The sequence below is a fragment of the Pseudomonas sp. GW821-FHT04C07 genome, from assembly GCF_059420325.1.
The window spans coordinates 229,303-286,407 of record NZ_JBWKTM010000002.1; the positions used below are offsets into that span (position 1 = coordinate 229,303).

General features: G+C 59.7%; 53 protein-coding genes (2 of these 53 cut by a window edge). 11 read left to right on the forward strand and 42 right to left on the reverse strand.

The features are described from left to right. The 7 genes from AC07UI_RS04635 to argH form a co-directional block, all read right to left on the reverse strand. Positions 1-731: the 5' portion of an MmgE/PrpD family protein gene (locus AC07UI_RS04635; RefSeq protein WP_494991372.1), read on the reverse strand. It extends 637 nt beyond the left edge of the window; the window shows 731 of its 1,368 coding nt (coding positions 1-731); the start codon lies at positions 729-731; its stop codon lies off the left edge, out of view. Continuing rightward, positions 728-1,615, reverse strand: a complete 888-nt coding sequence (locus AC07UI_RS04640; protein WP_494991373.1) for a polysaccharide deacetylase family protein — start codon at positions 1,613-1,615, stop codon at positions 728-730. The genes AC07UI_RS04635 and AC07UI_RS04640 overlap by 4 nt, the downstream gene beginning before the upstream one ends. Next, positions 1,608-2,456: a polysaccharide deacetylase family protein gene (locus AC07UI_RS04645; protein ID WP_494991374.1), complete on the reverse strand. Its 849-nt coding sequence runs from the start codon at positions 2,454-2,456 to the stop codon at positions 1,608-1,610. Before AC07UI_RS04645 ends, AC07UI_RS04640 begins: the two co-directional genes overlap by 8 nt. A 202-nt stretch (positions 2,457-2,658) precedes the next feature. Beyond that, entirely contained in the window at positions 2,659-3,483 is an 825-nt protein-coding gene (locus tag AC07UI_RS04650; protein ID WP_494991375.1) for an ABC transporter substrate-binding protein, read from the reverse strand. A gap of 42 nt (positions 3,484-3,525) precedes the next feature. After that, a complete protein-coding gene (locus AC07UI_RS04655) occupies positions 3,526-4,290 on the reverse strand; it encodes an amino acid ABC transporter ATP-binding protein (RefSeq protein ID WP_494991376.1) in 765 nt (254 codons plus the stop codon). A 20-nt stretch (positions 4,291-4,310) separates the two neighbouring features. Next, positions 4,311-5,189: an amino acid ABC transporter permease gene (locus AC07UI_RS04660; protein ID WP_494991377.1), complete on the reverse strand. Its 879-nt coding sequence runs from the start codon at positions 5,187-5,189 to the stop codon at positions 4,311-4,313. Positions 5,190-5,387: 198 nt separating this feature from the next. Then, entirely contained in the window at positions 5,388-6,815 is a 1,428-nt protein-coding gene (argH, locus tag AC07UI_RS04665) for an argininosuccinate lyase (RefSeq protein WP_494991378.1), read from the reverse strand. A 303-nt stretch (positions 6,816-7,118) separates the two neighbouring features. On the opposite strand from argH, the gene AC07UI_RS04670 reads away from it, so the two are divergent. Beyond that, positions 7,119-8,084 (forward strand): LysR family transcriptional regulator, encoded by a 966-nt coding sequence (locus AC07UI_RS04670; protein ID WP_494991379.1) that lies wholly within the window; start codon positions 7,119-7,121, stop codon positions 8,082-8,084. Positions 8,085-8,397: 313 nt separating this feature from the next. Here AC07UI_RS04670 and AC07UI_RS04675 read toward each other — a convergent pair whose 3' ends face one another. The 9 genes from AC07UI_RS04675 to arnB are packed head-to-tail and all read right to left on the reverse strand — an operon-like array spanning position 8,398 to position 18,817. Beyond that, on the reverse strand, positions 8,398-10,005 hold the full coding sequence (locus AC07UI_RS04675) for an ArnT family glycosyltransferase (protein WP_494991380.1): 1,608 nt from the start codon (positions 10,003-10,005) through the stop codon (positions 8,398-8,400). A gap of 8 nt (positions 10,006-10,013) precedes the next feature. Further along, entirely contained in the window at positions 10,014-11,393 is a 1,380-nt protein-coding gene (locus tag AC07UI_RS04680; protein WP_494991381.1) for a UDP-glucose dehydrogenase family protein, read from the reverse strand. Further along, positions 11,390-11,797 carry a 4-amino-4-deoxy-L-arabinose-phosphoundecaprenol flippase subunit ArnF gene (gene arnF / locus AC07UI_RS04685; protein ID WP_494991382.1) on the reverse strand — a complete coding sequence of 136 codons (408 nt, stop codon included), beginning with the start codon at positions 11,795-11,797 and terminating at the stop codon, positions 11,390-11,392. The genes AC07UI_RS04680 and arnF overlap by 4 nt, the downstream gene beginning before the upstream one ends. Beyond that, positions 11,794-12,138 carry a 4-amino-4-deoxy-L-arabinose-phosphoundecaprenol flippase subunit ArnE gene (gene arnE / locus AC07UI_RS04690; protein ID WP_494991383.1) on the reverse strand — a complete coding sequence of 115 codons (345 nt, stop codon included), beginning with the start codon at positions 12,136-12,138 and terminating at the stop codon, positions 11,794-11,796. The genes arnF and arnE overlap by 4 nt, the downstream gene beginning before the upstream one ends. After that, positions 12,135-13,784: a lipid IV(A) 4-amino-4-deoxy-L-arabinosyltransferase gene (gene arnT / locus AC07UI_RS04695; protein WP_494991384.1), complete on the reverse strand. Its 1,650-nt coding sequence runs from the start codon at positions 13,782-13,784 to the stop codon at positions 12,135-12,137. The genes arnE and arnT overlap by 4 nt, the downstream gene beginning before the upstream one ends. After that, entirely contained in the window at positions 13,781-14,665 is an 885-nt protein-coding gene (gene arnD / locus AC07UI_RS04700; protein WP_494991385.1) for a 4-deoxy-4-formamido-L-arabinose-phosphoundecaprenol deformylase, read from the reverse strand. Before arnD ends, arnT begins: the two co-directional genes overlap by 4 nt. Continuing rightward, positions 14,665-16,656 (reverse strand): bifunctional UDP-4-amino-4-deoxy-L-arabinose formyltransferase/UDP-glucuronic acid oxidase ArnA, encoded by a 1,992-nt coding sequence (arnA, locus tag AC07UI_RS04705; protein ID WP_494991386.1) that lies wholly within the window; start codon positions 16,654-16,656, stop codon positions 14,665-14,667. The genes arnD and arnA overlap by 1 nt, the downstream gene beginning before the upstream one ends. Next, complete coding sequence (arnC, locus tag AC07UI_RS04710) at positions 16,653-17,672, reverse strand: undecaprenyl-phosphate 4-deoxy-4-formamido-L-arabinose transferase (RefSeq protein WP_494991387.1); 1,020 nt, start codon at positions 17,670-17,672, stop codon at positions 16,653-16,655. Before arnC ends, arnA begins: the two co-directional genes overlap by 4 nt. Before the next feature lie 5 nt (positions 17,673-17,677). After that, positions 17,678-18,817: a UDP-4-amino-4-deoxy-L-arabinose aminotransferase gene (gene arnB / locus AC07UI_RS04715; protein WP_494991388.1), complete on the reverse strand. Its 1,140-nt coding sequence runs from the start codon at positions 18,815-18,817 to the stop codon at positions 17,678-17,680. Positions 18,818-19,353: 536 nt separating this feature from the next. Here arnB and AC07UI_RS04720 point away from each other — a divergent pair. Continuing rightward, positions 19,354-20,328 (forward strand): site-specific integrase, encoded by a 975-nt coding sequence (locus tag AC07UI_RS04720; RefSeq protein ID WP_494991389.1) that lies wholly within the window; start codon positions 19,354-19,356, stop codon positions 20,326-20,328. Between the two features lie 176 nt (positions 20,329-20,504). Here AC07UI_RS04720 and AC07UI_RS04725 read toward each other — a convergent pair whose 3' ends face one another. The 10 genes from AC07UI_RS04725 to ribBA all read right to left on the reverse strand — a co-directional run bounded on the left by AC07UI_RS04725 (position 20,505) and on the right by ribBA (position 30,346). Next, entirely contained in the window at positions 20,505-21,866 is a 1,362-nt protein-coding gene (locus AC07UI_RS04725; protein ID WP_494991390.1) for a purine-cytosine permease family protein, read from the reverse strand. Beyond that, positions 21,863-22,546, reverse strand: coding sequence for a cysteine hydrolase family protein (locus AC07UI_RS04730; RefSeq protein ID WP_494991391.1), 684 nt, complete (start codon positions 22,544-22,546; stop codon positions 21,863-21,865). The genes AC07UI_RS04725 and AC07UI_RS04730 overlap by 4 nt, the downstream gene beginning before the upstream one ends. 130 nt (positions 22,547-22,676) lie before the next feature. Beyond that, a complete protein-coding gene (locus tag AC07UI_RS04735) occupies positions 22,677-22,835 on the reverse strand; it encodes a hypothetical protein (RefSeq protein ID WP_494991392.1) in 159 nt (52 codons plus the stop codon). Between the two features lie 78 nt (positions 22,836-22,913). Beyond that, positions 22,914-23,957: an LLM class flavin-dependent oxidoreductase gene (locus AC07UI_RS04740; protein WP_494991393.1), complete on the reverse strand. Its 1,044-nt coding sequence runs from the start codon at positions 23,955-23,957 to the stop codon at positions 22,914-22,916. A 58-nt stretch (positions 23,958-24,015) separates the two neighbouring features. Further along, positions 24,016-24,501 carry a flavin reductase family protein gene (locus tag AC07UI_RS04745; RefSeq protein ID WP_489074574.1) on the reverse strand — a complete coding sequence of 162 codons (486 nt, stop codon included), beginning with the start codon at positions 24,499-24,501 and terminating at the stop codon, positions 24,016-24,018. 403 nt (positions 24,502-24,904) lie between these two features. Further along, positions 24,905-26,059, reverse strand: coding sequence for an ABC transporter ATP-binding protein (locus AC07UI_RS04750; RefSeq protein ID WP_494991394.1), 1,155 nt, complete (start codon positions 26,057-26,059; stop codon positions 24,905-24,907). Between the two features lie 17 nt (positions 26,060-26,076). Next, positions 26,077-26,886 (reverse strand): ABC transporter permease, encoded by an 810-nt coding sequence (locus AC07UI_RS04755; RefSeq protein WP_494991395.1) that lies wholly within the window; start codon positions 26,884-26,886, stop codon positions 26,077-26,079. Positions 26,887-26,892: 6 nt separating this feature from the next. Further along, positions 26,893-27,837, reverse strand: coding sequence for an ABC transporter permease (locus AC07UI_RS04760; protein ID WP_494991723.1), 945 nt, complete (start codon positions 27,835-27,837; stop codon positions 26,893-26,895). Further along, complete coding sequence (locus AC07UI_RS04765) at positions 27,834-28,859, reverse strand: ABC transporter substrate-binding protein (RefSeq protein WP_494991396.1); 1,026 nt, start codon at positions 28,857-28,859, stop codon at positions 27,834-27,836. Before AC07UI_RS04765 ends, AC07UI_RS04760 begins: the two co-directional genes overlap by 4 nt. 377 nt (positions 28,860-29,236) lie before the next feature. Continuing rightward, positions 29,237-30,346 (reverse strand): bifunctional 3,4-dihydroxy-2-butanone-4-phosphate synthase/GTP cyclohydrolase II, encoded by a 1,110-nt coding sequence (gene ribBA, locus AC07UI_RS04770; protein ID WP_494991397.1) that lies wholly within the window; start codon positions 30,344-30,346, stop codon positions 29,237-29,239. Between the two features lie 86 nt (positions 30,347-30,432). Here ribBA and AC07UI_RS04775 point away from each other — a divergent pair, with 86 nt between their 5' ends. Further along, positions 30,433-30,726: a DUF1330 domain-containing protein gene (locus AC07UI_RS04775; protein WP_494991398.1), complete on the forward strand. Its 294-nt coding sequence runs from the start codon at positions 30,433-30,435 to the stop codon at positions 30,724-30,726. A 15-nt stretch (positions 30,727-30,741) separates the two neighbouring features. Here AC07UI_RS04775 and AC07UI_RS04780 read toward each other — a convergent pair whose 3' ends face one another. The 15 genes from AC07UI_RS04780 to AC07UI_RS04850 form a co-directional block, all read right to left on the reverse strand. Continuing rightward, positions 30,742-31,305, reverse strand: a complete 564-nt coding sequence (locus AC07UI_RS04780) for an NUDIX hydrolase (RefSeq protein ID WP_494991399.1) — start codon at positions 31,303-31,305, stop codon at positions 30,742-30,744. Positions 31,306-31,307: 2 nt separating this feature from the next. Then, positions 31,308-32,060, reverse strand: a complete 753-nt coding sequence (locus AC07UI_RS04785; RefSeq protein ID WP_494991400.1) for a GntR family transcriptional regulator — start codon at positions 32,058-32,060, stop codon at positions 31,308-31,310. A 90-nt stretch (positions 32,061-32,150) separates the two neighbouring features. Then, positions 32,151-32,540 carry a carboxymuconolactone decarboxylase family protein gene (locus AC07UI_RS04790; RefSeq protein WP_150807566.1) on the reverse strand — a complete coding sequence of 130 codons (390 nt, stop codon included), beginning with the start codon at positions 32,538-32,540 and terminating at the stop codon, positions 32,151-32,153. A 129-nt stretch (positions 32,541-32,669) separates the two neighbouring features. Further along, positions 32,670-33,155, reverse strand: coding sequence for a flavin reductase family protein (locus AC07UI_RS04795; RefSeq protein ID WP_494991401.1), 486 nt, complete (start codon positions 33,153-33,155; stop codon positions 32,670-32,672). A 12-nt stretch (positions 33,156-33,167) separates the two neighbouring features. Beyond that, positions 33,168-34,649 carry an aldehyde dehydrogenase gene (locus AC07UI_RS04800; RefSeq protein WP_494991402.1) on the reverse strand — a complete coding sequence of 494 codons (1,482 nt, stop codon included), beginning with the start codon at positions 34,647-34,649 and terminating at the stop codon, positions 33,168-33,170. Beyond that, complete coding sequence (locus tag AC07UI_RS04805; protein WP_494991403.1) at positions 34,646-35,479, reverse strand: alpha/beta fold hydrolase; 834 nt, start codon at positions 35,477-35,479, stop codon at positions 34,646-34,648. Before AC07UI_RS04805 ends, AC07UI_RS04800 begins: the two co-directional genes overlap by 4 nt. A 25-nt stretch (positions 35,480-35,504) precedes the next feature. Further along, positions 35,505-36,095: an amino acid synthesis family protein gene (locus tag AC07UI_RS04810; protein WP_494991404.1), complete on the reverse strand. Its 591-nt coding sequence runs from the start codon at positions 36,093-36,095 to the stop codon at positions 35,505-35,507. 332 nt (positions 36,096-36,427) lie between these two features. After that, positions 36,428-37,210: an IclR family transcriptional regulator gene (locus AC07UI_RS04815; protein ID WP_494991405.1), complete on the reverse strand. Its 783-nt coding sequence runs from the start codon at positions 37,208-37,210 to the stop codon at positions 36,428-36,430. Positions 37,211-37,392: 182 nt separating this feature from the next. Beyond that, positions 37,393-38,073: a sarcosine oxidase subunit gamma gene (locus AC07UI_RS04820; protein ID WP_494991406.1), complete on the reverse strand. Its 681-nt coding sequence runs from the start codon at positions 38,071-38,073 to the stop codon at positions 37,393-37,395. Positions 38,074-38,075: 2 nt separating this feature from the next. Next, positions 38,076-41,015, reverse strand: a complete 2,940-nt coding sequence (locus tag AC07UI_RS04825; RefSeq protein ID WP_494991407.1) for a 2Fe-2S iron-sulfur cluster-binding protein — start codon at positions 41,013-41,015, stop codon at positions 38,076-38,078. After that, positions 41,002-41,307, reverse strand: coding sequence for a sarcosine oxidase subunit delta (locus AC07UI_RS04830; protein WP_494991408.1), 306 nt, complete (start codon positions 41,305-41,307; stop codon positions 41,002-41,004). Before AC07UI_RS04830 ends, AC07UI_RS04825 begins: the two co-directional genes overlap by 14 nt. A gap of 12 nt (positions 41,308-41,319) precedes the next feature. Next, positions 41,320-42,561, reverse strand: coding sequence for an FAD-dependent oxidoreductase (locus AC07UI_RS04835; RefSeq protein WP_494991409.1), 1,242 nt, complete (start codon positions 42,559-42,561; stop codon positions 41,320-41,322). Further along, positions 42,561-43,481 (reverse strand): bifunctional methylenetetrahydrofolate dehydrogenase/methenyltetrahydrofolate cyclohydrolase FolD, encoded by a 921-nt coding sequence (gene folD, locus AC07UI_RS04840; RefSeq protein WP_494991410.1) that lies wholly within the window; start codon positions 43,479-43,481, stop codon positions 42,561-42,563. The genes AC07UI_RS04835 and folD overlap by 1 nt, the downstream gene beginning before the upstream one ends. Further along, complete coding sequence (purU, locus tag AC07UI_RS04845) at positions 43,478-44,344, reverse strand: formyltetrahydrofolate deformylase (protein ID WP_494991411.1); 867 nt, start codon at positions 44,342-44,344, stop codon at positions 43,478-43,480. Before purU ends, folD begins: the two co-directional genes overlap by 4 nt. Positions 44,345-44,748: 404 nt before the next feature. Further along, entirely contained in the window at positions 44,749-45,354 is a 606-nt protein-coding gene (locus AC07UI_RS04850) for a helix-turn-helix domain-containing protein (RefSeq protein ID WP_494991412.1), read from the reverse strand. Between the two features lie 368 nt (positions 45,355-45,722). Here AC07UI_RS04850 and glnT point away from each other — a divergent pair, with 368 nt between their 5' ends. The 8 genes from glnT to AC07UI_RS04890 all read left to right on the forward strand — a co-directional run bounded on the left by glnT (position 45,723) and on the right by AC07UI_RS04890 (position 56,043). Next, a complete protein-coding gene (glnT, locus tag AC07UI_RS04855; protein WP_494991413.1) occupies positions 45,723-47,057 on the forward strand; it encodes a type III glutamate--ammonia ligase in 1,335 nt (444 codons plus the stop codon). A 78-nt stretch (positions 47,058-47,135) separates the two neighbouring features. Then, entirely contained in the window at positions 47,136-48,041 is a 906-nt protein-coding gene (locus AC07UI_RS04860; protein ID WP_494991414.1) for a class II glutamine amidotransferase, read from the forward strand. Positions 48,042-48,052: 11 nt separating this feature from the next. Next, a complete protein-coding gene (locus AC07UI_RS04865) occupies positions 48,053-48,736 on the forward strand; it encodes a protein glxC (protein ID WP_494991415.1) in 684 nt (227 codons plus the stop codon). A 10-nt stretch (positions 48,737-48,746) separates the two neighbouring features. Beyond that, entirely contained in the window at positions 48,747-50,069 is a 1,323-nt protein-coding gene (locus tag AC07UI_RS04870; RefSeq protein ID WP_419115674.1) for an FMN-binding glutamate synthase family protein, read from the forward strand. A 350-nt stretch (positions 50,070-50,419) separates the two neighbouring features. Next, positions 50,420-51,754, forward strand: coding sequence for an ammonium transporter (locus AC07UI_RS04875; RefSeq protein ID WP_494991416.1), 1,335 nt, complete (start codon positions 50,420-50,422; stop codon positions 51,752-51,754). A 439-nt stretch (positions 51,755-52,193) separates the two neighbouring features. Beyond that, positions 52,194-53,474, forward strand: coding sequence for a serine/threonine transporter (locus tag AC07UI_RS04880; RefSeq protein ID WP_494991417.1), 1,281 nt, complete (start codon positions 52,194-52,196; stop codon positions 53,472-53,474). Between the two features lie 270 nt (positions 53,475-53,744). Next, positions 53,745-54,362 (forward strand): ParB-like protein, encoded by a 618-nt coding sequence (locus AC07UI_RS04885; RefSeq protein WP_494991418.1) that lies wholly within the window; start codon positions 53,745-53,747, stop codon positions 54,360-54,362. Between the two features lie 13 nt (positions 54,363-54,375). Then, a complete protein-coding gene (locus tag AC07UI_RS04890) occupies positions 54,376-56,043 on the forward strand; it encodes a SulP family inorganic anion transporter (protein WP_494991724.1) in 1,668 nt (555 codons plus the stop codon). 51 nt (positions 56,044-56,094) lie between these two features. Here AC07UI_RS04890 and acnB read toward each other — a convergent pair whose 3' ends face one another. After that, positions 56,095-57,105, reverse strand: partial view of a bifunctional aconitate hydratase 2/2-methylisocitrate dehydratase gene (gene acnB / locus AC07UI_RS04895; RefSeq protein WP_494991725.1) — the 3' portion only. It continues 1,590 nt past the right edge of the window; the window shows 1,011 of its 2,601 coding nt (coding positions 1,591-2,601); the start codon falls outside the window, past its right edge — the gene reads right to left on this strand; its stop codon occupies positions 56,095-56,097.

Consider the following 57,105-nt stretch of genomic DNA (forward strand, 5'->3'; position numbering starts at 1 on the left):
CCGGCCAGGGTCTTGAGAAAACCACCCCAGACCTCATCGAACAGCTTCGATGGGCCGCTGATGCCTTGCCGGGCAAAACGCGCCGCCAGCAAACCACCTTCGGCGGCACGGCCGCTGTGGAGTTTTTTACTTTGCGAGCCGTCGTGGATAAAGCACCAGAGCCCGCCGCTGAAGCTGCCGGCGATGCCCAGGGCCGACAGCATTTGCGTTTGATCCAGGCCAAGGATTCGCGCACTGGCCGCCGCCGCGCCGAACACCCCGCAGGTGGCGGTCGAGTGCCAACCCGCGCCGTTATGGGCCGAATAGCCGCCGCAGGCTTCGAGAACCCGGCGACCCACTTCATAGCCGATAACCACCGCGGTGATCAGCTCCTGGCCGCTCAATGGTGTCGACCTCAAGCTCGCAGCGGCCATGGCCGCGGGTAGCACCACCGCGCCAGAGTGGTCGCAACCACCGGTATCATCCAGTTCCAGCGCGTGAGCGGCGATGCCATTGAGCATCGCGGCCTGAGTGGCGCCAGTGCGCTGGTGAGTACCCCAGACCAACGCGTTGCCCGGCTCTTGTCCCAGGGTCTGGCATGCGGCACCGACAATCTCGCTTCTGGTCCCGGCCAGTGTCGCGCCGAAGGTGTCGAGGATGTGCCGTTTGGCTTTCTCCACCAGTTCGGGGGGCAGGTCTTCAAAACGGGTCTGGACACAGAAACGCGCCAGCCGCTGCATCCGCTCGCTCATGGCAAGTACGCCCGATAGTGCTGCTCATATACCGCCGCCGGATGGTCCTCGGTCATTGGTGCTGCCGACTCGCTCCACCATTGTGCGACATCCGCCGCAGTGGCGATCCACACGTCATCGTGTTGCTGGATGCCCTTGAGCAGTTCGCGCAGCACCCCGATACGGCCTGGAGTGGCGATAATCTCCGGGTGCAGACGCAGCACGTAGCACAGGCCGAAACGATGAAACCCGGCAAAGTCCATCTGCAGGTTGCCCAGGGTGTGGCTGTAGGAGGCGATCCGCGATTGCGCCGGCGGCACCGCCGGACTGAGGTTGAAGGCAAAGTAGGGCTCGTCCTCGAGTTCATAGTGCAACGGCAACTCGATCACTTGCGGTGCCGTGGGGTGGGCGAACGGCAGATCATCCCCGCGCCAGGACGACGACCAGCGAATACCTTGCGCGTGCAGTGCCTCGACAAATCCAGGCGCCCAGTTGCCGGCCGGAATGCGAAATCCCTGTGGTGGCTTGCCAGTGATATCGGTCAGCGCCTGGCAACCACGAGCCAGTGCAGTGACTTGCTCGGCGAGACTGAGGGTGTCGTAGTTTTCATGGCGGTAACCGGCGCAGGCAATCTCGTGCCCGGCGGCCTGGATCGCGCGAATGTGCCCGGGATTTTCTTGCGCTACGACGCCGGGAATACACCAGCTGCCGGGTACACCCAACTCCTCGAACAAACCCAGCAAGCGATCGACACCGCGCTGGGTGCCGTAGCGCCAGACCGACAGCGTTTTGTCACGCCCGGCGACTTCCGGGGCCTGGGTCAGAATGCCGTGGATGTCGTTGTAGTCCACGGTCAGCACCACGGCGCAACGATAACCTTGTGGCCAAACACTGGACTCAGCCATGGTGATGCTCCTTGAGCCACCAGTGGGCGACATCGCGGCAGGTGGCGAACCACACGTCATCGCGCTGACGCATGTGTTCGAAAAGGCGTTCGAGCAGCAGAATGCGGCCCGGTTTGCCGGTGATTTTCGGGTGGAACAAGGTGGTCAGGCACAGCCCTTCATCGGCGGCGCCATCGAATTCGCGGCACCAGTTGTCCAGCGTCAACTCGTAGCTGGCGGTGCGGTCCAGACCTGAGGGAAAGTGCGGTGCGCGGGTGTAAGCCAGTGAGGCGTAGTCGTCCATTTCCCAGCGTCCGGGGATTTCCACCAATGGCTGTGCATGACCGGGAACCTGCACCAGGTACGGCCGATCATCGCCGCGCATGCTGCTGGAATAGATCACACCGGCTTCCACCAGCATGGCCGGAGTTTCGGCACGCCAGTCGCCGGATGGGGTACGAAAACCTTCAGCACGGATGTTCAGATGCTGCCAGAACACCTCGCGGCATTTGTTCATGACGTCCTGCTGCTGCGCCAGGGTCAGGGTATAGAAGGACTCGTGTTTGTAGCCGTGATACGCCACTTCATGGCCTCGCTCGACAATCGCCTGGCATTGCCTGGGCCAGTTCTCCACGACCCAGGCCGGGACGAAGAAGGTCGTCGGAATCCGGAACTCGTCGAGCAGGTCGAGAATCCGCGGCAAGGCCCGATACGGGCCATACCCGCCGAAGCCGAAATACTCGGGCTTGTGCCAGATCGAGCCATTGAGCATGGCATCGCCGGTGGGACCGTCGAGGTCGAACGCCAGGGCCAGACAGGCTTTGTGGGTGCCGGGCCAGGTCGGTTGCGGCGAGGAGGGCATGGGTGGTGCTCCATTATTTTATTGGTGCCAATGTAGGAGCGAGCTTGCTCCGGGCGGCGTTCCGACGATGGACTCAAGGGCGGCGCGTTCATTCAGAAAGCCCGCGTTATCGTTAACGTCCATCGCGAGCGAGCTCCTACAAGGGGCGGACTTCGAATCAGTCGTCAATCTCGACCTTTGCGAAACCCACCCAACCGAAAACCTACTTACCGTTATTGATAGCCACCGTCTCGATCGCTCCCTGGCTCAGGTCCCATTTCTTCAGGATGCTCTGGTAGCTGCCGTCGGCAACCATGCTTTGCAGGGCAACTTTGATGGCTTCGGCCAGCTGCGGGTTGCTCTTGCTGACGCCAAGCCCCGAGAACTGCACGGAGATCGGTGTGCCGAGGGTTTTGAAGGTGTTGGCTTCCTGAGTCTTGAGGTACGACAAGGTTTCGCTGCCTTGCATCGCCGCATCCAGTCGACCTTGGCGCAGTTGTGCGCGGGCATCAGCCGAGCCTTCGGAACCCACCACTTTTATCGCCGGTTTGCCGGCCGCTTCGCAGTTGGCTTTGCTCCACTCGGCGATTTCTGCCGGGAAAGTAGTCCGGCGGCTGGTGCCGACGGTTTTGCCGCACAAGTCGATGCTGTCATTGATCGCGGTGTTTTTCTGCAAGGTGTAGAACTGCGGACCGCTGGTGAAATAGTCGACAAAGGTCACGGTTTGCTGCCGCTCGGCGGTGTCGGTCATGCCCGAGAGCACGATGTCCACACGCTTGGTGCTCAGCGCGTTGATCATTTGCTCGAAGCCGGTTTCCTGCCATTTGATCTTCACCCCCAGACGTTCAGCCAGGGCGTTGCCCAGGTCGTAGTCGAGGCCGGTGAGGGTGTTGCTGGCCGGGTCCTTGAAATCCATCGGCGGGTAGTTGGGCATGATTGCCGCAACGATTTCGCCCTTGCTCTTGATACTGGCGGGCAACTCGGTGGCCCAGACTGCGGATGAAGCCAATAGACCGGTGATGACTGCTGGAATGACAAATTTCTTCATGGTCGTTCTCTTTTTGAGTTGTTGTGAGATCCGAAACCGGACCTAGGTGCGAACGGCAGAAATGAAGCTTTGGGTGCGAGGGTTTTGTGGACTTATTAGAATTTCTTCGGGGCTTCCAGCCTCCACGATCTGCCCGCCATCCATAAACACCATGCGGTTGGAGACTTCGCGAGCGAAGCCCAATTCATGGGTGACGACGATCATGGTCATGCCGGTCTGCGCCAGATCGCGCATCACCGACAGCACCTCACCGACCAGTTCCGGGTCGAGTGCCGAAGTGGGTTCATCGAACAGCATCAGTTTCGGGCGCATGGCCAGGGCACGGGCAATGGCTACCCGTTGCTGCTGGCCGCCGGAGAGTTCGATCGGGTAGCTATTGCGTTTGTCGGCCAGGCCGACCCGCGCGAGCAACTCCAGGGCATCCTCCTGGGCTTCCTTGGGCGAGCGCTTGAGCACCTGGCAAGGGCCTTCGATGATGTTTTGCAGCACCGTCATGTGCGGGAACAGGTTGAAACGCTGGAACACCATGCCGGTGGCCAGGCGCTGGCGGGCAATCTGCGCTTCGTTGAGTTCGTGCAGCTTGTTGCCGACGATCCGGTAGCCCACCAGTTCGCCGTCGACCCAGAGACCGCCCTTGTCGATTTTTTCCAGCTGGTTGACGCAACGCAGCAGGGTGCTCTTGCCGGAGCCGGAGGGGCCGATCACGCACAGCACTTCACCTTGCTCGACTTCCAGGCTGACATCTTTGAGCGCGTGGTAGTTGTCGTAGTACTTGTTGAGGCTGACAGCCTTGACGATGCTTCTCATGTTCAATTCTCCAGCGCGGCTTAAGAGCGCTTACCAGCGCCACGGGCGAAGCGACGTTCCAGGCGGCTTTGACCGAAGGACAAGACGGTAACGGCGGCCAGGTACCAGATGCCGGCGACGATCAGCAATTCCATCACCCGGGCGTTGGCGTAGTAGATGTTCTGGGCGTTGTAGAGCAGTTCCGAGTACTGGATCACGCTGGCCAGGCTGGTCATCTTGACCATGCCAATGAACTCGTTGCCCACCGGCGGGATGATGATGCGCATGGCCTGAGGCAGGATGATCCGGCGCAGCGCCTGCAAGCGCGGCATGCCGATTGACTTGGCGGCTTCGTACTGGCCGGTGTCCACCGAGAGCAACCCTGCGCGTACCACTTCGGCGGTGTAGGCACCCTGGTTGATGCTCAACCCGAGGAGGGCGGCGATGAAGGGCGTCATCAGGCTGACGGTGTCCAGTTCGAACAGACCGGGTATGCCGATGGTGGGGAAGATCAGCGCCAGGTTGAACCACAACAGCAGTTGCAGGATCAGTGGCGTGCCGCGAAACAGCCAGGTGTAGGTGACGGCCACGTAGCGCAGGATCGGGTTCTGCGACATGCGCATGATCGCCGTGATGACCCCGAATACCACGCCCAGGGCCATGGCCAGAATCGCCATGACGATGGTATTGAACAGGCCGAACAGGATCGCTTTGGAGGTCAGGAACTGGCCGATGTACGACCACTCGATCTGGCCTTCGGCAAACGCGCGCACCAGCCCCAGCAAGGCGACGACGATCAGGGTGGCGAAGATGATTCGCCCGTAGTAACGCCGGGGTACGTGTTCGTACTGGGTAATGTCGAACTGATTCTCGGCTTGTTTGCGCTCGGCAAGGAGGCGCTGTGCCTGGGTCTGGCTCATGTTGTTTCTCCGAACGCAGGCTGACGGCACCTGCGGTCTATCGGTCATTCAAAAAAGGCAACGGCGAACACAGTAGGAGCGAGCTTGCTCCGGGCGGCGTTCCGACGATGGGCTCAAGGACGGCGCGTTTATTCAGAAAGCATGCGTTATCGTTAACGTCCATCGCGAGCGAGCTCGCTCCTACAGGTGTTCAGGGTTTCAGAGACGAAAGCCGTTGTAGTCCTCGGCCCATTGGTGCTGTGCGGCCAGGGCGGTTTTCAGCCGGCCGAGCTGCTCGCGCACCTGTTGCGGCGCGGTGCCACCCCAACCACTGCGGGCAGCGATCGCCGCTTCCAGGGTCAGGCTGTCGCGCACCTGCGGTGTCAACCGTGCATCGACCTCGGCGAGCAACGCCGGTGAGGCTTCCCAGAGTTCGATGCCGTGCTTTTCACAGGCCTGGACCAGGGCGCCGGTAATTTCGTGGGCTTCTTTGAACGGCACGCCGCGAACCGCGAGCCAGTCAGCAACTTCGGTGGCAAGGGTGAAGCCCAGCGGTGCCTGGCGACGCAACTCTTCGACGTTGACCTTCATGGTCGCGACCATTCCGGCCATGGCCGGCAGCACCAGCAGCAAGGTATCGACGGTATCGAGTACGCCGTTCTTGTCTTCGCTCAGGTCGCGGTTGTAGGACAGCGGCAAGGATTTGAGGGTGCAGAGCAGGCCGGTGAGGTTACCGATCAGCCGGCCAGCCTTGCCGCGTGCCAGTTCGGCGATGTCCGGGTTCTTCTTCTGCGGCATGATCGAGCTGCCGGTGGCATAGGCATCGTCCAGTGCGACCCAGCGGAACTGCCGGGATGACCACAGGCAAAACTCCTCGGCCAGGCGCGAAATGTTGATGCCGAGCATGCTGGCGACGAACAGGAATTCAGCGACGTGATCGCGGCTGGCCACGGCGTCGATGGAGTTTTCGCAGACACCGTTGTAGCCCATTTCCCTGGCCGACTGCTGGGGCAGACGAGCGATGGCGGAGCCGGCCATGGCCGCAGCGCCCAAGGGTGACAGGGCGGTGCGCGCGTCCCAGTCCACCAGACGCTGCACGTCGCGCAACATGGATTGGGCGTGGGCCAGCAAGTGGTGGGCGAAGACGATCGGTTGGGCCTGCTGCAGGTGGGTAAAGCCCGGGCAGATGCTCTCGATGTGCTGCTCGGCCTGGTCCACCAGCGCTTGCTGCAGAGCCAATACTTCGACCGTCAGGGTGCGGGCGTGGTCACGCAGGAACAACCGCAGGTCGTTGGCGGTCTGGTCGTTGCGTGAACGGCCGGCCCGCAGCTTGCCGCCCAGAGCGCCGAGACGCTCGGTCAGCAGACGCTCGATGAAGGTATGGACATCCTCGTCATCCTGGGTCGGGCTGATGCGAGCGTCGCGGAAATCAACGCCGATTTGCTCGAGGGCTGCGAGCATTTTCAGGGTTTCCTGCTCATCCAGCAGGCCTGCACGCTGCAATTCACGGGCATGGGCCTTGGAGCCAGCGAGGTCATACGGGGTCAAGCGGAAGTAGCGTTCGGGGCAACGCGACAGTGCCGCCAGGGCCTCGGAAGGGCCACTTTTGAAGCGCGCTCCCCACAGACGATCGGTAGGTTGAGTCATTTTTATTTTCCTCGTCGGTAACTCGAACTGAAGGCGGTACGCATGTCCGTAACAGGTGACCGGGGCTTAATCGAATAAGTCGGACCGTGTTGAGGTCATGCAGTTTTCAAGAGGGCAGTTGCAAGTGGCGAGAGCTGATCGAAGTGTCAACTTTAAATCGTTCGACATCAGCAGGTTGAGGCTGATTGATGGATTTATTTGTAGTTGCCAAGCCTTGTTTTCTGTGTTCATTATTATTGGTCGGCTATGTATTTGTTGTTGAGCACAGCCTGTTGAATAGGGCGCGTGAGGTAAATAAGCATTATGGAAACCCCACTTTCCAATTCTGGAAACCCACCACCGAAAACCGTGCATAGAGCACCTTTGGCGCTCAGTGGTCTGGATTTCAAACTGCTCAAGGTGTTCAAGGCTGTGGTCGAGGCCGGAGGCTTCAGTGCCGCCCAGAATGAGCTGAATGTGGGTCTTGCGGCCATCAGCAAACAGATCTCGGATCTGGAAATTCGCATTGGCATGCGCTTGTGTACTCGTGGTCGCGAAGGTTTTTGCCTGACCGAAGAAGGCACTCTGGTATATCAGGCATCGATCGAATTATTTGCCTCGGTTGATAACTTTCGGGATCGCCTTAGTTGCGCGCAGAATGAATTGATTGGCGACCTTAGTGTCGGCGTTATTGATAATACTATTTCAGATGAGCAGTCGCCGTTAGTGGCAGCGTTAAGGCGGATTCATGATGAGTCGCCCAAGGTCAGGTTTCGACTGCATGCGGCTCAATTAGATGAAGTGGAACGGGGCGTGGTGGAAGGGCGTTTAGTCGCCGGAATAGTACCCGTGTATCAAAAAAGAGAAGAGTTTGATTATTTTAATCTCTACGAAGAAAGATCAGAGGCTTACTGCGCTGTCGGGCATGCGCTGTTCAACGCGGCGGACAGTGACATGAGTGTCGATGTACTCAAGGACCATCAGTTCATCAATCACCGTTATGCCATTCATCGGGATAAAGCCAACTTTGCTGTCTACGACAGTGACTCCGCGTCGGCTTCTCAGGTTGAAGCCGTCGCCATGTTGATCAAAACCGGACGATTTGTCGGTTTTCTTCCGCAGCACTATGCAGCGGCTCTGGTGGCGCGAGGGGAGTTAAGGGCGCTGCGGCCGGATCTGATTAATTTCAGCACGCCATTCAATCTGATCTTGCGGCATAACATCGTTCGCAGCCCGCTGGTAAAAGCGTTCGCGAATGCATTGGGAGTCGACCTGAAGGCCGTTTCCTGATGGGCCAGTTGTCTTTGGAAATCCAGGGGCCGGGAGGCGCCTATGGTGTTTGAACGAGGAACTCAGAAGTAACGTTTCTGGGTCGCGTCTTATGACGGGTTGTTGAGTGGCTGAAGAACTTTATTCCGAGTCGCTGCTACGGGTTGATTATGATCCGCTAGAGGGACGCTCATAGGTGGCGGTTACCTATATCGCTGTCGGATTTTGCCGCAAAAAATTCATGCATGAGGGAATAGGTGGGGCCGTCAGAAATACTTCTGACGGCTGTATTGGAGGGCGTTAAGCGTTACCTGTCGCTTTGGCGGGAGGCCGGTCAGGGCTGTGCTTGCGGCAAGTGCAGCAGCACGTAGTCATTCTTGTCGAAACGCCCGGTCAGCAGCGGCTGTAATGCAGCGAATCGGGTGCCTTGCAGGGCGAGGTAGTCGGTTTTATCCATCACCAGCCACGCGGGCCCTTGCACTCGCTCAAGGTCTTGCGGCGCGTCAGTGAAGGTTGGTTGCAGGTCCTGCTCGAGATTGACCATGAACTTGATAGCCTTGGCGTCTTTCCCCATGGCGTGCAGGACGACGGTCGCCGGATCGTGCTGGATCATATCGTGAGCGGCGAGGGTGAAGGCGCGCGTGTCATACAACTCACGCTCGGCAGGCTCGACGACCAGGATGAAACTGGACCACACGGCCAGCACGGCGCAATACGCCAGCCCCACTGCACGCCAGCGGGATTTGAACAGCAGCGCCAGTGCCGCCAGTTGTAGCACTGCCAGGAGTATCAGCATCGAAGTGATCGAGGGCAGTTGCTCAGGAAACCGTCGTTGAGCGAACAACAACCCGGCGATCAGCAAGCCAGGCAGCAACAACCAGATCCCTTGCATCAAGCCTCGAAGCCAGAGGAACACCCGGCCTTGTGCGACCTGGAACGGATAAGCTGCAACGATTGCGGCCATGGGCACCATCGGCAACAGGTAGCGGGCTTTTTTGGCCTGTGGTATGGACAAACCGATCATCACGATCAGCCCGGCGGCAGCGCAAAAAAACAGCAAACGTAATGCCGGCCGTTGATGCTGACGACCAGCCGCTATCACCGATGCCAAAACCAGCAGCGCCAGCGGGTAGGCCAGCGCAAAGTTGCCAAGCGAACTGCTGAAGTAAAAAAACAGGCCGCTGGAGCCTTCTCTGCCGTCCATGCGCCCCATGAACTGCATGCGGATCACGTCCTGGACGAAGGCCGAACCACCGCTGACGTTCGCCAGCCACAGCAGCAGACCGATACCCGCCGCCAGCAGCAGCCCGGCCAGCAAGCCGACGCTGATCATCCGGCGCCACTGGCCGTTGAGCAGGTAATAGCTGCACAGCACACCAGTGGGTACCACCAGCCCGATGGGCCCGCGAATGGCAAAACCGAGTACCAGCAGCGCGAGTATCCAGACCAGCCGCCGTGGTGCGGCGAAATGGTCGGCGGCATAGCCCAGGTAGAACACGGTAAAGGTCACGGCCGCGACCATCTGGTCGAGGGACACGGCGCGGGTTTCGGTGATGAAGGTATTGGTCAGCAACAGCAGGGCGATGCTCAGCAGCGCCCAGGTTCTGGAGTAGGGCGCCACCAGGCGATACATCAGCGTGACGATCAGCGCCGAGGCAATAGCGCTGGGCAACCAGGCCGTCAAGGCGTTTACCTGGCCGAATGGCAGCGACAGCAGCCAGGTAAACAGGGTCGAGGTGGCCCAGTAGTCAGCGTAAGGCTGGCCATAGGTGGTCGGGAAGAATCCCGGCCCATGGCGCAGCATTTCCTGAGCGAACAGTACGAACCGCGTGTCGAAGCCTATCGCCGTTTGCTGGTAGACCCCGGCGCAGAACAGCAACAGCGCCAAAAGTCCCAGCCCTAACGACTGCTGACGGATCCTTGTCAATGGATAAGCGTGCACGCGGCCTCCTAGGCTACGACTGGGGCGGATGGCCACTGCTGATCAGGGATTGGCAGGTTGCGCGACTCGCCACGACCCATCGGGAAGTACTTGAAGCCTTTGCGTGCCAGACGATCGGCGTCATACAGGTTGCGCCCGTCGAAGATCACCGGGGCTTTGAGCCGCTGCTCGATCAACTTGAAATCCGGCGCCTTGAACTGTTGCCATTCGGTGCAGACGATCAAGGCATCTGCGCCCACCAGTGCGGACTCTGGCGTACCCATCAACGACAGGTTTTGTTGATTCGGGTACAGCCGTTGGGTCTCTTGCATGGCTTCAGGGTCGAAGGCCCGTACCTGTGCGCCGGCAGCCCATAAGGCTTCCATCAGCACCCGGCTTGGCGCATCGCGCATGTCGTCGGTGTTGGGTTTGAATGCCAGGCCCCAGAGGGCGAAGGTCTTGCCCTTCAGCTCACCCTTGTAGAACGCGTTGATGCGCTCGAAAAGCTTGTGTTTCTGCCGCTCGTTGATGGCCTCGACCGCCTGCAGCAGGTCGCTGGAGCAGTTCGCTTCCTGGGCACTGTGGATCAGGGCGCGCATATCCTTGGGGAAACACGAACCGCCATAGCCGCAGCCAGGGTAGATGAAGTGGTAGCCGATGCGCTGGTCCGCACCGATGCCCATGCGTACGGCTTCGATATCCGCACCCAGGTGTTCGGCCAGTTCTGCGATCTGGTTGATAAAGCTGATTTTGGTCGCGAGCATGCAGTTGGCTGCGTACTTGGTCAGTTCGGCACTGCGCAGGTCCATGAAGATGATGCGGTCATGGTTGCGGTTGAAGGGCGCGTAAAGTTCGCGCATCACTTCACGGACTTCTTCACGTTCGCAACCGATGACGATGCGGTCAGGGCGGCGGCAGTCGCTGACGGCCGAACCTTCCTTGAGGAATTCCGGGTTGGAAACGATATCGAATTCCAGGGTGCGCCCGTCCTTGTTCAGGACTTCTTCGATGTGCGCCCGCAGGGTGTCGCCTGTGCCGACCGGAACAGTAGATTTTTCCACGAGAATCAGCGGTTCGACCCGATGGCGTGCGACCGCGTCACCCACGGACAAGACATATTTCAGGTCGGCCGAGCCGTCCTCGTCCGATGGCGTGCCGACAGCGATGAACAACACTTGCCCGTGTTCGATTGCCAGCTTTTCGTCGCTGGTGAAATGCAGGCGCCCGCTCTCCAGGTTCTCCTTGACCATGGTCTCCAGCCCTGGTTCAAAGATAGTGACGTGGCCTTTCTGCAGCAATTTGATTTTGTTCTGATCGACGTCCATGCAGATGACATCATGACCGACTTCAGCCAGGACAGTTGCCTGCACCAGACCTACATAACCGCTACCAATTACGCTGATTTTCATACGGAGTCCCTAGGACGGGGTATACGTGAAGAGTTAATGGTGATAACACCGAGCATGACCAAGGCCACCCCCAGTGTTTTGGACATACTGAAGTGTTCATTGAAGAACGGCAAACTGGCTGCAAGCAGATACACCAGGGCGTAGCTGATGCTCAGCAAGGAATAGGCCCTGCCCAGTGGCAGGTCACGCAATGCGGCGAGCCAGCAGAGCATGGACAGGGCATATGCCAGGATAGAGCTGAACACTATTCCCAGTGCCAGCAGATCGACACTGCCGCCGGTCAGGGCTTCGAGCCACTGCGCCGGTGCTGGCAAACGGGTCATGCTCCAGCGCATACCCAGTTGCGCACCGCTGACCAGCAGCACGCTGCCCATGGCGAAGATAATCCCGCGGCGCAGATTCATGCGTGTACTCCCAGCAACACGACACCGGCAATGACCAAGGCGACTCCCAGCCAATGACGACTGTCGACATGCTCATGGAACACGAAGCGCGCGACCAGGGTGATGAGTACGAAATTCAGGCTCAGCATCGGATAAGCGATACCGACTTCCAGTCGCTGCAATACCAATAGCCAAACCAGCAAACCGAAACCAAGGCAGGCGAGGGCGAGCCACAGCCATGGGGAGAGCAGCTTGGCGATCCAGTCATGATCTGTCCCGCGCCAGCTTTCCACGGCGTATTTCTGGGCGATCTGCCCCATACAGGTCAGCAGGCAAGCGGTCAGTAGTAACAGCAGGGTCATGGCGCACTCTGGGAGAAGATCAGAATCACGATATTGCCTTGCTCATAGCGCTTGGCATCTTTGGGAAGCAACTCGATCTCATGCAGTTCGTCGTCGCTTTTGACCCGCATCACCACGCCGACCGAGCCGGTCTTGCGGGCGTCGCTCATCCATTGCTGAATCTGCTCGAGATTGACCTGGCGCTGGGCGGAGTCGGGATAAGCCAGGCCATATTTCACCTCGCCTACGGTGTTGTACAGCGCCACATCCGGGCGTTGCAGACGCCAGGCCAGGGCCGAGGCGGCACCCAGGTCATTGCTCAGCAGTTTCCCGGTCTGGCCAAGTTCCTGAGCATGGTCGATGATGAATTGGTCGGGCATCTTGTTGTAGACCAGCGAGTTGGGCAGCGCAGCAGGTGCCAATGCCACCAGCAGCCAGCTGCCGAGCGCCGGAGCGGCCCATAGCCGCAGCGGCCTGAACGCTTGCACAAGATTGCAGATGATCCAGCCGAACAGCACGATGAACACCAGCACCAGATTCTGGAGTTCATCTACGTACACCGGTTCCTTCAGCTGGAAGTAGACCAGCGCCAGCAGAGCGAGCAGGCCCAGTACCGCGTTGAGGAGCCCGTTCAGGCCGATAGCCCGGCCGCGCGCTGCAGCCACTCGATCCATCAGCGCATTGCCCATCAGCAAGGCCAGCGGCAACAGGCAGGGCATGATATAGGTCGGGAGCTTGCCTTTGCTCAGGCTGAAAAACGCCAGTGGCAGCAACAGCCAGAGCAGCAGGAACCCGATGCTGGCCTGACGTTTGGTTTGCCAGGCCTGTTTGAATGTCGAGGGCAGCAACCCGGCCCATGGCAGACTGAAAGCCACCAGCATCGGCAGGTAGAACCACCAGGGTTGAGAGTGCTGGGCATCGTCCCCGGCAAAGCGCCGAATGTGCTCATGCCAGAAGAAGAACCGCCAGTAGTCCGGTTCTTGAGCGTGGACGGCCAGGACCCACGGCAAGCTCACCGCAATTGCCACCACGACCGCTACGCAACCGTAGGTCAGCAACTCACGCAAACGCTTTTGCCAGAGCATGTAGGGCAGGGCGATCAACACCGGCAACAACCAGGCCAGGAATCCTTTGGTCATGAATCCCATGCCGCAGGCCAAACCCAATGCTGCCCACGCAGCGAGGCGGGCGCGTTGATTCACGCTATCGAGCGCAAACCACAACGCCACCAGGCTCAAATTGACCCAGAAGGTGAATTGCGGATCGAGATTGGCATACCCGGCCTGGCCGGCGATCACCGCGAAGCTCGTATAGAGCAGGGCGCTGGTGAAACTCTTGCGAGGATCATTCCACAGGCGGCGAGCGATCAGGTAGGCCAGGACTACACTCAAGCCGATGCTCAGCGCCGAGGCGATCCGTACACCGAATAGATTGTCGCCGAACACGGCCTGACCGATAGCGATCATCCAGTAACCGGCGACAGGTTTTTCGAAATAGCGAATGCCCATGAAGTGCGGGGAAATCCAGTCACCGCTCAGGAGCATTTCCTGACTGATTTGGGCGTAGCGGGTTTCGTCCGGAATCCACAGCCCGTGAGAGGCCAGAGGCAGCAGATAAAACAAACCGAATGCCAGCAACAGCAAAGGCAACGCCCAACGGTTGGTCATGCGCCTTGCACTCCCAGCCAACCCTCGCGACCCTCCAGGGCACCGCGTATCACCCGGCCTGCAGGCAAGCTGCCAGGCTCGGCGGGCAGCAAATTGCCCAAGGGTTGAAACTGGATGTCACGTTGACTGGCCGTAGCCAACAGCTGACGAAAATCGTTAGCCATCAGAATCCCTTCTACTTCCGCATGAATCGTGTAGACGTTCAGCTTTTCAGGGCTGAAACGATCAAGAATGAATGAGTTGAAATCATTGGCGGCAACCACCGGCCCGACGACTTCGTCGAAAGTCGGCAAGTCGACCGGAATCTGTGGCGCGCCCAGGCTGCCGTCAGCCAGCCGCGGCTGGAACAGACTCTGACCGCGACAATCGCTGTTGTAACGGAAGCCAAAACGTTGCTTGGCCTCGATGACGCGTTCATCGGCACGCCAACCGGCAGAGGCCGAACAATCGACAGCCTGGCCGATAATATCGCTCAGACTGTCGACGCCACGACGAATTTGCTCGATCAGATCCGCTTCACTCCAGCGCCCGGCGTTGGCTTGCCAGCCATGGTGATCCCAGGCGTGCAAACCAACCTCATGCCCGGCCGCAAGCGTCTGACGCATGAGATGCCCGAGATCACGACCGATGGGTTTGCCTGGCCAGGCAGTGCCGGCCAGCAAAATATCCCAGCCGTACAAACCGGCCGCATTGGAGCGCAGCATCTTCCAGAGAAATTGCGGACGGATGAGGCGCCATAAATGGCGCCCCATGTTGTCCGGACCAACGCTGAAGAAAAACGTCGCCTTGACCTGTGCTTCATCGAGCATCTCCAACAACCGGGGTACCCCCTCACGGGTACCTCGGTAGGTGTCGACATCGATCCGAAGACCTGCCTGCATCAGCGCTTGTCCGCGATTTCGAGCATGGCTTCACGCAGGAAGAAGTCCAGTGTGTTGCCGATGGTTTCGCTCATCTCCACGGTTGGCTCCCAGTTCAGCAGGCGCTTGGCGTTTTCGATGCTTGGCTTGCGGTGTGCCACGTCCTGGTAACCGGTGCCGTAGAACGCCTTGCTCTCTACGTCGCGGAAACCGGCGAACGGAGGGAAGTTGGCGCGCAGCGGGTGAGCTTCGAACTGACGCAGCAGTTCTTCACCCAGCTGACGGATGCTGGCTTCGTTTTCCGGGTTACCGATGTTGATGACCTGACCGTTGCAGGCATCGTTGTCGTTGTCGATGATGCGTGCCAGGGCTTCGATGCCGTCGGCGATGTCGGTGAAGCAGCGCTTCTGCTCGCCACCGTCGAACAGGCGGATTGGCGTACCTTCCACCAGGTTGAGGATCAGCTGGGTGATGGCGCGGGAGCTGCCGATACGGGCCGAGTCCAGACGGTCCAGGCGCGGGCCCATCCAGTTGAACGGACGGAACAGGGTGAAGTTCAGGCCCTTGGCACCGTAGGCCCAGATCACGCGGTCCAGCAGTTGCTTGGAAACCGAGTAGATCCAGCGCTGCTTGTTGATCGGACCGACCACCAGGTTGGAGGTGTCTTCGTCGAAGTACTGGTCCTGGCACATGCCATAGACTTCGGAGGTCGACGGGAAGATCACGCGCTTGTTGTACTTGACGCAGTAGCGAACCAGTTTCAGGTTCTCTTCGAAGTCCAGTTCGAATACGCGCAGCGGGTTGCGGGTGTATTCGATCGGCGTGGCGATGGCCACCAGCGGCAGGACCACGTCGCACTTCTTGATGTGGTACTCGATCCACTCGGAGTGAATGCTGATGTCGCCTTCCACGTAGTGGAAGTTCGGGTGGCTGCGCAGGCGCTCGATGGCGTCGGAGCCGATGTCCAGGCCGTAGACTTCGTAGCGGTCGTCACGCAGCAGGCGCTCGGACAAATGGTTACCGATAAAGCCGTTCACACCGAGGATCAGTACGCGGGTACGGCGTGGCTTGCGGCCGGATTCGGCACCGCGCAGCACGGAGCCGTCCACCAGGCCCAGCTCGTTAGCCAGGGAAGGACCGGCCAGGTACAGGCCATTGTCATTACGCTGACCAAAAGTGATTACCAGCGAGTCTTCACCGCAGGCGATGCGCAGCGGGTTGACGCTGATCACACGACCTGGTGCCAGGCCTTCGTTGCCCTTGGCGACTTCAGCGCTCCAGACAATCAGTTTGTGCTCGCCCACGTCGCAGAAAGCGCCCGGGTAAGGCTGGGTCACGGCGCGAACCAGGTTGAACAGCTCTTCGGCAGGTTTGTTCCAGACAAGCTTGCCGTCCGCTGGGGTACGACGACCGAAAGAAGTGGCCTTGGATTCGTCCTGGGCGGTTTCGGTGACTTTGCCCTGAACAAGCAGCGGCAGGGTGTCGCGCAGCAGGTTGGAAGCGGCTTCACGCAGCTTGCCGTGCAGGCTCAGGGCGGTATCGGCACGGTCGATCGCGACACGTTGCTGGGCGATGATTGCGCCAGCGTCGGCACGCTTGACCATGCGGTGCAGGGTCACGCCGGTTTCGGTTTCGCCGTTGACCAGTACCCAGTTCGCTGGAGCGCGGCCACGGTAGGTTGGCAGCAGCGAGCCGTGCAGGTTGAACGCACCTTTGCTGGCGGTAGCCAACAGTTGCTCGCCCAGCAGGTTGCGGTAGTAGAACGAGAACAGGTAGTCCGGGTTCAGTTTGGCGATGCGCTCGATCCACAGCGGGTGGTTGGCATCTTCCGGTGCGTGCACGGGAATGCCTTTACGGGCGCACAATTGGGCTACTGAGCCGTAGAAGGTGTTTTCCTTCGGATCATCGGCGTGGGTAAACACGGCAGCAATCTCGAAACCTGCGTTGAGCAGTGCTTCGATACCTGCACAGCCGATGTCGTGGTAGGCGAAAACAACAGCTTTTGGATTCATGGCGAAACCTGATCAGTAGTGGTGGAAGGCAGACCGTCGACAGTGACAACGGGAGCAGGAGTAGCGGGTTTGTTACGTAGGATTTTTTCGATAAAGAAGCGCGGCCGGGCGCGGACATCGCTGTACATGCGGCCCAGGTATTCACCCAGAAGGCCCATGCCGATGAACTGGCCGCCGGTGAACACAAAGAGCACTGCGAACAGTACGAAGGTGCCGTCACCCGCCCAGCTGGCGCCGAATATCAGGCGCAGGAAGATCAGCAGGAAGGCAAACAGCGCTCCCAGTGCCGCGAGGCTGAACCCAATGATGCTCAGCAGTCGCAACGGGGTAGTGGTCATGCAGGTCAGCAGATCGAACATCAGGCTGATCAGGCGCATCGGGCTGTATTTCGACTCGCCATGCTCGCGCTCGGCGTGCTGCACCAGGATTTCGGTGGTGTGACGGGCGAAGCTGTTGGCCAGAATCGGGATGAAGGTGCTGCGTTCCCGGCAGGCCAGCATGGCGTCGACGATGGTGCGGCGGTAGGCGCGCAGCATGCAGCCGTAGTCGCTCATGGCGACACCGGTAGAGCGTTGCACTGCCAGGTTGATCAGTTTCGACGGCCAGCGGCGCAGGGCCGAGTCCTGACGATTGTTGCGCACGGTGGCAACGACGTCGTAGCCCAGTTCGGCTTGTTCCACCAGACGGGGGATTTCTTCCGGCGGGTTCTGCAGGTCGGCGTCAAGGGTAATGACCACATCGCCTTTGCAGTGCTCGAAACCGGCCATGATTGCTGCGTGCTGGCCGTAGTTGCGATTGAGAATGACCGCGACCACTGAACTGCCTTCACGCTGGGCGGCTTCTTCTAGAAGCTGTGCCGAGTTGTCGCGGCTACCATCATCGACCAGGACGATTTCATACTCGTGCTTGAGCTGCTGACAGGCCGCTTCGGTACGGCGCAGCAATTCAGGCAAGCTTTCTTCTTCGTTGTAGACCGGGATAACGATCGACACACACTTAATCGGATAAGGTCTCAAAGGCTTCAGTCCAGAATGTTTTCAATGGCGCTCGCGACACGCTCGACATCGTCGAGGGTCATGTCGGGGAACAACGGGATCGAACACAGGCGTGCCGAGTTCCACTCCGTATTGGGTAAATGGATGTTCGGGAAACGCTGGCGGTAGTAAGTATGCAGATGGGTTGCGACAAAGTGAATGCCGCTGCCGATGTTTTGTTCCTGTAATGCTTTCATGAAGGCATCACGATCGCGCCCACAACGCTCGGCGTCAATGCGCAGAATGAACAGATGCCATGTATGTTGTTGCGGGTAGCCCGGCATTTTCAGCGGTTCTACCGGCAATGCACTCAGGCGCTTCAAATAGGCTTGCGCCAGTTCTTCGCGTTTGGCATTGATTTCATCCAGGCGCTGCAGTTGCACCAGTGCGATCGCCGCATTGACGTCGGCCAGGTTGTACTTGAAGCCGGGCTCGATCACCTGTGCCTGCGGCTTGCGGCCATGGGTCAGGCGATCGTAGGCATCAACCCCCAAGCCATGAAATTTGAGCATGCGTACCCGGTTGGCGAGGGCCTCATCGTCGCTGACAAACATCCCGCCTTCGGCGCAGGTCATGTTTTTGATCGCGTGGAACGAGAAGATTGCCGTGCCTTGGGCGCCGACTGCGCGGCCGCGATACTGCGTACCGACGGCATGGGCGGCGTCCTCGATCACGGGGATGCCATGCCGGGCCGCCAGCGCATAAAGTGGATCCAGGTCAAAGGCAGCGCCAGCGTAATGCACCGGGATGATTGCCTTGGTCCGAGGGGTGATTGCCGCCTCAATGGCATGGACGTCGGTCATCAGTGTGTCGCGGTCGATGTCGACGAAAACCGGTGTTGCCCCCAACAGGCAGATCATATTGGCGGTGGAGACCCAGGTTTGCGAAGGCGTGATCACTTCGTCGCCTGGACCGATCCCCAATGCCAGCAAGGTGATGTGCATCGCGCCAGTGGCCGAAGACAGCGCCACGGCATGCCGACAGCCCACACGCTCTGCGAATTGTTCTTCGAGCTGCTGGTTTTTCGGGCCGGTAGTAATCCAGCCAGAGCGAAGTACCTGCTCAACGGCGGCAATCTCTTCATCGCCAATGCTGGGACGTGAGAAGGGGAGAAACGGCTGGTTCATCAAGACCTCGGGTAAAACGGGTAGGGGGCGCAGGCAATAAAACGGGTTAAAACCAGGATGTCATTCAGTGAAATTGTTCAAGCCGGGCATTCGACAGTGTCCATTCCAGAGGTCGGATGCGGGCGATCCATGCGCACCGTGAGTAAAGACCAATAGGCTGAAAAGTAAATAAGGATCAATACTTTATCGTCATCGCCCGGAATTGTCACCCGTTGCTGCAGTGGGGCTGTAGTGTCTGCACCATCAACGTGATGGCACCCTATTCTCCGGGGCGAGGTTAAGCGTAAAAATGTGAAACTAATATGAAAAATAGGGCAACAGACTGTTTATCTCGGGGCCAGACAGCTAATGTTCAGAGTTTTTCAGGTTTTTTGGCCCGGCGGCTTTCTCTGGAAAAATATCTGTCGGTCCTTTTGGACGCGTCAGGGAAGGGCATCACTCAGTCGGTGGCATTCGCAGTGGCCGTTGTTCTGTATTAAATTTTCTCGCCCGAATGGATGTTTGGTTGAGCTATTTTCATTTAAGGGCTGTTCAGTTTGATTGATCTACCCACTAACGATTCACCGCATACCCCCGGCAGCCGATTGAATGTGCCTGAGGGGAAGGGTAACGACAATCCACTGACCCTCTATCTGGCTCGATTGGCGTCTTCAAGCCGGCTGACCATGCGTTATGTGCTGCAAGACGCTGCGGATCGGCTGGGTTTTGAAGATATGAATATCGAGGAAATCCCCTGGCATGAACTGCAGCCCGGCGACGTTATCGCGCTGGTGGCGACATTACGCGCCGATGGTTATGCGCCTAATACATCCTCGTTATACGTCAATGCCGTGCGCGGCGTGATGAACGAGGCGTGGCGTCTGAGCCTGATCACTCAGGATCATCTGTTGAAAATGCGCTCGGTCAAAGCCATCGCGGGCACACGCCTGTCCCAGGGGCGAAACCTCAAGCGCTCATTGATCCAGGAGCTGATGGCCGTCTGTGCGGCCGATCCAAGACCGCAAGGGCTGCGGGACGCTGCGGTGATAGCAATCCTGTATGGCTCAGGCATGCGTAAATCCGAATCGGTGAATCTTGAGCTCAACCAGATTGATTTTCGTGAGCGCAGCCTGCGAGTCACGGCAAAAGGAAACAAGGAACTGATCAAGTACGCACCGACCTGGGCGTTCGCCAGGCTGGACGCATGGTTGCAGTTTCGGCGCTCACAGTTGGTCGAAGGGCAGGATGACGATCCGTTTCTGTTCAACAGAATTCGTCGTGGCAGTCACATCACCCGTGAACGGATCACCAAACACGCGATTTATTACATTGCACGACAACGCGGTGCCCAGGTTGGCGTGAAAATCATGCCTCATGATTTTCGTCGCTCGTTCATTACGCGTGTGATCGAGGAGCACGACTTGTCGATTGCGCAAAAGCTCGCGCATCACACGAACATCCAGACAACCGCCAATTACGACGTTCGAGATGAAAACGAACGACGTCGGGCGATTGATCGCTTTGACCTTTAAAGGGTGCACTATTGCCTGGGAGGGCCCGCCGGGCGGGCTCTTCTGCTCGACGTCGAGTGCCATTGCCGAGTGCCAATGGGTACCAAAGCTGGCGCGAACTCACACACCGGCCTTCGCCTTGGCTCAGGCGGGTGTGTGATGGGCGAAAACCTGCGATCAGGCGTTGCGCAGGGTCTTTATGACAGTTCACCGACCCTTGGAGCCTGCTTGCCGAGTCCCATCAGCCAGTAGTAGCTGATGGCTGGCACCACCAATCCGACTACCCAGGCCAGGTCGATACCATCGAGCAGCGTGGCCAGCGGACCGACGTAAAGGGTGGTGTTCATGAAGGGGATCTCCACCACGATGGCCACGATGAAGCTCGCGCAGGCGATCCAGTTGACCCGGCCGTAGATGCCATTCATGTCGAAGATATCGTCAATCCGGTATTCACCTTTCCTCAACCAGTAGAAGTCGACCAGATTGATCGCTGTCCAGGGGATCAGGAAATAGCTCATGAAGAAGATGAAATTGAGGAAAAAGGCGATGAAGTCAGCCTGATTGATGGTGCATAAGGCCGTGGCGACGAGGCTGATGATCAACATGAACACGCCCCTGACCCGTGGTGTGACGCGCAGGCGAGAGAAGGGTTCGATCACGGTGATGGTCGACATGAACGCGCCATACAGGTTGAAAACGTTGATCGACACCTGGCCGTAGACGATAAACGCGAACAACAGCAGCGCCGCCGGGCCGAACAGTCCGGCGACATGGCCGCCTACATTGGCGGCGAAGTCGGGAATGGCCACGCTCAGGATCGCACCAAGGATCATCATCCACGCACCGCCGCTGACCGTCCCGGCGTAGCTGTACCAGAACACCTGGGGCATCGGCGTTTTGCTCGGCAAGTAGCGTGAGTAGTCCGCTACATATGGGGCATAGGACAGTTGCCAGGTCACTGCAATGCTCACTGCCATCAAAAATTTCGCCAGTGAGAAGTCCGTCGCAGCCCATTGCCCCGCCGGGATCGGCAGGCTCAACGCGAGCAACGTGGCGGCGATGAACACCAACAGCGACAGGATCGACAGCAGCTTTTGCAGCCGATGGATCAGCCGGTAGCCATACAGCGCCACCACGAAGCACAACGCACCGATCAGTACAATGTTTGCATTGCCGCCCAGCGGGCTGACGGACTCCAGGGCCTGGGCCGCCAGCAAGGTGTTGCTGACGAAGAAGCCGAGGTAGATCAGCATGACGAACAGCAACGGCAGGATCGCACCGATCACCCCGAACTGCGCGCGGCTCTGGATCATCTGCGGGATCCCCAATTTGGGTCCCTGGGCCGAGTGCGAAGCCATGAAGATCGCGCCGAGCAGCGAGCCCAGAACGATCGCCAGCGCGCTCCAGAACAGATTCAACCCGATCACCACCGGCAACACCCCGGAGGCGATGGTGGTGATGTTCATGTTGGCGCCGAACCAGATGAAGAACAGCGAACCGGGCTTACCGTAGCGTTCGGACTCTGGAATGAAATCGATGCTTCTTTTTTCGATGCTCATGACAGGCACTCCTGGCGCTGAAGGCTGGATTGGAAGCGGGCAATGGTGTTCGTCAACTCCTCGGGCTGGTGGGCGAACAGGTCCGGCTGCCCGGGGGCGCAGCAGACAAAATGCTCACCGCGCAGCGAAAGCAGGAATTGTTCGCAGGTGAACAGCTCGATTGAGTACACCCAGTTGGCCATGATCAGCAGCGCAGAGTAGTGCGCCGCCCAGGTGCTGGTTGAGCAGGCGTCGGTGATCAGCTGGATGCGATAACCCAGCGAAAAGGCGTCGAAAACCGTCGTTAATACACAAACATCGGTCAGCACGCCGCTGATGATCAGGGTGTCGATGCCCAGCTGTTTGAGTCGCGCGTCGAGGTCGGTCTGATGAAAGCCGCTGTAGCGATGTTTGTCGATGACCTGCTCGTCCGGCCGGGGTGCCAGTGCAGCGATGATTTCTACTTGAGCGGTACCGGCCCGGTAACTGCTGGGGCCGTCGTCGTCGGCCCTGGGCTCGCCCGGAGCTAGACCACGGCCGTCGGCCTGATTGATATGCCGGGTGTAGAACACCGGGATAGAGCTGCGGCGGGCCGCCGTGAGCAATGCAAGGTTATGGGCGATGACCCCCTCGAAGTTTTCCAGGGGGAAGCCATCTTCCTGTTGCATGTCGATGATCAAGAGCGCGTTTTTATTATTCATGAGCAAACCTGATGAAGAACGGGGCGCAAACGGCCGCCCCGCAGACTCGATCGAGTCGAAGCAGAGTACACAAACGACAAGACTCGCCAGGCGAAGTCCGGTCGCAGTGTGGTTCTAACTCAGGGTTTACTCAGGTGATTATCAGCCAGAAGCCGTTCTGCTTGGCCGAAACGCAGGCGCGCAAGCGCTTGAGATGGATGTGCGAAGAGGTCGAATCGCCACGCAAGTACGCCAGTTCAGCGCCTGGAGCAGGGGAGCTTGCACGTGGGTAGAATCGACTGTTTATCATGAAAATCGACCATGACAGGCAATGCTGATCGGGTACTGCCGCAACCCTGCAGGTGCGGCAGTATACGTAACCGCAGGCTTACTGGAACGCAGGCACGACGTGCTTGATGAACAGCTCTAGGGATTTCTTTTTCTCGGCGTGGGGCAGACTGTTGTCACACCAGAAGCTGAATTCGTCGACGCCCAGTTCCTGATAGTACTTGATCCGTGCGATGACTTCTTCAGGCGTGCCGATCATGGTGTTCTTGTGGATGTTTTCCAGTTCGAACTCAGGACGGCCTTCGAATTTTTCTTCCGGGCTAGGTGCCAGGAACCCGTTGACCGGTACTTGCTTGTTGCCAAACCAGGCATCGAAGGTGCGATAGAAGCGCGAAATGGCCTTGGCGCCGACTTTCCAGCCTTCGGGGTCGTCAGCGCTGTGGATATGGGTATGGCGCAACACCATCAGTTGCGGGCGCGGGACGTCAGGATTATTGGCCAGAGCGGCTTCGAACTTGTTCTTCAAGTCGAGCACTTCTTCGTCGCCTTTCATCAGCGGCGTGACCATGACGTTGCAGCCGTTGGCCACTGCGAAGTTGTGCGAGTCCGGGTCGCGGGCGGCGATCCACATCGGCGGGTTTGGCTGCTGGATCGGCTTGGGCACGCTGGTGGACGTCGGGAACTTCCAGATCTCGCCATCGTGGGCGTAGTCGCCTTGCCACAGCGCGCGCACCACCGGAACCATTTCCCGCAGGGCCTGGCCGCCGGAGGAGGCAAGCATGCCGCCGGCCATACGGTCGAACTCAACCTGGTAAGCGCCTCGAGCCAGGCCGACTTCCATGCGGCCGTTACTGATCACATCCAGCAGCGCGCATTCACCGGCGACCCGCAGCGGGTGCCAGAACGGCGCGATGATGGTGCCGGCGCCCAGGTGAATGGTGGTGGTGCGTGCCGCGAGGTAGGCCAGCAGCGGCATCGGGCTTGGGGAAATGGTGTATTCCATGGCGTGGTGTTCGCCAATCCAGACGGTGCGGAAACCACCGGCCTCGGCCAGCAGGGTCAGCTCGGTCAGGTCTTCGAACAATTGGCGATGGCTGACTTGCTCATCCCAGCGCTCCATATGCACGAATAACGAAAATTTCATGACGCATACCTCGGATCTTTTTTGTTGTTGCCTGTCAGCTACAGGCACGGGGGTGGGATCAGGCAAAGGCTGGCAGGGCGCCCATCTTGCCGCGGCAATACACCAGCGGGCGGCTCTGCTGCTGCGGCACGATCAGGTTTTTCACCGCGCCGACCATGATGGCGTGATCGCCGCCTTCGTACTCACGCCATAGCTCGCATTCGATAATGGCGGTGGCATTGCTCAGCAGCGGATTACCCAGCTCGCTGAGGGTCCATTGGATGCCTTGCGCCTTGTCCTTGCCTTTGCGGGCGAAGGCATAGGCTTCGTTCTGTTGTTCACCGGAAAGCAAGTGAATGGCAAAGCGCTTGTTCTTGATCAGCACCGGGTAGGAGTCGGAGCTGTAATTGGGGCAGAACAGCACCAGGGCCGGGTCCATCGACAGTGAGCTGAAAGCGCTGGCCGTCAGACCGACGATTTGACCCTCATCATCCAGTGTGGTGATGACTGTCACACCGGAAGGGAAGGAGCCCATGACTAATTTGTAGACGTTCGCGTCGATCATCGGATGTTCCTCGGCCAGACGGTAGCGCTGTGCGCCTTTTTAGTGGTTTTGTATGTCTGATGGTATACCGTAATATCATCTTTGCAAGTGGTTTTTCTCCTGTCTAGACGAATGTCCGTTCTCGGCTGAGAGGTCATGAATCGGAGGAGTTTTATGGCCGATACAACAATCCCCTCGTAGCAGCAGGCGAAGCCTGCGTCCGGCCGCGAAGCGGTCGTAAACCTTGTGTCCACGGTTAACCTGAAACACCGCGCTGTTTGATTTCACGACCGCTTCGCGGCCGAACGCAGGCTTCGCCAGCTGCTACGACAACCGCAGGCTTGCCTGCAACGACAATACCTCACCCACAAAAAAGCCAACGCCCTGGTTAAAGGGCGTTGGCCTGGTTTGGCAGGGAAGCAGATCAGTGCGCGCCAGCCGCCTTGTTCAAATCACTCTCCGCCCACAGGGTATAGACGCAGGCATCGGCAGTGGCCCAGCGCACCCGCACCGGATCGCCGGTTTTAAGCGGCATACCCGCAGCAGACAGCGCTTTGACGGTCATCGCCGTGCCGCCGGAGGTGACCACGCTGCAGGTCTGGCTTTCGCCAAGAAACAACACTTCCGTGACGCTCGCTGACACTTCGTTCCAGCCTGGGGCGAGGGGATCGCTGGCGGCCTGTTCGACGCTCAGGGCCAGGGCTTTTTCCGGGCGAACCATGAGCAGCACTTCCTGACCGGTTTGCAACCCTGAGGTCAGACGGATCGACAGCGGTTGGCCTTCAAAGGTCGCCACGGCATTGCCCTGGGCGTTGAGTTTGAGGAAGTTCGAGTTGCCCAGGAACGAGGCGACAAAGGCATTCGGCGGGTTCTGATACAGGTCGAAGCCGCTGCCCAGGCCGACAATCTTGCCATGACTGAAGATCGCGATGCGTTGTGACAGGCGCATGGCTTCCTCCTGATCGTGGGTCACGTAGACGATGGTGATGCCCAGGCGCCGATGGAGCTGGCGCAGTTCATCCTGCAGGTCTTCACGGAGTTTTTTATCCAGCGCGCCGAGTGGTTCGTCCATCAGCAGAATGCGTGGCTCGTAGACCAGCGCCCGGGCAATCGCCACGCGCTGCTGCTGGCCGCCGGAAAGTTGCGAAGGGCGGCGATGGGCAAACTGATCCAGTTGCACCAGTTTGAGCATGGCTTCGACCCGACGCTCACGTTCAGCTTTGCCGAGTTTGCGAATATCCAGCGGGAAGCCGATGTTGTCGCGCACCGAGAGGTGCGGAAACAGCGAATAGCGCTGGAACACCATGCCGATGTCGCGTTTGTGCGGTGGCACATTGACCAGCGATTTGCCGTTGACCTGGATCTCCCCGGAACTGGGGGTTTCGAAGCCGGCCAGCATTGACAGGGTGGTACTTTTCCCGGAGCCGCTGGAGCCGAGAAAAGTGAGAAATTCACCGTCCTGGATATCCAGCGAGATGTCGTCCACGGCGGCGAAGTCGCCGTAGTGCTTGTTCAGGTTGCGCAGGCTGACCAGGGTCTTGTTGTCCTGCTGCGCAGGGTCTTTGATCACAGCACTCATTTTTTTCTCCCAGGCGCTCAGGCGCTGACTTCGTTGCGCCGGCGCACAGCGGCGGCGATCACCATGACCAGTACCGACAGCGCGATCAGCAGCGTCGAGGCGACGGCGATCACTGGGGTCAGGTCCTGACGCAAGGTGGTCCACATTTTTACGGGCAAGGTTTGCAGGGTCGGGCTGGCCATCATCACGCTGAGGACCACCTCATCCCACGACACCAGAAAGGCGAACAACGCACCGGCGACCATGCCCGGGCGGATTGCCGGAAAGGTCACCTTGAACACCGCTTGCAGTCGCGAAGCACCACAAATCACCGCAGCGTCCTCGATCGACTGATCGAACAGTTTCAGCGAGTTGATGATCGAGATAATGGTGAACGGCAACGCGACGATCACATGGCTGACCACAAAGGCGAACATCGTCCCGGTGTAGCCGAGCTTGAGAAACAGCGCGTACACCGCCACGGCGATGATCACCAGCGGCACGATCATCGGCAGGGTGAACAGGCCATACAGCATCTCCCGGCCGCGAAAGCGCCCACGCACCAAGGCGAAGGCGGTCGGTAAACCCAGGGCCACGGCAAAGATCGTGGTCAGGACCGCGACCTTGAGGCTGGCAAAGGCTGCATCCATCCAGTCGGCATTGGAAAAGAATTGCATGTACCACTTCAGCGTCCAGCCCGGTGGCGGGAACACCAGCCACTGAGAAGAGCCGAACGACAGCAGCACGATGAACACAATGGGCAGCAGCAGAAACAACGCGATGACCCCGGTGGTGAGGTAAAGGCTCAAACGCATGCGCCGGCTCATGGCATTGGCGGTCAATAACATGATGGCTTACCTCGAGTTGCTGGAGCCGACCGGGGATTCCGGTTGCAGCTTCAGGTAGCAGTAGAACAGCACCAGGGTGATCAGGATCAGCAAGGCTGCGCCAGCGCTGGCCAGGCCCCAGTTGAGGAACGACTGCACCTGCTGGATGATGAATTCCGGCAGCATCATGTTCTGCGCGCCACCGAGCAGTGCCGGGGTGACGTAGTAGCCCAGGGACATGACGAACACCATCAAGCCGCCGGAGAACAGCCCCGGCCGACACAGCGGCAGGAACACCCGAAAGAAATTGCTCCACGGGCTGGCACCGCAAATGGACCCGGCCTGCAGGACCATCGGATCGATGGCTTGCATGGTCGCCTGCAGCGGCAGGACGATGAACGGAATCATGATGTAGCTCATGCCGATCACCACGCCAGTGAGGTTATGCACCATCTCCAGCGGTTGATCGATGATGCCCATGGCCATCAAGGCCTTGTTGATCACCCCTGAAGCCTGGAGCAGCACCAGCCAGGAATAGGTCCGTGCCAACAGGCTGGTCCACATCGACAGCAAGACGATATTGAGCACCCAGCGGCCCCAGCCACGCGGGACCAGGGTGATTGCCCAAGCCAGCGGGAAACCCAACAGCAAGCTGAATACGGTGACCAGGCCTGCCACCGCGAAGGTGTTGAACAGCACGTGGGCGTAAGCCGAGTTGGCGAACAGCTCGGTATAGTTGCCCAGCCCTGGAACAGGTTCGAGGACCCCACGCAGCAGCAGGCTGATCAGCGGCGCGAAGAAGAACAGGCCAAGGAACAGCAGTGCCGGGGCCAGGTTGCTGGCACCGCGCCAACGTTGGGTCAGTGGAGTGGAAGGCTTCATGGCCGCCGCCTTGCCTGGAGCCGAACCGGCGACGCCAGAGGCGCCCCCGACCGGATTGGATTGACGGGACGCAGTGGCCGTCATCTTCATTTGAGCAGCCATTCGTTCCACCGTGTCGCGATGCTCTGACCATTCTTGGCCCAATACGCGAAGTCGAGAGTGATCTGATCCTTAGCGTAGGCAGTCGGCAGATTGGGTGCCAGTACTGAGTCCAGGCGTTGCACGCTATCGGTGTTGATCGGTGCATAGGCGGTCAGGTTGGAGAAGTCAGCCTGGCCTTTGGCGGAGCTGGAGTTGGCCAGGAAACGCATGGCCGCGTCCTTGTTTTTCGAGCCTTTGGGGATAACCAGGAAATCGGCCATGACCAGGTTTTGTTTCCAGCTCACACCGACCGGTGCGCCATCTTCTTGCAGGGCATGGATCCGGCCGTTCCAGAACTGACCGAGACTGGCTTCACCGGAGGCCAGCAGTTGTTGGGATTGTGCGCCACCGCCCCACCAGACGATGTCTTTTTTGATGGTGTCGAGTTTCTTGAAGGCGCGATCCAGATCCAGAGGATAGAGCTTGTCGGCGGGAACACCGTCGGCCAGCAGGGCCAGTTCCAGTACGCCAGGGCTCGGCCATTTGTACAGCGCACGTTTGCCCGGGAAGGTTTTGGTGTCGAACAGTGCGTTCCAGTTTTCCGGGGCCGTAGCGCCGAGCTTGCTCTGGTTGTAACCGAGGACAAAGGAGAAGAAGAACGAGCCGACGCCGTGATCGGAGACGAAACGCGGGTCGAGCTTGTCGCGCTGAATCACCTTGAAGTCCAGCGGTTCGAGCAAACCTTCAGCCGCTGCGCGCAGGGCGAAATCCGCCTCGACATCGACCACGTCCCATTGCACGTTGCCGCTTTCAACCATGGCCTTGAGTTTGCCGTAGTCGGTCGGGCCGTCCTGGACCACTTTGATCCCGCTGGACTTGCTGAAAGGGTCGGCCCAGGCCTGCTTTTGCGCATCCTGGGTAGAGCCACCCCAGCTGACGAAACTCATGCTGTCAGCCGCACTGGCTGCCGTGCAGGTGATTGCCAGAAAGCCTGCAGCGAGTAACGCGGTTGCACGTTTATTCAACACCATTTTTACGCCCTCATTTGTTGTGTTTTTGAGCGGGCTGTTGACGCCCGCCTATCGGGAGCAGTAGGTCCATCGGGGCCTTGAACATCGACCGTGTCAGGGGCTGTTGTTGTGTGTCCTCCCTGGCGGGTGCGCCTGACGAATTGTTCGGTCTATGGAATATCATATTATGGTATTCCAAGCTTTCTGCAAGGGCTTCGCCTTACCGATTGTCAGCAGATGGCGATATTTTGTGCCTCAGGTGTACGCAAAACCCTTGTAGGAGCAGCCGGTCGACGCTCGATTGCTCGCGATGGACTCAAGGGCGGCGTGTTATTCAGAAAGCACGCGTTATTGTTAACGTCCATCGCGAGCAAGCTCGCTCCTACAAGGGTAGGGCGTCAGCCGGTAAACGGAATGCTTTCCACGACTTCCAGGTTGTACCCGGTCAAGCCTGCATATTTGAGCGGTGGCCCGAGGTGGCGTAGTTTGCCGACGCCGATGTCTTGCAGAATCTGTGCCCCGGTGCCGACTTCGGAATAGATTCGCGATTGTGAGCGGGTGTATTGCCGAAGCGGTTGGGTCAACTGGGGAATCCGCTCAAGCAGCGCCTGCGAGGACTCGTGATTGGCCAGTACCACCACCACACCACGGCCTTCTTCGGCGACTTTTTGCAGTGCCGCCCACAGCGTCCAGTTCGACGGCCCGGTGTACTCGGCGCCAACCAGGTCGCGCAGCGGATCGATCACATGCACGCGGACCAGTGTCGGGTCTTCGCGACGGATATCGCCCATGACCATGGCCATGTGCACGCCGCCTTCGATCCGGTCCTCATAGGTGACCAGTCGGAACGTACCGTGAACGGTCGGCAGTTCGCGCTCGCCGATGCGGGTCACTGTATGTTCGGTGCTGAGCCGGTAATGGATCAGGTCGGCGATGGTGCCGATCTTGATGCCGTGTTTGGCCGCAAAGATCTCCAGGTCCGGTCGCCGGGCCATGGTGCCGTCATCGTTCATCACTTCAACGATCACCGAGGCCGGGGTAAAACCGGCCAGGCGCGCCAGATCGCAACCGGCCTCGGTATGCCCGGCGCGGGTCAGCACGCCACCTTCCTTGGCCCGTAACGGGAAAATATGCCCCGGTTGTACCAGGTCTTGCGCGGTAGCAGTCGCCGCCACGGCGGCCTCGACGGTGCGGGCGCGGTCGGCGGCCGAGATTCCGGTCGTGACCCCGGTGGCGGCTTCGATGGACACGGTGAAGGCGGTGCTGAATACACTGCCATTGCTCGGCACCATCTGCTCCAGACCCAACCGCTGACAGTGCTCGTCGGTCAGCGTGAGGCAAATCAGGCCCCGTGCTTCGCGGGCCATGAAGCTGATCGCCTGGGCATTGCAGCGTTCGGCGGCGAGCAGCAGGTCGCCTTCGTTTTCTCTGTCTTCATCGTCGACCAACAGGACCATCTTGCCTTGACGGTAATCTTCGATAAGTTCTTCGATGCTGTTGAAGGCCATGCTCGGGCTCTCTGTGTCGCGAATGGTTGAAGGTTCGTGTTTATGGTATACCATAATACAAAATAAACCGAAATAACGAGGTTGCTATGAAGGCTTACTGGATTGCCCACGTCGACGTCACCGACCCGGATCAATACGTTCAATACACCCAGCGCGCGCCAGCAGCCTTCGCCCTGTTTGGCGGCAAGCTGCTGGCCCGTGGCGGGCGTTGCGAGGCAATGGAGGGCAGGGCGACGCCGCAACGCAGCGTGGTGATCGAGTTCGAGTCTTACGAACAGGCGCAGGCGTGCTATCGCTCGCCGGAATATCAGCAGGCGTGCCAGTACCGCCAGGGCGCAGCCAGGGCTGAAGTGATCATTGTCGAAGGGTATGAAGCCTGAGTTTCGGCGGTTCGGTCAGCGGATGAAGTGGACTGTGCCGCTGTCATCGTTGCCCATATAAATGCCGTAGACACCCGCCTGGCGTTCCTCGATATAGCGTTCGAGGATCTGCCGGATGGCCGGGTAGTAGATGCTGTCCCAGGGAATGTCCTGGGGCGCGAAAAAGCGACAGTCGAGGGTTTCCGGGCCGTATTGTCCAGTGTCTTCCACGGCGATGGCGCGGAAGATGATGTAGACCTCACTGATCTGCGGCACGCTGAAGATCGAGTAGGGCGAGACGATTTCCGCGCGCACCCCGGTTTCTTCCCAGACTTCGCGCAGGGCTCCCTGCTCGGTGGTTTCGCCACTTTCCATGAAGCCTGCGGGCAGGGTCCAGGTGCCGGGGCGCGGCGGGATCGCACGCTGACACAGCAGGTATTTGCCATCCTGCTCGATGATGCAGCCGGCAATGATCTTTGGATTGACGTAGTGGATGTAACCGCAACCGCGGCACATCAAGCGCTCATGGGTATCGCCTTGCGGCTGCTGGTGACCGAGGTCACTGCTACCGCATTGCGGGCAGAAGCGCGGGATGGGCATGTTCAGTGACCTATGCGCGGTTCTTTGAGAACGATGGGCGAGACGATTTCACGCACCTTGTCAGTCTCGTTCTGCTTGAGCTTGAGGTAGTCCAGCGCGACTTTCGCGGCGGCGCGGACGTGATCGACCGATGCCTGATGCGCAGCCAGTGGGTCGCCGCTCTTGATCGCCTCGACGATGCGTTCCATTTCCTGGTTGCTGACGCTGCGGCGGTTCTCCTGGGACACCGAAGTGGCGCGCAGATAGCTGATGCGTGCCTGCAACTGGCGCAACTGGGTGGCCGCGACGTGGTTGCCCGAGCCTTCCAGCAAAACGTCGTAGAAGCCTTGTACCGAATCGAGTACTTGCTGCAATTCGCCGTCCTTGAGGGCCTTGCGGTTCTCCTCGAGGGCTTTTTCCAGGGCGCGAACATCCTTGGCCTTGGCGCGCAGTGTGAACAACTGGACGATCAGGCCTTCGAGCACGCAACGCAGCTCGTAGATATCACAGGCATCTTCCAGGGTAATGATGGCAACGCTCGGGCCCTTGGCATCGGCGAATTCCACCAGGCCTTCGGATTCCAGGTGGCGCAGGGCTTCACGAACGGAGGTGCGGCTGACACCCAGACGGTCGCACAGATCCCGCTCGACCAGACGGTCTCCCGGCAGAAGCTGGAAGTTCATGATGGCGCTTCGCAATTTATCCAGCACGATTTCGCGCAGGGTAACGGGGTTGCGATTGACCTTGAAGCTGTCGTCAAGTGGCAGGCGTTTCATCGGGTCCGCTCTGAATGTGGCTGTCCATGCAAAAAGAGCACTTCGATCGCTTCGATCATCAGTGCTCCGGTCAGATTGAACAGCCAGTGGTTAACTGGATGCCTCGGCGTCGGCTTCGGCGAATGCTTCACGGGCGAGACGGAAACTGTCTACGGCTGCGGGGACACCGCAGTAGATGCCTACCTGAAGCAGGATCTCCCGTATTTGTTCACGACTCAGACCGTTACGCAAGGCGCCGCGTACATGCAGCTTGAGTTCGTGTGGCCGGTTGAGTGCCGAAATCATGGCCAAGTTTATCATGCTGCGTTCTTTAAGCGATAAGCCCTCGCGGCCCCAGACGTGACCCCAGCAGTACTCGGTGACCATTTCCTGCAGCGGGCGAGTGAAGTCGTCGGCGTTCTCGATCGATTTGTTCACATAGTCCTGGCCCAGCACTTGAGTGCGGATTGCCAGACCCTTTTGGTATTTCTCGTTGTTCATGTCAGATCGCTCCCGGCGGATCAAAGCCCACCCATCAGGGTGTATTTGAGTTCAAGGTAGTCGTCGATGCCGTATTTCGAACCTTCGCGGTGATGATGGGTGGTGGCGTGCGACCCTGAAGAAAAGTGCTCAGGCGAGGGTGGGCAGCGGGCCCAGCTTGCCTCGGTGATAAATCATTGGCGTGACGGGTTGCTCAGGCAGGATCAGGTTCTTCACCGCGCCAACGATGATTGCGTGGTCGCCGCCATCGTATTCGCGCCACAGTTCGCACTCGATGATCGCCGTGGCCTCGTTGAGCAGCGGGTTGCCCAGTTCGCTCAGGTGCCATTCGATGCCTTTGGCCTTGTCCTTGCCTTTACCGGCAAAGGCGTAGGCCACGGCCTGCTGATCCGCCGAGAGCAAATGGATCGCGAAGCGTTTGCTGTCGCGCAGGATCGGGTAGGTGTCTGAGGCGTAGTTGGGGCAGAACAGCACCAGCGCCGGGTCGATCGACAGCGCACTGAAGGCGCTTGCGGTGATGCCGACGATGCCGCCCTCGGGGTCGAGGGTGGTGACCACCGTGACCCCGGAGGGGAAGGAGGCCATCACGTCTTTATAAATGCCAGGTTCGATCATTTCGGGCCATCCTCAACGCATGACAAAGGGGTCGGGCATGGGAGCCGACGAGAGGTTGATCCATACCGTTTTCAGCTCGGTATAGGCCAGCACCGAATCGATGCCGCTCTCGCGACCGTAGCCGCTGTTCTTGAAACCGCCGATCGGCGCCATGGCCGAGACTGCACGGTAGGTGTTGACCCAGATAATCCCGGAGCGTACATCCCGCGCCAGGCGGTGGGCGCGGCCCAGGTCGCGGGTCCAGATGCCTGCCGCCAGGCCGAACTGCGAGTCGTTGGCGATGGCCAGCGCCTCGGCCTCGTCCTTGAAGCGAATCACCGACGCGACCGGGCCGAAGACTTCTTCCTGCATGATCTTCATCGAATTGCGGTCACATTCGAACAAGGTCGGCTCGTAGAACCAGCCGTCGCTGTCCATTGACGGGCGCTTGCCGCCCAGGCGCAGGCGGGCGCCTTCGGCGATGGCGTCGGCCACCAGACCTTCGACCACGGCCAGTTGCTGGGCAGTGGCCATCGGGCCCATTTCGCTGGAGTCGTCCTGCGGGTTGCCGATGCGGATGCGCTTGGCGCGTTCTACCAGACGCTCGACGAACTCATCGTAGATCTCGTCCTGCACCAACAGCCGCGAACCGGACACACAGCTCTGCCCGGAAGCGGCATAGATGCCGGCGATGGCACCGTTGATCGCGCTGTCGAGGTCGGCGTCGGCGAAGATGATGTTTGGAGATTTGCCGCCCAGTTCCAGCGACAACTTGGCAAAATTCTCGGCACTGCTGCGCACCACATGACGGGCCGTGGCGGCACCGCCGGTGAAGGCGATCTTGCGCACCAGCGGGTGGCGGGTCAGGGCCGCGCCGGTGCTGGGCCCGTAGCCGGTGACGACGTTGACCACGCCCGCTGGAATGCCGGCTTCGAGGGCCAGACGGGCCAGTTCGAGGATGGTTGCCGAGGCGTGTTCGGACGGCTTGATCACGATGGTATTGCCCGCTGCGAGAGCCGGCGCCAGTTTGATCGCGGTCAGGTACAGCGGGCTGTTCCAGGGAATGATCGCAGCGACCACCCCCATCGGTTCATGCACGGTGTAGGCAAACAGGTCGGGTTTGTCCAACGGCAGGGTGCCGCCTTCAAGTTTGTCGGCAAGGCCTGCGGTGTAATGGAAGAACTCGGGCAAGTAGCTGACCTGACCGCGGGTCTCGCGGATCAGCTTGCCGTTGTCGCGGCTCTCCAGCTGCGCCAGCTGCTCTTTGTTCTCGGCGATCAGATCACCGAGACGGCGCAGCAATTTGCCACGGGCGGTGGCGGTCAAACCGCGCCAGGCCGGGCTTTCGAAAGCTTTTTGCGCGGCCTGTACGGCGCGCTCGACATCGGCTTCGTCAGCATCCGGCAGTTCGGCCCAGGCCTGGGCAAGCGCGGGATTGAGGCTTTCGAAGGTCTTGCCGGAGAGGGCATCGACCCATTGTCCGTCGATGCACATTTGGAAGCGTGCGAGTGTCATGCAACGATCCCCTTTATTTGATTTTGTCGGGTTTGCGCCGTGTTGAGGAAGTCCAGCAGCACCTGATTGACCAGGCGCGGCGACTCTACCGGCATCATATGCCGTTGCTCGTGGAGCACGGCAACTTGCGCGCCGGGTATCCGTTCGGCCAATTGCTGGGCCATTTGCGGCGTGGAACCGGGGTCCAGTTCGCCGGTGGCGATCAGGGTCGGCACCTGGATAGTGCCCAGGTCCTCGGCGCGGTACATGTCCTGGGTGGCGAACAACTCATAGGTGGTCAGATAACCTTGCGGGTCATTGCCGGCCAGGGTCTGGCGGATCGCCGCGATCTGTGCCGGATTGGCCGCCTGATATTCACGGCTGAACCAGCGCGATAGCGCCGCCTCGGCATTCGCATCCGGGCCGTGTTCGGCGGCCTGGGCGGTCCTCTCGATGACCCCGGCGCGCTGCTCAAGGCTTCGGTTGAACACGCTGTTGAGCACCACCAGCCCGAGCAAATGCTGCGGGTAATGCAGGGCGAATGCCCGTGCCACCAGCCCGCCCATGGAGAAGCCGATGACCGTGGCTTGTGGCAGCTGTAAATGTTCGAGCAGTTCCAGTAACTGGTCGGCATAACCGAGCAGCCCGGTACCGGATGCCGGGCGCGGGCTGGCACCATGCCCAAGCATGTCATAGGCAATGACCCGGTAATGCGGAGCGAGACCAACGATCTGGCCGCCCCACATTTCTTTATTCAGACCCACGCCGTGGATCAATACCACGGGTTGGCCTTGGCCGGTCGCCAGATAACTGGTGCCGGCCGGGGTGAGTTCAGCGCTGAGCCGAATCATGGATCGCTCCTGCAAATCTTATGAGTTACTGGGCTTTCTCTGCGGCCAGTTCTTCCAGATCGATGTAGCGGTTGCCGATGCGTGGGTGCAGGCGACCGCCGTTGGCGCAACCGAGAACGACGACAATTTCATCCGAGCGCGGCGCGTCTTCGATCTGCATTTCCAGGGTGATGTAGTGCGAACGCAGACCTTCGTCATCCTTGTGCATCATCGGAATCTGGATCGAGGTGCCCGGGCCGCCGCGTTTGTTGGTAAAGCTCAAATAGCTCTTGGCTTTCACCGCTTCGCGGTAGTGATTGCCGAAACGCAGGGTGTGGATCACAGCGGAAGCGTGCTCGATCTCGCCGTCGGCGCCGACTACGGCAGCCTTGCCATAAGCCTCGATCTTGTCTGCGCCGCCGATCGTCGCCACCAGGCGCTCGACCATCAGAGCCCCCAGATCGGAGCAGTTGGCACGAATTTCCGGCTTCAGGTCTTCGACAAAACCACGACCCAGCCATGGGTTCTTGATGACAACGGCCAGGCCGACCATGGTCACGGGCGTGTCAGCGGCCTTGCCGCCTTCGATAAAGGTTTCTTCCACGTAGCTGACGATCTTGCGAATTTCGAAACTCATGAGCGACTCCGTATGATAGAGGGAATGTGTTTGTCGTATGATGGTATACCATAATATTGTGTATGCAAGCGTCAGCTGCAAGTTCATCGAAAGGGAAGGCGACGGAAGGTAGAGCGGGCAGGGGAAAGTGGGGAATGCGGCGGGTGCGATTCCATAGGTTGGAAGTCGATGTGGGCATGGCGACAGTTTTGAAGCCTGGCCCAATCTAATGTGGGAGCGGGCTTGCTCGCGATGCAGACACCTCGGTGTATCTGAAACACCGCGGTGATGCTATCGCGAGCAAGCCCGCTCCCACATTAGATTGGTGTCGCCAAGGGGATTGCGCTTGAGGGTTAAGCCTTAAAACCCATCTCGACAGAAATCAGGTGTGCGCAGTCCAGCAGCATGTTCTTGAAGCGTTCGCGATTGTCCGGGGAGTCCATGATTGCATCCGGGCCGGACAGATTGATTGCAGCGACCACCTTGCCGCGGTGGTCGCGGATAGCGGTGGCAATGGCGGTGGAGTAATCGGAGCGGTGCAGTACCCAGCCCAGTTGTCGATCCTGTTCGGCGATCTGCTGCAGCTCGGGCAAGGTCTTGGGCGCGGGCGCGGGGTAGTCGTCGAGCCGCACGTGCTGGTACAGGCTGACCAGGGTGGCTTCGCTCAAATCGCTGAGCAGCACCCGACCCATTGCGGTGCAATGGCAGGCAATGCGCGTACCGATGGGCACGTTGACCGACAAGCGTTGGGAGGCGAAAGCCCGGTAGATGTAAACGCTGTCGGTCTGCTCACGCACGGCCAGGTGACAGGACAGTGAGCTGCGGTCACGCAAGGTGTTCAGGTGTGGGATCGCGATGTCCACCAGATCACGGCTGGCCAGGTAGGTGAAGCCATTGGCGATCACCTGCGGGCCGAGTTCATAGGTGTTTTTCCCGGCTTTTTTCAGATAACCCATGCCATTGAGCGTCTGCACGATGCGGTAGATCGACGACACGCTGAGCGCCAGGCGCTCGGCGATATCGTTCATGCTCAGCACCCGTTCGCTGCTGCTGAACAACTGCAGAATCCACAGCCCGCGCTGCAAGGCCGGGACACGGTAATCGCTGTCGAGGGTGGGGTCTTCGATGCTGTTCATGGAGTCTCCTGCAGGAGTAGCCGGGCCATCATGCGGTGAGTCAGGTACGCCGTCTCGCGAGCAAGCTCGGCTCCTACAGTGGAATTGCGCCAGATCTGGATGGTGTGATTGGCACATAACCTGTAGGAGCCGAGCTTGCTCGCGAGGCGGCCTATAAGGCACGAAAATCCCTCAGGCAGACCTCATCCCGCCAACAACGCATCAATACCCACCGGTTCGCCACCAAACTCCTGCATCGCATCCAGCAACGCACCCCACAAATATTGCGCCGAAGCCCGGTCGCAGAGGATGTGGAACAGCGGCAGGTCCGGTTGCGAGGCATTGATGATGATCGCGCTCATGCGCGCCACCGAGGTCTGTGCCACGGCACCGGTGGCGAACGCCTGTTGCCGCAGATCGACGCCGCAGACCTTGGCCATCACCGAGCTGACGTGTTCGCCGGTCAACACCAGCCAGGCGTGGCTGTCCTGCCGCGGCAGCAGGTAGCAGGCGCTGGAGGACAGTTGCCATTGGGCTTCGAGCTTCTGAAGCCTGGCTCCCGCGTCCTGCAAGCTGCCAAGCAGGAAATACTCGGTCTGGGAAAGGCGTGCGACGCTGCTGCCATCGGCCTGCACGACGCAGCGGTTAGGCGCACTCGGCAGTTCGAATTGTTGCGCGTGCAGATGCGCGGCGGCATCGGCACCACGAAAGCCGACCCGCGCCAGATTGCTCAGGTCGAGCAGGGCGCAGCTCGCCAGCTGCGCGGTTTCGTCCTGGTCGCCGTAACGGCTGACGATCAGGCTGTCGCCCAGACGTGCCAACCGGGCGTTTTCCTGTAAGGCAGACAATGGGCTGCGTTCGCGAAAATCTTGTGCAGTGACCATGCTCACAACTCCTGGCGTTGGCTATCGACATCGAAGAACGGCAGTTTGACCACCGTGGCCTGTACCACTTGCGCGCCCTCTACCCGAATCGGAATCTGTTGCCCCTGTGTGCTCTGATCGACGGCGGCATAGGCCAGTCCGATGATCATGCCCAGCGTTGGCGAATATTCGCAGGAGGTGACGTTGCCGCTGATGTCCGGGCCCTTGAGCACCAGATGACCCTCCAGCGGCTGGCTGCTGCCCTTGGGCAAGGTGAAACCCACCAGTTTGCGCTTGAGCGGCTGGGCTTCGAGGATGTCCACGGAGCGCCGGCCGACGAAGAACGGCTTCTTGCGCGAGATCGCCCAACCCATGTCGATTTCTGCAGGGTGGGTCATGCCATCGGTGTCCTGGCTGACGATTACGTGGCCTTTTTCCAGCCGCAGCAAGCGCTGTGCTTCGACGCCGAACGGGCGAATGCCCTGTTCACGTCCGGCGTCCATCAGCATGTCCCAGAGGTATTCGGCATAACGCGCCGGCACATGGATCTCATACCCCAGCTCGCCGACGAAGCCGACCCGCATGACCCGAGCGGCGATCCCGGCCACCGTGCCCTGACGCACACCCAGGTAAGGGAAGGCGTCAGGCGAGAGGTCGATATCGGCGCAGACCTTTTCCAGCACCTTGCGCGATTCGGGCCCGGCCAGGTTGACCGCCGCGATGGCCGCGGTGACGTTGGCAATGTCGACGTTCAGCCGCCATTGCACGTTCCACTTGAGCATCGACTGATAGATCCGGTCGACGCCGCTGGTGGTGGCCGTGACATAAAAATGTTGATCGGCCAGCCGCGCACAGACGCCATCGTCGATGACCACACCGTGTTCGTTGGTCATCAACGCATAACGGGTGCGGCCAATCGGTTGTTTGGCGAACGCGAAGGTGTACATCCGCTCCAGCAGTTCGGCGGCATCCGGGCCGCGAATGTCCAGGCCACCGAGGGTCGAGACGTCGATCAGACCGACGCTTTTGCGCACATGACAGGCTTCTTCCTGCATGCAGCGTTCACGGCTGGCCGGTTGGCCATTTTTGTCCTTGAAACCGTAGTAGGCCGGACGCTGCCAGTTACCGGCCGGCATCATTTTCGCTCCGGCCTGTAGATGACGCTGATGGATGGCGGTACGCCGGATCGGGTCGAAACTGCGCCCGGCGATGTGCGCCAGCTTTTCCGCCTCGAACGGCGGGCGAGCGGTGGTGACACCGGTTTCGCCGACAGTGCGCTGGGTGCTGGCGGCCACCAGACGCGCCGTTGGCAGTGCCGAGTGCCGACCTTGCGAAGGCCCCATGCCCACGGTGGAGAAGCGTTTGACCAACTGCACGTCGCGATAGCCGTGGCGCGTCGCGTTGATGATGTCGCGGATTTGCAGGTCTTCATCGAAGTCGACGAATTCCTTGCCGCTCGGGTGGGCGAAGATTGGCCATTCGAAGTTGACCCGATGTTCGGGGCTCAGCGCCTGCTCCTGATGCTCCACAGCCAGGCCCAAGGCCAACGCCGCTTGCGCACCGACTTTGGCACCGTCCTTGAGTACGTTTTCCAGCAGGTGCCGACCGTTGACGGAACCGGCGATGGCGAGGTTTTTCGGCAGGCCGGTGATGGCGAACTCCGCCACCGGGTCGGCGTAGGCCAACTTGCCACCGGCCTGACAGGCCAGTTGATAGACCGGCATGTAGCCAGCCGTCATGCACAGCAAATCGCAATCGAGTTGCAGACGTTCCTTGCCCACTTCACCACGCGCCGTGATGCGCCGGATATCGACGCCGCTGATGTGGCGCATGCCTTTGCTGTGCAAGGCTTCATAAACGGTGTGTTGCAGGTGCACGGTAACGCCCAGGCGTTTGAGCTCGGTGCTCAGACGCGCATCGTCGGCGCCGTTGCGCATGTCGACCACGGCAGCGACTTCAACCCCTTGCTCCAGCAAATCCAGCGCGGTGCGATAACCGTCGTCGTTGCCGGTCAGGACCACCGCGCGTTTGCCGGGTTTGACCGCGTACAACTTCATCAAGCGTTGCGCGGCGCTGCACAGCATCACGCCGGGCAGGTCGTTGTTGCGGAAAATCACCGGCTGATCGAAGGCGCCCGAAGCGATGATGCATTGGCTGGCGCGCACTTTGTACATGCGCTTGTCCTTGATCACCGGCAGGTAGTTGTCGGTGAACCAGCCGTTGCAGGTCGCTTCAGTGAGAATCTGGATGTTGGCGTGCTGGCTGACTGCGTTCACCAGCGCCTGGCGCACGTCATCGGCCTGAGCGCCCTGCACGTCGAAGCGTGCATAGGTGAGTGCGCCGCCCAATAGACGCTGTTGTTCGATCAGCAGCACTTTGGCCCCGGCATTGGCGGCGGTCAGTGCTGCCTGCAAGCCGGCGGGCCCGGCGCCGACCACAGCCAGATCGACGAACAGGTAAGCCTTGTCGTAATACTGCGGCTTGAAATCCAGGTTGAGGATGCCCAGCCCGGCCTTTTTGCGAATCAGCGGCTCCCAGATTTTCCACATGCCCTTGGGCTTGTAGAACGAGCGGTAATAAAAGCCCACCGGCATGAATCGCGAGAATTTGCCCAGCAGCGCATCCCGGTCATTGTCCAGGGAGCCGGCATAGTTTTGTCCGCTGACCTGGACACCGGCCTGTAGCCAGTGAGTATCGGCCAACACATTAGGCTCTTGCGGCAGTTGCACCAGGGTGTTGGCGTCTTGCCCGGCCATGGTCAACGGGCCGCGTGGGCGGTGGTATTTGAACGAGCGCGAGAGCAAAAAACGGCCGCTGCCGAGCAAGGCGCTGGCGATGCTGTCACCGGCAAAGCCGGAATAGGGCTTGCCGTCGAAGTTGAACACCAACGGGCGTTGCCGATCGATCAGCAGGCCCATGGGCAGCGGCAAGCGGCTTTCAAAGGTGGAATCAGGCTGGCTCATTGCTGTGCTCCGCAAGGCTGAACTCGACGCGCTGGTTGTAGATTTCGCGAGCATCGAAAGTGCGCAGGATTTCGTCGGTAACGGTGTGGCGCTCGGCCAGGAACCAGTAGCTCGAGGCGTTGTGCATCCACCACTCGCGAACCACGCCGGCGGCGTTCTCGCTGTTGAACACGTAATGCGCCCATTGCGCGTCGCTGCAGGTCACCGGGTCGGGCATATCCTTGAACTCGCCGCCGTAGGTGAACTCGGTGATATTGCGCGGCCCGTTCAGTGGGCAATTCATGACTTTCATAGGTTTCGCCCCTTAGTGACTGGCCGCGGTCGCGCCCATCTCGTTGACTTGCTGGAAGGTCGAGAAGCGTTCCAGGCCAAAAGGCTTGATCAGGTCCGGAACCTTGCCACCGGAGGCGACCAGTTCGGCCATGGTCTTGCCGCAGATCGGCGTGGCCTTGAAGCCCCAGGTCCCCCAACCGGCATCCAGATAGTAATTGTCGACCGGCGACAGGCCCATGATCGGGCTGTAATCGGGGGTCATGTCGGTGATCCCGGCCCACTGGCGCATCAGCTTGGCATTGGCCAGGAACGGGAACATTTCGATGGCGGCAGAAATCAGGCTTTCCTTCAGGTCCAGGGTCGAGCGGGTGTTATAGAGCGGGTAGGGGTCGGAGCCGCCGCCGAACACCACTTCGCCACGGCTGGTCTGCTGCACGTAACAGTGCAGCGCCGACGAGCTCACCAGCGGATCGAGGAACGGCTTGAACGGTTGGGTGACCATGGCTTGCAGCGGATAGCAGACGATGGGCATGTCGATTTTGGCCTTCTTGGCCATCAATGAACTGTGCCCGGCCACGGCTTGTACCGCGCAGCCGCACTGAATCGTGCCGCGGTTGGTTTTCACTGCGGTGATCCGGCCATTTTCGATAATCAGGTCCTGCACTTCGGTCAGCTGATGGATTTCCACTCCGCGTTTCGCTGCGCCCTTGGCGTAGCCCCAGGCCACGGCGTCATGCCGGGCGGTGCCGCCGTCGATGTGCCAGAGACCGGCCAGGACCGGCAGGTGGCCGGGGGCGAGATTGAGGCTGGGCACCAGCTCTCGGATCTGCTGACGGTCGATCATCTCCGTACGACCACCGAAATGCTTGTTCACCTCAGCGCGCTGGCGGAAAGCCCGGACCGTTGCGTCGGTGTGGGCGAGGGTCAACTGGCCGCGCTCGGAGTACATGATGTTGAAGTCGAACTCGTTGGACAGGTCCTTGAACAACTTCACCGACTCGCTGTAGAAACGCACGCCTTCGCTGGTCAAGTAGTTGGAGCGAATCACTGCGGTGTTACGCGCCGTGTTGCCGCCACCCAGATAGGATTTTTCCAGCACCGCGACATTGGTGATGCCGTGGTACTTGGCCAGGTAATAGGCAATTGCCACGCCATGACCGCCGCCGCCGATGATCACTACGTCGTAGGAAGACTTGAGTTCCTTGGGCGGTGGCAGGTCCATCTCAGCCGTGTACTCGGAGGAGAGGCCGTACTTCAAGAGATTAAAGGGCATCACGCCTCCTGGATCGGTGGTTGAGTGGCTGGCGAGTCGGCAGCCCGCTGCAGTTGCAGGCGGGTGGCGATCACGGTGTTTTTCAGCAGGTAGGCAATGGTCATCGGGCCGACGCCGCCGGGCACCGGGGTAATGGCGCTGGCGACGGTGCGGGCGCTGGCGTAATCGACATCGCCCACCAGACGGCTGCCGTGTTCAGTCTCGATGCGGTTGATGCCGACATCGATCACCACCGCGCCGGGTTTCAGCCAACTGGCATCGATCATCTGCGCACGGCCGACGGCAGCCACCACGATGTCCGCCAAGCGGCACAGGGCTGCGGCGTCGACGCTGCGCGAATGCACCACGCTGACCGAACAGTGGGCCTGCAACAACAGGGTCGCCATGGGCTTGCCGACGATGTTCGAGCGGCCGATCACCACCGCATGCTTGCCGCTCAGGTCACCGCAAGTGTCGTGCAACAGGCGCATGCAGCCGCTTGGCGTACACGGCGTAAGGACTTCCTGGCCCTGGACCAGACCACCGACGTTCTCCCGATGAAAGCCGTCGACATCCTTGATCGGGTCGATCGCCTGAATCACCGCGCCTTCATCGATATGCGCCGGCACCGGCAGTTGCACGAGAATGCCGTTGACCGTCGGGTTGGCGTTCAGCTTGGCGATCACCGCGAGCAATTGCGCCTGGCTGGTGGTCGCGGGCAAGCGCTGTTCCAGTGAACCGATTCCGGCCTCTTTGGCGCGAAGAATCTTGTTGCGCACATAGACCTGACTGGCCGGGTCTTCACCGACCAATACCACGGCCAGCGTCGGCGTCACCTGCTGTTGTGCCAGTTCACGGACTTCGGCCGCGACCTCGCTGAGGACCTGGGAAGCAATGGCTTTGCCGTCGATGTCGCGGGCGAGCGGGATAGAACTGTTCATCGGAAGATCACCGTTTTTTCGCGATTGATGAACACCCGGTGTTGCAGGTGATATTTGACGGCTTTGGACAGCGCGACGGTTTCCGTATCGCGGCCGATAGTCACCAGATCGTCTGCCTTGTAGGCGTGATCGACCCGTTGCACCTCCTGCTCGATGATCGGACCTTCGTCCAGGTCCGAGGTGACGTAGTGCGCTGTCGCGCCGATCAGTTTCACCCCGCGCTGGTGGGCCTGGTGGTAGGGCTTGGCACCCTTGAAACCAGGCAGGAACGAGTGATGGATGTTGATCGCCCGGCCCGACAATTGCTTGCACAGGTCATCGGAAAGAATTTGCATGTAGCGCGCCAGCACCACCAGCTCGGTCTGCGTTTCTTCAACGATCTTCAGCAGCGCGGCTTCCTGCTGGGCCTTGGTGTCTTTGGTCACCGGCAGGTAGATGAAACGGATGCCTTCACGTTCGGCCATGTGCCGCAGCTCCAGATGGTTGGAGACGATGGCGGTGATCTGCATGTCCATCTCGCCTTTGTGGTGGCGGTACAGCAGGTCGGTCAGGCAGTGGTCGAATTTGCTGACCATGATCAACACGCGCATCGGTTGGGCGACTGCGTGCAATTGCCAGTCCATGTTCAGTGCCACGGCCACTTCATCGAAGCCCCGGCGCAAGGTTTCGATGTCACCCGTGACGCCGCTGTTGAAGCGAAAGACCGCGCGCATGAAGAACTGACCGGTCTCCTCGTCGTCGAACTGCGCCAGTTCGCTGATGTAGCAGCGGTTCTCGGCGAGAAAGGAGGTCACGGCGGCGACGATACCCGATGTCGCCGGGCAGCTGATCTTGAAAATGAAGTGGTCCGGTTCGGTACTCATTACGGGTCCTCGCAAGGGTGACATACAGGCTAAGGGGGCTGTGGAGTCGATGAATATTCATCGGTGGGAATTAAATTCATCGCTGAATAAAGATTCTCTGCACGAATAAAATATTCCTGTGGCGCTTTTTATAGGTGAAATAAAAAACGCCGTCCAGCGTTGTTTTGGTTTTTTTGCGAGGAGGAGGAAAGGAGGCGCGAGGGGAGGAGGGTTGTTCTGGATGTTGTATCGTGGCCAAGCGCTGATGCCCTGTAGCAGCTGCCGCCGGGCTGCGTCCGGCGGCGAAGCAGTCGTAAAATCGGACCCTGCGGTGTTTCAGGTTAACCGTGGAGGTTGGATTTACGACGGCTACGCCGCCGAACGCAGGCTACGCCAGCTGCTACGGGGGATGTGCTGAGCCTTGATCAATCGTCGCCGTAGTTCATGATCGACAGCAGGTGGATCGGCACTTTCACCAACTGCTCGGGGCCGTGAGGGACTTCGCCATCGAAGGTCAGGCTGTCGCCGGCTTTCATGTGATAGAGCTGGTTACCGTGGCGGTAGACGATTTCGCCTTTGAGCAGATAGAGAAACTCGGTGCCCGGATGGGAGAAGGTCGGGAACTCTTCGCTGGCATCGTCCATGGTGACCATGTAAGCCTCGAAGGTTTTCTTCGGCCCACGGGTGTGGTTGAGCAGGTGATAGGTGTGGCCTTTCTCGGTGCCGCGACGCACCACCTGCATCCCTTCACCCTTGCGCACCAGCAGGGCGCCACTGCCTTGCTGGTCGTATTGACTGAAGAGTTTCGACATCGGCATACCGAGGGCGTCGCACAGGCGGCTCAAGGTATCGAGGCTGGTGGACACCTGGGCATTTTCGATCTTGCTGAGCATGCCCTGGCTGATGCCGGCCAGTTGCGCCACATCGGCAATCTTCAATTCCTGCAATTGCCGCTGCCGCTTGATTTGCATGCCCAGATATTGCTCGAGCCTCAAGCGGGGCTCGGCCTCGGTGGGAATCACTTTGTTCATGCTTCATTTCCGATCATGAATATAAATTTCGCACTATGAATGTGCGATGCACTCCTGCCGCTACCCGTCATTTCTCCAGCCTGAGCGGTTCCAGCATGTCTGAAGTTTGCCCGTTGCGACACTCATTTCCCTGACGAGCCCTTGAAACACCAGTGTTTCCTGGCGCCAGGCGCTGTGCTGCGGCTATCTGAAAGCAAATCTGGCAAGGCAATTGCATTCTCATTAGGAAAGTAAATTTCTTTGTGAGAATAATTGGGTTGGCTTCAGGTCTCGTCCAGCTGAATTCTAGCACTGGGCAATCGTTAACGACTTCGGCCGACCCTCCCAGCAGATCCCGCTGTTTTGCCTTGCTCGAGGAGTCATATGTGATGTTGCCCACAGATACACAACGAATCATCGATGAGCACAAAATCAAATACGTGCTGGCTCAGTTCGTGGATATTCACGGCTCGGCGAAAACCAAGTCGGTACCTGTTTCCGGGCTACAGACGGTGATCGACAGTGGCGCCGGCTTTGCCGGTTTTGCCATCTGCGGCATGGGCATGCAACCCCACGGCCCGGACTTCATGGCCAAGGGCGACCTGAGTACCTTGACTGCGGTGCCTTGGCAGCCGGGTTACGGGCGCATCGTCTGCGTCGGCCATGTCAACAACGAACCCCATCCTTACGATTCGCGTTACGTCTTGATGCGCCAGGTGGAGCGCTTGAGCGCTCGCGGCTGGACCCTCAATACCGGCCTGGAACCTGAGTTCAGCCTGTTCCGCCGTGACGCCGAAGGCAAGCTATGCAGCGTTGATGCCAGCGATAACCTGGACAAACCCTGCTACGACTACAAAGGCCTGTCGCGCTCGCGGCAGTTCTTGGAGAACCTTACCGAAGCGTTGCAGAAAGTCGATTTCGACATCTATCAGATCGATCACGAAGATGCCAACGGCCAGTTCGAGATCAACTACACCTACAGCGATGCGCTGACTTCGGCCGATCGTTTCACCTTCTTCCGCATGGCCGCCGGTGAAGTCGCCAACGACCTGGGGATGATCTGCTCGTTCATGCCCAAGCCTGACCCCAAGCGTGCGGGCAACGGCATGCACTTTCACCTGTCGATCGCTGACGCTGTGAACAAGAACCTGTTCCATGACGCCAGCGACTCAAGTGGTATGGGCCTGTCGAAAATGGCCTATCACTTCGCGGCCGGCCTGCTGGCCCATGGTCCGGCGTTGTGTGCTTTCGCCGCGCCGACGGTCAACTCTTACAAACGCCTGGTGGTCGGCCGTTCGCTTTCCGGTTCGACCTGGGCTCCAGCGTTCGTTGCCTACGGCTCCAACAACCGCTCGGCGATGGTCCGTGTCCCTTATGGACGCCTCGAGTTTCGCCTGCCGGATGCCGGTTGCAACCCGTACCTGGTCAGCGCCGCGATCATCGCTGCCGGCCTGGACGGCATCGACCGCAAGCTGGAAGCAGGGCCGCCGTGCAACGAAAACCTCTACTCCCTGAGCCTCGAAGAAATCTCTGGCCGTGGCATCGCCACCTTGCCGCAAAGCCTCAAGGAAGCCTGTGACGCGCTGGATGCCGATCCGTTGTTCCGGGAAAAACTCGGAAGCGAAATCGTCAACGAGTTCATCGAGCTCAAACGCATGGAATGGGTCGAGTACAGCCGCCACGTCTCCGATTGGGAGATCCAGCGCTACACCGAATTTTTCTAAACGAGCCTTTTCAACCACCCGTTTTGTATCGACCCGGTACCTCTGATCGAGGAACCGGCTGCCCAGTAGGAGAAATGTATGTGCGGAATCGTAGGTCTGTACTTGAAGAATCCAGCGCTGGAGTCCCGGCTTGGCAAACTCTTCGAACCCATGCTGCTGTCGATGACCGACCGTGGCCCGGACAGCGCCGGCTTTGCCATTTATGGCGATGAAGTGGCTGAAGGCTCGGTCAAGCTGACCCTGCAAAGCACGGTGCCCGGTTTTGACTTCAATGCCCTGATGGGCGCGCTGGAAGGCCGGCTCGGCCAGTCGGTGAACTGGTTTCAGAACGCCAGCGCAGTGGTGTTGAAAACCCCCGCCAAAGAAGCCGCTGTTCGCAGTGCGCTGGCCGAACTGGCGCCGGGCGTGCGCATCATGAGCGCCGGTCAAAGCATTGAAATCCTCAAGGGCATGGGCTTGCCCAAGGAGATCTCCGAGCGTTTCAACCTCGCCGGGATGAAAGGCAGTCACATTATCGGCCACACCCGCATGGCCACCGAAAGCGCCGTGACGATGGAAGGCAGCCACCCGTTTTCCACCGGTGCCGACCTGTGCCTGGTGCACAACGGCTCGTTGTCCAACCACTTCCGCCTGCGCCAGGAACTCAAGCGTCAGGGCATCGTGTTCCAGACCGAGAACGACACTGAAGTCGCCGCCGGTTACCTGGCCTGGCGCCTGCAACAGGGCGACTCGCTGAAAGTGGCGCTGGATCACGCGCTGGACGACCTCGACGGCTTCTTCACCTTCGCCATCGGCACCCGCAACGGCTTCGCGGTGATCCGCGACCCGATTGCCTGCAAGCCGGCGATCCTCGCCGAAACCGACGACTACGTCGCCATGGCCTCGGAATACCAGGCGCTTTCGAGCCTGCCCGGCATTGAGAACGCCAAGGTCTGGGAACCGGCGCCATCCACCATGTACATCTGGGAACGCAAAAGCGCCTGAGGAGCCCCGTTATGAAAACTATCGATCTATCTGTCAGTGAAGTACGCGAGCTCAATCAGGGGCTGCACGACCAGGCCAGACAACTGAGCTTTGCTGAGTGGGTGGTGACCCATTCCAACGGCGCGCACAACATTGCGGTCGGCGTTGACCAGGAACTGTTCATCGATATCCAGGGCCACGCCGGTTACTACTGCGCAGGCATGAACAAGAAAGCCCACATCACTGTGCACGGCAACGTCGGCACCGGTGTGGCGGAAAACATGATGTCCGGCTCGGTACGGGTCAAGGGCAGCGCCTCCCAGGCCGCTGGCGCCACCGCTCATGGCGGCTTGCTGGTGATCGAGGGCGACGCCGGTGCGCGTTGCGGGATTTCCATGAAAGGCATCGACATCGTGGTCGGCGGCAGCATCGGCCACATGAGCTGCTTCATGGGCCAGGCCGGGCGTCTGGTGGTCTGCGGCGATGCCGGGGATGCCTTGGGCGATTCGCTGTACGAAACCCGGATCTACGTGCAGGGCAGCGTGCAGTCGCTGGGGTCGGACTGCATTGAAAAGGAAATGCGCGACGAACATCTTGCCGAGCTCAAAGAGCTGCTGGACCAAGCCGGTTTCACCGCTGACCCGAAAGCCTTCAAACGCTACGGCTCGGCCCGTCAGTTGTACAACTTCAAAGTCGATAACGCATCCGCGTACTAAGGAGAACACAATGAGCGACAAACCTGTTCCGGTCCTGCGCGAGTCCGCGACCTTCGACCGCCTGAGCATTCAGGAAATCCAGCGCGCCGCCGAAACCGGCATCTACGACATTCGCGGTGGCGGCACCAAGCGCAAGCTGCCGCACTTCGATGACTTGCTGTTGCTCGGCGCCAGTGTTTCCCGCTATCCGCTGGAAGGCTATCGCGAGAAGTGCGGCACCGATGTGATCCTCGGCAACCGCTTCGCCAAAAAGCCCCTGCACCTGAAGATTCCGGTAACCATTGCCGGCATGAGCTTCGGCGCCTTGTCGGCGAATGCCAAGGAAGCCCTGGGCCGTGGCGCGACCATCGCCGGGACCAGCACCACCACCGGCGACGGCGGCATGACCCCGGAAGAGCGCGGACAGTCCCAACACCTGGTTTATCAGTACCTGCCATCGCGTTACGGCATGAACCCGGATGATCTGCGCAAGGCCGATGCCATCGAAATCGTCCTGGGGCAGGGCGCCAAACCAGGTGGCGGCGGCATGCTGCTGGGCATGAAAGTCACCGAGCGCGTGGCCGGGATGCGCACGCTGCCCATCGGCGTCGATCAACGCAGTGCCTGCCGTCACCCGGATTGGACCGGGCCGGACGACCTGGCGATCAAGATCGCCGAGATCCGTGAAATCACCGATTGGGAAAAACCGATCTACGTGAAGATCGGCGCGAGCCGTCCGTACTACGACGTCAAACTGGCGATCAAGGCCGGTGCCGACGTGATTGTGCTCGACGGCATGCAAGGCGGCACGGCGGCGACTCAGGAGGTGTTCATCGAGCACGTCGGCATTCCGATTCTCGGCGCCATCCCGCCTGCGGTGCAGGCGTTGCAGGAGGAGGGCATGCATCGCAAGGTGCAGTTGATCGTTTCCGGCGGTATCCGTAACGGTGCCGACGTGGCCAAGGCCATGGCCCTCGGCGCGGATGCGGTGGCCATTGGTACGGCGGCGTTGATCGCCCTGGGCGACAACCATCCACGTCTGGACGAGGAACTGCGCAAGCTCGGTTCGGCCGCCGGTTTCTACGATGACTGGCAAGCGGGCCGCGACCCGGCGGGCATCACCACTCAGGACCCCGAACTGTCCAAGCGGTTGGATCCGGTGGAGGGCGGTCGGCGTCTGGCCAACTACCTGCGGGTGCTGGTCCTCGAAGCCCAGACCATGGCCCGGGCCTGCGGCAAGTCGCACCTGCATAACCTCGACCCTGAGGATCTGGTGGCCTTGACCGTGGAAGCCGCCGCCATGGCCCGCGTGCCGTTGGCCGGGACTTCGTGGATTCCTGGGCAGCAATACTAAACGCGGAACCTGTGGGGAGAGGGCTTGGTAAGTTAAGACGTTACGCGAACCGTAGCAGCTGGCGTAGCCTGCGTTCGAGTGCGTAGCGCTCGCAAAATGGCAAAATTCGTTCTTTCAGAAAGACCGCGCGCTCCCCATTTGCGACCGCTTCGCGGCCGAACGCAGGCTTCGCCAGCTGCTACGGGGAATGCGTTGAGTCTGAATTTTTTAATTTACCGGCATTAGGGTTAGCCCCTCGCCACCCCCCAGCGGGCACAGACCCGTATGCACCGCGAGGCCTCATGGCCTCGCACTTTCCTTGCTCTGCCAGCCCCCTTTAGACGATTTTCCTGCTCTGGAGCTTGCTGACAATGATTCCATTCCCTGATTCACGGCTGACTTTCTCCCGGCTGACGCTGATGTTCGCGGCACTGTGCCTGTCGCCTCTGGCCTCGGCGGCCGATGTCACCCTGGACACTGGTACCACCGCCTGGATGATGACCGCGACGATGTTCGTGTTGTTGATGTGCATTCCGGGCCTGGCGCTGTTTTATGGCGGGATGGTCCGGGCAAAAAATTTCCTCTCGGTGTTCACTCAGTTGCTTGCCATCGCCGGGGTGATCGGTGTGCTGTGGGTGGTCTACGGCTACAGCATCGTCGTCGACGCGACCGGTATGGTCGCCGGTGAAGTCAATCTGAACAGCTTTATCGGCGGTTTCAGCAAAGTGTTCATGCTCGACATGACCCACGACAGCCTGGTCGGCAGTATTCCCGAAGGCGTCTACAGCGTGTTCCAGATGTCCTTCGCGATCATTACGCCGGCGCTGATTGCCGGTGGTTTCGCCGAACGCATGAAGTTCAGCGCCGCGCTGGCGTTCATGGCGCTGTGGTTCACCTTTGTCTACGCGCCAGTCGCACACATGATCTGGGGCGGCCCCGGCGGCTTGATGGTCAATTGGGGGGTACTGGATTTCGCCGGCGGCACCGCGGTGCATATCAATGCGGGCGTGGCGGCACTGGTGGCGTGCCTGGTACTGGGCAAACGCAAAGGCTACCCGAACGTCGCGATGCCACCGCATAACCTCGGTTTCACCCTGATGGGCGCCGGTCTGCTGTGGGTTGGCTGGTTCGGATTCAATATCGGCTCGGGAGCCGCGGTGAATACCGGTGCCGGGATCATCATGCTGACCACCCAGGTGGCAGCGTGCGCCGGGGTCGTCGGCTGGATGCTCACCGAATCCCTGATCCAGGGTCGGCCCAGCGCGCTCGGTGCGGCCTCAGGTGCATTGGCCGGCCTCGTCGGTATCACCCCGGCCTGTGCTTTTGTCGGTCCGGCCGGCGCCTTGGCGATTGGCCTGATCACCGGGGCCGCATGTTTCTTCGGCGTCAGCCAGTTGAAGCAGAAACTTGGTTACGATGATTCGCTGGATGTGTTCAGCCTGCACGGCATTGGCGGAATCGTCGGTGCGATCCTGACCGGCATCTTCGCGTCTCCTGCATTGGGCGGGTATGTCGAGAATCTGGATATCGTTAGTCAGGTGCTGACTCAGTTGAAGGGCGTCAGCTTCACCTTCGTCTATTGCTTTGTCGTGAGCCTGATCATCCTCAAGGTACTGGAATGGAGCATCGGCCTGCGCACCAGTGGCGAGAACGAGACAGTGGGCCTGGACCTGGCCGAGCATGACGAGCGTGCTTATAGCGTGTGATCCGGCAGGTTAAAAAAGATGAGTAGCCTTGGTTCCCAATGCCAGTCAGTTAAGGGTATGTGTAGGAGCGAGCTTGTTCGCGATGGACGTTAACGATGACGCGTGTTTGCTGGATAAACGCGTCGCCCTCAGGTCCATCGCGAGCAATCGAGCGTCGACCGGCTGCTCCTACAAAGGCTGCGTTCGCTTAACTGACTGGCATTAGCCTTGGTTCCGGCTTTTTTGTAGGAGCCGAGCTGAACTGCGATGAGGGCGTTGCTGCCACAGCAAATTTCTGGCGGTCAAGCTCATCCGCTTTACCGCTTCTCAGCTAAGTCTTTGCTTCTGTTGATTAATCCCGGAGAATCGCGCCCCTGTTACGGCCGGGGCGCTGCCTGTCAGCTTTTTCTGACTCGCTCCGGCTGTGTGGCAAATGACCGGAATGCGGAGATCCGACCGGATGAATGATCAGGCCAATAGCGTCGACGAACGCTTTGATGCGGCGGTACCAGCAAGCCTAAGTAGCTGGAATCGTCATGACACCACCTGGATGCTGGGCCTGTTTGGCACGGCAATCGGTGCGGGTACCCTGTTTTTGCCTATCAACGCTGGTCTAGGCGGCTTCTGGCCGCTGTTGATTCTGGCGCTGCTGGCGTTTCCGATGACATTTTATGCGCACCGCGGCCTCAACCGCTTCGTGCTCTCCGGCCGTGCGGGTGCGGACATCACCGAAGTGGTCGAAGAGCATTTCGGGATCAAGGCTGGCGCGCTGATCACCTTGTTGTATTTCTTCGCCATCTTCCCGATTCTGCTGATCTACAGCGTAGCCCTGACCAACACCGTGGGCAGTTTCCTCGAGCACCAGTTGCACATCATGCCGCCACCGCGGGCGATTCTGTCGTTCGTGCTGATTCTCGGCCTGTTGGCAGTGGTGCGCTGTGGCGAACAGGCGATCGTCAAGGCCATGAGCCTGATGGTCTATCCGTTCATCGTTGCGTTGCTTTTCCTGGCAGTGTTCCTGGTTCCGCACTGGACCGGCGGCATTCTCGCCACTGCGACCACGCTGCCTGAGCCTTCGGCCCTGCTGCACACTCTGTGGCTGGCGATTCCAGTGATGGTGTTCTCGTTCAACCATTCGCCGATCATCTCGGCGTTTGCGGTGGACCAGAAGCGTCGTTATGGCGACCATGCTGAAGAGCGCAGCTCGCAGATCCTGGCTCGCGCCCACGGCTTGATGGTGGTGATGGTGCTGTTCTTTGTCTTTAGCTGCGTGCTGACTTTGTCGCCGGCGCAATTGGCTGAAGCGAAGGCGCAGAACCTGTCGATCCTGTCGTACCTGGCCAACCACTTCAGCAACCCGACGATTGCTTTCGCCGCACCGCTGATTGCCTTTGTGGCCATCTCCAAGTCGTTCCTGGGGCACTACATTGGCGCCAGCGAAGGCCTGAAGGGCTTGATCGTCAAGAGTGGCCGTCGCCCGGCACCGAAGACTCTGGATCGCATGACCGCTGCCTTCATGCTGGTGGTGTGCTGGATCGTCGCGACGCTCAACCCGAGCATCCTGGGCATGATCGAAACTTTGGGTGGCCCGGTCATCGCGGCGATTCTGTTCCTGATGCCAATGTATGCGATCCGTCGTGTGCCGGCCATGGCTGCGTATCGCGGCCAGGCCTCCAACGTCTTCGTGACACTGGTCGGCCTGGTGGCGATTTCGGCGTTGATTTATTCGCTCACCGCCTGAGCCTGTGCAGGGTCAGCCTGGACCTCCAGGCCGACCCTCGACTCATAAGCGTGCGCTTGAACAAAGTGACGGACGCCGATTCAGCGTGCAATGCGCTGTGGCGGTTTTGCTGACGTTGCCTTACCGATTCGTTGAATATTTGATGGGTATCAAGGCCATAGCGCCATTGCCGTCTAAGCTTGGGACTTATGCCCCGCGCCGTGCAGTTCCTGCTGTTAGAAACAGGTGAACTCGCCAAACGTTTCGGGCTTTCTCATCTGGAGGCTCTACATGGCTCGTGCTCATCCGCAACTGATCACCGGTAAGCTGGAAAAACTGCATCCAACGCAGCTCACCGTCGGTCTGGCCGAAGTGAATGCCAAGCGCAAGGACTGGGGAAAACTCAAACGCAAGGAGCGCGCTGCAGCGCTGGAGAATCATTGGTTTCCCTCTATTCTGGGGCCTGAAGGGCGTTATTACATCGTCGATCACCATCATTTCGGTTTGGCGCTGCTACAAGAAGAGGTCAAGTTCGTAGCACTGCTGGTGCTCAAGGATTTGTCTTTTGTCGAGCCGGTGACGTTCTGGAATGTGATGAACTTTAACCAGTGGGCACACCCCTACGACGCCCAGGGCGAAAGGCGTCCATATGAGGCCATCCCTCGGCGTATCGCCGATTTGCAAGACGATCCCTATCGCAGCCTGGCCGGGCAGTTGCGACGTGCCGGTGGTTACGCCAAGGACGCGACGCCCTTCAGTGAGTTTCTCTGGGCTGATTTTTTCCGCAGCCGGATTGCCAGTGAACTGATCAACGATCAGGGCCCGAAACTTCAGGACAAAGCCCTGACTCTTGCACGCAGTCAGGAAGCCCGATATCTGCCGGGCTGGGTCGGTCCGATTGCTGATTAGTCCGCGCGCGCCAATCTCTGCGTCACCCCCGGAGCAGGCTGCACCACCACCGCAAAACCGCACGCGGGATCTGCTTGCAGGCCTGTCGATTGCTGGTTTGCTGTTGCCTGAAGCCGTTGCCTATTCGAGCATCGCGGCGTTACCACCTCAGGCCGGGGTCATCGCATTGTTCGCCGGTTTGCTCTGTTATGGGTTGTTCGGTACCAGCCGCTACGCCATTGTTTCCGCGACGTCCTCTTCGGCAGCGGTGCTGGCGGCGGCGACCGTGACGCTGGCGGGTGGCGATTCAGCGCTGCGATTGACGCTGGCGATCGCTCTGGTGCTGGTGACCGGGGCGTTCTTTCTGCTGGCGGGGCTGCTCAAGCTCGGCAGCGTGACGTCCTTCATCGCCAAGCCGGTATTGCGCGGGTTTACGTTTGGTCTGGCGATCACCATCATCATCAAGCAGGTCGCCAGTATCGTCGGCGTGCACCTGACCAACAGCAATCTGATCCGTTTTCTGCCTGAGTTACTGCAGCAGTTGCCGCACTGGAACCGGGCCGGTGCCGGCGTTGCGGCGCTAGCCTTGGCGCTGTTATGGCTGTTCGCACGGGTCAAACGCTTGCCGGGAGGACTGCTGGTGGTGATGGTCGGTATTGCGGCCGGCCAATGGCTGAACCTTTCGGCCTATGGGGTGAAGTTGATCGGTGTGATTGATTTGAGGCTGGAGATCCCGAATCTTCCGGTGTTGCCGTTCGCCGACTGGTTGCGCCTGGGTGAGTTGGGCTTTGCCATGGTCATGATCTTGTATGCCGAGTCGTACGGCTCGATCAGCTCCTTTGCCCTCAAGCACGGCGATCGGGTGTCGTCGAACCGGGATTTGCTCGCGCTTGGGGCGGCTAATCTGATTTCCGGCCTGTTTCATGGTATGCCAGCGGGCGCTGGTTATTCGGCGACCTCTGCCAATGAGGCGGCGGGTGCCGACTCGCGCCTGGCAGGTGGCATCGCCGCATTGGTGGTGCTGGCCATCGTGCTGACGGTGCTGCCGTACATTGCGTTGACACCGGAGCCGGTGCTGGCGGCCATCGTCATTCATGCCTTGGCTCGCGGGCTGAGCCTGCAGCCATTAGGGCGCTATTTTGTCTGGCGCCGCGACCGATTGCTGGTCACCTGTGCCGTGGTGGCGGTGCTGGTACTCGGTGTGCTGGATGGATTGTTGGTGGCGGTCGCCATCAGTGTCGTGCTGATGCTGAGGCAGATGTCCTCGGCAGATATCCAGATCCTTGGGCAAATGGGTGGAGGGCATGATTACGTCGATCTGCAACGCCATCCCTTGGCCCTGAAAATTCCCGGGATGATCATTCTTCGCCCCGGTGAGCCGCTGTTTTTCGCCAATGTCGAACGGATCCTGGGCGGGGCGCTCAGATTGATACGTCACAGTGAAGAGCCGATTCATACGGTCATTTTGAGTCTGGAAGAGTCGCCTGACCTGGACGGCACCAGCATCGAGGCGCTGGAGGAGTTCTTTGGGCATGTCAGTGTTGAAGGCAAGCGATTGGTGCTGGCGCGTTTGAAGCACGAGGCCAAAGAGGCATTGCGGGCCTTGCCGGTGACCGAGCGTTCGCAGGTGATACTCAGTGGCTTGAGTGTGGACGGCGCGGTTCAGGAGGCGCTGAAGGCATGGACTGATCAACAGGCATAAAAAAACGCCGCGTATCGCAAGATACGCGGCGTTTTCTATAGCGTTGTAACGTTAGGCTTGAATGACCGGAATGTTGGCATTCGCAGCAGCTTCACGGAACTCGGCGATCTGGTCGAAACTCAGGTAGCGATAGACATCGCTGGCCATGGTGTCGATTTCCTTCGCGTAGGCCATGTACTCCTCGACGGTCGGCAGGCGACCCAGGATCGAAGCAACAGACGCCAACTCAGCCGAAGCCAGGTAGACGTTTGCGCCGTCGCCCAGACGGTTCGGGAAGTTACGGGTCGATGTCGACACTACGGTGGAGTTCGGTTCAACGCGAGCCTGGTTACCCATGCACAGCGAGCAGCCCGGCATTTCCATGCGCGCGCCAGCCTTGCCGTAGATGCCGTAGTAGCCTTCTTCGGTCAACTGGTGAGCGTCCATTTTGGTCGGCGGCGACAGCCACAGACGGGTTGGCAGCTGACCCTTGACCTGATCCAGCAGTTTACCGGCAGCGCGGAAGTGACCGATGTTGGTCATGCACGAACCGATGAACACTTCGTCGATCTTCTGGCCAGCAACGCTGGACAGCAGACGGGCGTCGTCCGGATCGTTCGGCGCGCAGAGCACAGGCTCTTTGATGTCGGCCAGGTCGATTTCGATGATTTCAGCGTATTCGGCGTCAGCATCGGCAACCATCAACTCAGGGTTGGCAATCCAGGCTTCCATCGCTTGAGCGCGGCGTTCCAGAGTACGCGCATCGCCGTAGCCTTCGCCGATCATCCAGCGCAGCAGGGTGATGTTGGAGCTCAGGTACTCGGTGATCGACTCTTTGGACAGCTTGATGGTGCAACCCGCAGCGGAACGCTCGGCCGAGGCGTCGGACAGTTCGAATGCCTGTTCGATGCTCAGGTTGTCGAGACCTTCGATTTCCAGGATACGACCGGAGAAGGCGTTCTTCTTGCCTTTCTTCTCTACGGTCAGCAGGCCAGCCTGGATCGCGTAGTAAGGAATGGCGTGAACCAGGTCACGCAGGGTGACACCTGGTTGCATTTTGCCTTTGAAGCGAACCAGGATCGA

Excerpts from the sequence above, each read along its gene's own strand:
- AC07UI_RS04835 (WP_494991409.1), bottom strand. The coding sequence starts at position 42,561 with ATGCCCTTTAATCTCTTGAAGTACGGCCTCTCCTCCGAGTACACGGCT.
- glnT (WP_494991413.1), top strand. The coding sequence starts at position 45,723 with ATGTTGCCCACAGATACACAACGAATCATCGATGAGCACAAAATCAAA.
- AC07UI_RS04640 (WP_494991373.1), bottom strand. The coding sequence starts at position 1,615 with ATGGCTGAGTCCAGTGTTTGGCCACAAGGTTATCGTTGCGCCGTGGTG.
- AC07UI_RS04670 (WP_494991379.1), top strand. The coding sequence starts at position 7,119 with ATGGAAACCCCACTTTCCAATTCTGGAAACCCACCACCGAAAACCGTG.
- arnE (WP_494991383.1), bottom strand. The coding sequence starts at position 12,138 with ATGACCCTGCTGTTACTACTGACCGCTTGCCTGCTGACCTGTATGGGG.
- AC07UI_RS04660 (WP_494991377.1), bottom strand. The coding sequence starts at position 5,189 with ATGAGCCAGACCCAGGCACAGCGCCTCCTTGCCGAGCGCAAACAAGCC.
- ribBA (WP_494991397.1), bottom strand. The coding sequence starts at position 30,346 with ATGGCCTTCAACAGCATCGAAGAACTTATCGAAGATTACCGTCAAGGC.
- AC07UI_RS04765 (WP_494991396.1), bottom strand. The coding sequence starts at position 28,859 with ATGGTGTTGAATAAACGTGCAACCGCGTTACTCGCTGCAGGCTTTCTG.
- AC07UI_RS04725 (WP_494991390.1), bottom strand. The coding sequence starts at position 21,866 with ATGAGCATCGAAAAAAGAAGCATCGATTTCATTCCAGAGTCCGAACGC.
- arnB (WP_494991388.1), bottom strand. The coding sequence starts at position 18,817 with ATGAACCAGCCGTTTCTCCCCTTCTCACGTCCCAGCATTGGCGATGAA.
- AC07UI_RS04795 (WP_494991401.1), bottom strand. The coding sequence starts at position 33,155 with ATGATCGAACCTGGCATTTATAAAGACGTGATGGCCTCCTTCCCCTCC.
- arnD (WP_494991385.1), bottom strand. The coding sequence starts at position 14,665 with ATGCAGGCAGGTCTTCGGATCGATGTCGACACCTACCGAGGTACCCGT.
- AC07UI_RS04805 (WP_494991403.1), bottom strand. The coding sequence starts at position 35,479 with ATGATTCGGCTCAGCGCTGAACTCACCCCGGCCGGCACCAGTTATCTG.
- AC07UI_RS04785 (WP_494991400.1), bottom strand. The coding sequence starts at position 32,060 with ATGAAACGCCTGCCACTTGACGACAGCTTCAAGGTCAATCGCAACCCC.
- AC07UI_RS04755 (WP_494991395.1), bottom strand. The coding sequence starts at position 26,886 with ATGTTATTGACCGCCAATGCCATGAGCCGGCGCATGCGTTTGAGCCTT.
- AC07UI_RS04645 (WP_494991374.1), bottom strand. The coding sequence starts at position 2,456 with ATGCCCTCCTCGCCGCAACCGACCTGGCCCGGCACCCACAAAGCCTGT.
- AC07UI_RS04810 (WP_494991404.1), bottom strand. The coding sequence starts at position 36,095 with ATGAGTTTCGAAATTCGCAAGATCGTCAGCTACGTGGAAGAAACCTTT.
- AC07UI_RS04850 (WP_494991412.1), bottom strand. The coding sequence starts at position 45,354 with ATGAACAAAGTGATTCCCACCGAGGCCGAGCCCCGCTTGAGGCTCGAG.
- AC07UI_RS04745 (WP_489074574.1), bottom strand. The coding sequence starts at position 24,501 with ATGATCGACGCGAACGTCTACAAATTAGTCATGGGCTCCTTCCCTTCC.
- AC07UI_RS04780 (WP_494991399.1), bottom strand. The coding sequence starts at position 31,305 with ATGCCCATCCCGCGCTTCTGCCCGCAATGCGGTAGCAGTGACCTCGGT.
- AC07UI_RS04875 (WP_494991416.1), top strand. The coding sequence starts at position 50,420 with ATGATTCCATTCCCTGATTCACGGCTGACTTTCTCCCGGCTGACGCTG.
- arnA (WP_494991386.1), bottom strand. The coding sequence starts at position 16,656 with ATGAATCCAAAAGCTGTTGTTTTCGCCTACCACGACATCGGCTGTGCA.
- AC07UI_RS04760 (WP_494991723.1), bottom strand. The coding sequence starts at position 27,837 with ATGAAGATGACGGCCACTGCGTCCCGTCAATCCAATCCGGTCGGGGGC.
- AC07UI_RS04740 (WP_494991393.1), bottom strand. The coding sequence starts at position 23,957 with ATGAAATTTTCGTTATTCGTGCATATGGAGCGCTGGGATGAGCAAGTC.
- AC07UI_RS04790 (WP_150807566.1), bottom strand. The coding sequence starts at position 32,540 with ATGAACAACGAGAAATACCAAAAGGGTCTGGCAATCCGCACTCAAGTG.
- AC07UI_RS04750 (WP_494991394.1), bottom strand. The coding sequence starts at position 26,059 with ATGAGTGCTGTGATCAAAGACCCTGCGCAGCAGGACAACAAGACCCTG.
- arnF (WP_494991382.1), bottom strand. The coding sequence starts at position 11,797 with ATGAATCTGCGCCGCGGGATTATCTTCGCCATGGGCAGCGTGCTGCTG.
- AC07UI_RS04800 (WP_494991402.1), bottom strand. The coding sequence starts at position 34,649 with ATGACACTCGCACGCTTCCAAATGTGCATCGACGGACAATGGGTCGAT.
- AC07UI_RS04775 (WP_494991398.1), top strand. The coding sequence starts at position 30,433 with ATGAAGGCTTACTGGATTGCCCACGTCGACGTCACCGACCCGGATCAA.
- AC07UI_RS04830 (WP_494991408.1), bottom strand. The coding sequence starts at position 41,307 with ATGAAAGTCATGAATTGCCCACTGAACGGGCCGCGCAATATCACCGAG.
- AC07UI_RS04735 (WP_494991392.1), bottom strand. The coding sequence starts at position 22,835 with ATGATAAACAGTCGATTCTACCCACGTGCAAGCTCCCCTGCTCCAGGC.
- AC07UI_RS04820 (WP_494991406.1), bottom strand. The coding sequence starts at position 38,073 with ATGGTCACTGCACAAGATTTTCGCGAACGCAGCCCATTGTCTGCCTTA.
- AC07UI_RS04825 (WP_494991407.1), bottom strand. The coding sequence starts at position 41,015 with ATGAGCCAGCCTGATTCCACCTTTGAAAGCCGCTTGCCGCTGCCCATG.
- AC07UI_RS04680 (WP_494991381.1), bottom strand. The coding sequence starts at position 11,393 with ATGAAAATCAGCGTAATTGGTAGCGGTTATGTAGGTCTGGTGCAGGCA.
- AC07UI_RS04815 (WP_494991405.1), bottom strand. The coding sequence starts at position 37,210 with ATGAACAGCATCGAAGACCCCACCCTCGACAGCGATTACCGTGTCCCG.
- argH (WP_494991378.1), bottom strand. The coding sequence starts at position 6,815 with ATGACTCAACCTACCGATCGTCTGTGGGGAGCGCGCTTCAAAAGTGGC.
- purU (WP_494991411.1), bottom strand. The coding sequence starts at position 44,344 with ATGAGTACCGAACCGGACCACTTCATTTTCAAGATCAGCTGCCCGGCG.
- AC07UI_RS04655 (WP_494991376.1), bottom strand. The coding sequence starts at position 4,290 with ATGAGAAGCATCGTCAAGGCTGTCAGCCTCAACAAGTACTACGACAAC.
- AC07UI_RS04730 (WP_494991391.1), bottom strand. The coding sequence starts at position 22,546 with ATGAATAATAAAAACGCGCTCTTGATCATCGACATGCAACAGGAAGAT.
- AC07UI_RS04860 (WP_494991414.1), top strand. The coding sequence starts at position 47,136 with ATGTGCGGAATCGTAGGTCTGTACTTGAAGAATCCAGCGCTGGAGTCC.
- folD (WP_494991410.1), bottom strand. The coding sequence starts at position 43,481 with ATGAACAGTTCTATCCCGCTCGCCCGCGACATCGACGGCAAAGCCATT.
- AC07UI_RS04885 (WP_494991418.1), top strand. The coding sequence starts at position 53,745 with ATGGCTCGTGCTCATCCGCAACTGATCACCGGTAAGCTGGAAAAACTG.
- AC07UI_RS04650 (WP_494991375.1), bottom strand. The coding sequence starts at position 3,483 with ATGAAGAAATTTGTCATTCCAGCAGTCATCACCGGTCTATTGGCTTCA.
- AC07UI_RS04880 (WP_494991417.1), top strand. The coding sequence starts at position 52,194 with ATGAATGATCAGGCCAATAGCGTCGACGAACGCTTTGATGCGGCGGTA.
- AC07UI_RS04865 (WP_494991415.1), top strand. The coding sequence starts at position 48,053 with ATGAAAACTATCGATCTATCTGTCAGTGAAGTACGCGAGCTCAATCAG.
- AC07UI_RS04870 (WP_419115674.1), top strand. The coding sequence starts at position 48,747 with ATGAGCGACAAACCTGTTCCGGTCCTGCGCGAGTCCGCGACCTTCGAC.
- arnT (WP_494991384.1), bottom strand. The coding sequence starts at position 13,784 with ATGACCAACCGTTGGGCGTTGCCTTTGCTGTTGCTGGCATTCGGTTTG.